Source organism: Klebsiella sp. H-Nf2 (genome assembly GCF_002806645.1).
GTDB lineage: Bacteria > Pseudomonadota > Gammaproteobacteria > Enterobacterales > Enterobacteriaceae > Klebsiella > Klebsiella variicola.
Genome location: NZ_PIBL01000004.1, coordinates 1 through 56,869 on the forward strand (window position 1 = coordinate 1; position 56,869 = coordinate 56,869).

The 56,869-nt window shown below is 52.6% G+C and carries 59 protein-coding genes, 1 tRNA gene and 2 pseudogenes; 29 read left to right on the plus strand and 33 right to left on the minus strand.

Annotated features, from left to right (window positions below):
- Positions 1-127: 127 nt before the first annotated feature.
- The 14 genes and pseudogenes from CWM58_RS29265 to CWM58_RS12275 form a co-directional block, all read right to left on the minus strand.
- Positions 128-283: pseudogene (locus CWM58_RS29265) on the minus strand (site-specific DNA-methyltransferase); the annotation flags it as partial.
- Between the two features lie 149 nt (positions 284-432).
- The gene (locus CWM58_RS12215) at positions 433-624 is read right to left on the minus strand and encodes a TrmB family transcriptional regulator (RefSeq protein ID WP_100681014.1); all 192 of its coding nucleotides are present in this window, start codon (positions 622-624) and stop codon (positions 433-435) included.
- Positions 625-1,318: 694 nt separating this feature from the next.
- The gene (locus tag CWM58_RS12220; protein ID WP_100681015.1) at positions 1,319-2,368 is read right to left on the minus strand and encodes an SMEK domain-containing protein; all 1,050 of its coding nucleotides are present in this window, start codon (positions 2,366-2,368) and stop codon (positions 1,319-1,321) included.
- Positions 2,369-2,462: 94 nt separating this feature from the next.
- On the minus strand, positions 2,463-2,846 hold the full coding sequence (locus tag CWM58_RS12225; protein ID WP_100681016.1) for an antiterminator Q family protein: 384 nt from the start codon (positions 2,844-2,846) through the stop codon (positions 2,463-2,465).
- Positions 2,847-2,863: 17 nt separating this feature from the next.
- Positions 2,864-3,922, minus strand: coding sequence for a DUF968 domain-containing protein (locus tag CWM58_RS12230; RefSeq protein ID WP_165785779.1), 1,059 nt, complete (start codon positions 3,920-3,922; stop codon positions 2,864-2,866).
- A gap of 9 nt (positions 3,923-3,931) precedes the next feature.
- A complete protein-coding gene (locus CWM58_RS12235; RefSeq protein ID WP_100681018.1) occupies positions 3,932-4,753 on the minus strand; it encodes a KilA-N domain-containing protein in 822 nt (273 codons plus the stop codon).
- A gap of 89 nt (positions 4,754-4,842) precedes the next feature.
- A complete protein-coding gene (locus CWM58_RS12240) occupies positions 4,843-5,241 on the minus strand; it encodes a RusA family crossover junction endodeoxyribonuclease (RefSeq protein ID WP_042934062.1) in 399 nt (132 codons plus the stop codon).
- The gene (locus tag CWM58_RS12245) at positions 5,238-5,711 is read right to left on the minus strand and encodes an SOS-response repressor and protease LexA (protein WP_226453188.1); all 474 of its coding nucleotides are present in this window, start codon (positions 5,709-5,711) and stop codon (positions 5,238-5,240) included. Before CWM58_RS12245 ends, CWM58_RS12240 begins: the two co-directional genes overlap by 4 nt.
- Entirely contained in the window at positions 5,711-7,561 is a 1,851-nt protein-coding gene (locus tag CWM58_RS12250; protein ID WP_100681020.1) for a DNA cytosine methyltransferase, read from the minus strand. Before CWM58_RS12250 ends, CWM58_RS12245 begins: the two co-directional genes overlap by 1 nt.
- A complete protein-coding gene (locus tag CWM58_RS12255) occupies positions 7,554-8,936 on the minus strand; it encodes a phage N-6-adenine-methyltransferase (protein ID WP_100681021.1) in 1,383 nt (460 codons plus the stop codon). The genes CWM58_RS12250 and CWM58_RS12255 overlap by 8 nt, the downstream gene beginning before the upstream one ends.
- The gene (locus CWM58_RS12260) at positions 8,924-9,382 is read right to left on the minus strand and encodes a PerC family transcriptional regulator (protein ID WP_008806045.1); all 459 of its coding nucleotides are present in this window, start codon (positions 9,380-9,382) and stop codon (positions 8,924-8,926) included. The genes CWM58_RS12255 and CWM58_RS12260 overlap by 13 nt, the downstream gene beginning before the upstream one ends.
- Positions 9,379-10,290 (minus strand): conserved phage C-terminal domain-containing protein, encoded by a 912-nt coding sequence (locus CWM58_RS12265; protein WP_038808207.1) that lies wholly within the window; start codon positions 10,288-10,290, stop codon positions 9,379-9,381. The genes CWM58_RS12260 and CWM58_RS12265 overlap by 4 nt, the downstream gene beginning before the upstream one ends.
- Entirely contained in the window at positions 10,280-10,459 is a 180-nt protein-coding gene (locus CWM58_RS12270) for a DUF4222 domain-containing protein (protein WP_023322342.1), read from the minus strand. Before CWM58_RS12270 ends, CWM58_RS12265 begins: the two co-directional genes overlap by 11 nt.
- 172 nt (positions 10,460-10,631) lie before the next feature.
- Entirely contained in the window at positions 10,632-11,180 is a 549-nt protein-coding gene (locus tag CWM58_RS12275; protein ID WP_038808209.1) for a YmfL family putative regulatory protein, read from the minus strand.
- A gap of 79 nt (positions 11,181-11,259) precedes the next feature.
- Here CWM58_RS12275 and CWM58_RS29530 point away from each other — a divergent pair, with 79 nt between their 5' ends.
- On the plus strand, positions 11,260-11,730 hold the full coding sequence (locus tag CWM58_RS29530) for a hypothetical protein (RefSeq protein WP_094285075.1): 471 nt from the start codon (positions 11,260-11,262) through the stop codon (positions 11,728-11,730).
- 242 nt (positions 11,731-11,972) lie between these two features.
- On the opposite strand, the gene CWM58_RS12285 is transcribed toward CWM58_RS29530, so the two are convergent.
- Positions 11,973-12,215, minus strand: a complete 243-nt coding sequence (locus CWM58_RS12285; protein ID WP_023322340.1) for a transcriptional regulator — start codon at positions 12,213-12,215, stop codon at positions 11,973-11,975.
- A gap of 138 nt (positions 12,216-12,353) precedes the next feature.
- Between CWM58_RS12285 and CWM58_RS12290 the strand changes: the two genes are divergently transcribed.
- Positions 12,354-13,040 (plus strand): XRE family transcriptional regulator, encoded by a 687-nt coding sequence (locus CWM58_RS12290; RefSeq protein ID WP_032738835.1) that lies wholly within the window; start codon positions 12,354-12,356, stop codon positions 13,038-13,040.
- Here the strand turns inward: CWM58_RS12290 and CWM58_RS12295 are convergent.
- Entirely contained in the window at positions 13,032-13,913 is an 882-nt protein-coding gene (locus CWM58_RS12295; RefSeq protein WP_094285074.1) for a BRCT domain-containing protein, read from the minus strand. The genes CWM58_RS12290 and CWM58_RS12295 overlap by 9 nt on opposite strands.
- Positions 13,914-14,575: 662 nt before the next feature.
- Between CWM58_RS12295 and CWM58_RS28560 the strand changes: the two genes are divergently transcribed.
- The 15 genes and pseudogenes from CWM58_RS28560 (at position 14,576) to CWM58_RS12370 (ending at position 21,933) form a co-directional block, all read left to right on the plus strand.
- Positions 14,576-14,709, plus strand: a tRNA-His gene (locus CWM58_RS28560).
- A 236-nt stretch (positions 14,710-14,945) separates the two neighbouring features.
- Positions 14,946-15,317, plus strand: coding sequence for a hypothetical protein (locus CWM58_RS12300; protein ID WP_020804341.1), 372 nt, complete (start codon positions 14,946-14,948; stop codon positions 15,315-15,317).
- Between the two features lie 52 nt (positions 15,318-15,369).
- A complete protein-coding gene (locus tag CWM58_RS12305; RefSeq protein WP_100681022.1) occupies positions 15,370-16,200 on the plus strand; it encodes a YfdQ family protein in 831 nt (276 codons plus the stop codon).
- Positions 16,201-16,335: 135 nt separating this feature from the next.
- The gene (locus CWM58_RS12310; protein WP_042934058.1) at positions 16,336-16,863 is read left to right on the plus strand and encodes a hypothetical protein; all 528 of its coding nucleotides are present in this window, start codon (positions 16,336-16,338) and stop codon (positions 16,861-16,863) included.
- Complete coding sequence (locus tag CWM58_RS12315) at positions 16,863-17,063, plus strand: hypothetical protein (RefSeq protein ID WP_049009155.1); 201 nt, start codon at positions 16,863-16,865, stop codon at positions 17,061-17,063. The genes CWM58_RS12310 and CWM58_RS12315 overlap by 1 nt, the downstream gene beginning before the upstream one ends.
- Positions 17,056-17,841 carry a ParB/RepB/Spo0J family partition protein gene (locus tag CWM58_RS12320; RefSeq protein WP_100681023.1) on the plus strand — a complete coding sequence of 262 codons (786 nt, stop codon included), beginning with the start codon at positions 17,056-17,058 and terminating at the stop codon, positions 17,839-17,841. Before CWM58_RS12315 ends, CWM58_RS12320 begins: the two co-directional genes overlap by 8 nt.
- Entirely contained in the window at positions 17,838-17,972 is a 135-nt protein-coding gene (locus tag CWM58_RS29400; RefSeq protein WP_014838114.1) for a hypothetical protein, read from the plus strand. The genes CWM58_RS12320 and CWM58_RS29400 overlap by 4 nt, the downstream gene beginning before the upstream one ends.
- Complete coding sequence (locus tag CWM58_RS12325; protein WP_100681024.1) at positions 17,969-18,313, plus strand: hypothetical protein; 345 nt, start codon at positions 17,969-17,971, stop codon at positions 18,311-18,313. Before CWM58_RS29400 ends, CWM58_RS12325 begins: the two co-directional genes overlap by 4 nt.
- Positions 18,314-18,578: 265 nt before the next feature.
- Positions 18,579-18,740: pseudogene (locus tag CWM58_RS12330) on the plus strand (ead/Ea22-like family protein); the annotation flags it as partial.
- 224 nt (positions 18,741-18,964) lie between these two features.
- Complete coding sequence (locus CWM58_RS12340; protein ID WP_100681025.1) at positions 18,965-19,186, plus strand: hypothetical protein; 222 nt, start codon at positions 18,965-18,967, stop codon at positions 19,184-19,186.
- 3 nt (positions 19,187-19,189) lie between these two features.
- Complete coding sequence (locus tag CWM58_RS12345; RefSeq protein ID WP_100681026.1) at positions 19,190-19,609, plus strand: hypothetical protein; 420 nt, start codon at positions 19,190-19,192, stop codon at positions 19,607-19,609.
- Positions 19,606-20,028, plus strand: a complete 423-nt coding sequence (locus tag CWM58_RS29270; RefSeq protein ID WP_226938669.1) for a hypothetical protein — start codon at positions 19,606-19,608, stop codon at positions 20,026-20,028. Before CWM58_RS12345 ends, CWM58_RS29270 begins: the two co-directional genes overlap by 4 nt.
- On the plus strand, positions 20,021-20,239 hold the full coding sequence (locus tag CWM58_RS12355; RefSeq protein ID WP_100631101.1) for a hypothetical protein: 219 nt from the start codon (positions 20,021-20,023) through the stop codon (positions 20,237-20,239). Before CWM58_RS29270 ends, CWM58_RS12355 begins: the two co-directional genes overlap by 8 nt.
- A gap of 303 nt (positions 20,240-20,542) precedes the next feature.
- Positions 20,543-20,752, plus strand: a complete 210-nt coding sequence (locus CWM58_RS12365; protein ID WP_032422972.1) for a hypothetical protein — start codon at positions 20,543-20,545, stop codon at positions 20,750-20,752.
- A 2-nt stretch (positions 20,753-20,754) separates the two neighbouring features.
- Positions 20,755-21,933 (plus strand): phage integrase Arm DNA-binding domain-containing protein, encoded by a 1,179-nt coding sequence (locus tag CWM58_RS12370; RefSeq protein ID WP_100631099.1) that lies wholly within the window; start codon positions 20,755-20,757, stop codon positions 21,931-21,933.
- 217 nt (positions 21,934-22,150) lie between these two features.
- Here the strand turns inward: CWM58_RS12370 and CWM58_RS29275 are convergent, their stop codons facing one another.
- From CWM58_RS29275 to CWM58_RS12415, 8 genes are all read right to left on the minus strand, one after another.
- The gene (locus tag CWM58_RS29275; protein WP_226938670.1) at positions 22,151-22,555 is read right to left on the minus strand and encodes a hypothetical protein; all 405 of its coding nucleotides are present in this window, start codon (positions 22,553-22,555) and stop codon (positions 22,151-22,153) included.
- 3 nt (positions 22,556-22,558) lie between these two features.
- Complete coding sequence (locus CWM58_RS12380) at positions 22,559-22,975, minus strand: hypothetical protein (protein WP_100631098.1); 417 nt, start codon at positions 22,973-22,975, stop codon at positions 22,559-22,561.
- Positions 22,976-24,141: 1,166 nt separating this feature from the next.
- Positions 24,142-24,930: a pyrroline-5-carboxylate reductase family protein gene (locus tag CWM58_RS12385; RefSeq protein ID WP_100681027.1), complete on the minus strand. Its 789-nt coding sequence runs from the start codon at positions 24,928-24,930 to the stop codon at positions 24,142-24,144.
- Between the two features lie 184 nt (positions 24,931-25,114).
- Positions 25,115-25,654: an L-2-amino-thiazoline-4-carboxylic acid hydrolase gene (locus tag CWM58_RS12395; protein WP_008803992.1), complete on the minus strand. Its 540-nt coding sequence runs from the start codon at positions 25,652-25,654 to the stop codon at positions 25,115-25,117.
- A gap of 4 nt (positions 25,655-25,658) precedes the next feature.
- Positions 25,659-26,501, minus strand: a complete 843-nt coding sequence (locus CWM58_RS12400) for a transporter substrate-binding domain-containing protein (RefSeq protein WP_100681029.1) — start codon at positions 26,499-26,501, stop codon at positions 25,659-25,661.
- Positions 26,491-27,243: an amino acid ABC transporter permease gene (locus CWM58_RS12405; RefSeq protein WP_012541007.1), complete on the minus strand. Its 753-nt coding sequence runs from the start codon at positions 27,241-27,243 to the stop codon at positions 26,491-26,493. Before CWM58_RS12405 ends, CWM58_RS12400 begins: the two co-directional genes overlap by 11 nt.
- Positions 27,244-27,252: 9 nt before the next feature.
- The gene (locus CWM58_RS12410; protein WP_061156331.1) at positions 27,253-27,951 is read right to left on the minus strand and encodes an ABC transporter permease subunit; all 699 of its coding nucleotides are present in this window, start codon (positions 27,949-27,951) and stop codon (positions 27,253-27,255) included.
- A gap of 8 nt (positions 27,952-27,959) precedes the next feature.
- The gene (locus CWM58_RS12415; RefSeq protein ID WP_008803988.1) at positions 27,960-28,700 is read right to left on the minus strand and encodes an amino acid ABC transporter ATP-binding protein; all 741 of its coding nucleotides are present in this window, start codon (positions 28,698-28,700) and stop codon (positions 27,960-27,962) included.
- A gap of 332 nt (positions 28,701-29,032) precedes the next feature.
- On the opposite strand from CWM58_RS12415, the gene CWM58_RS12420 reads away from it, so the two are divergent.
- From CWM58_RS12420 to eco, 5 genes are all read left to right on the plus strand, one after another.
- Positions 29,033-29,242 carry a YdgH/BhsA/McbA-like domain containing protein gene (locus CWM58_RS12420; protein WP_100681030.1) on the plus strand — a complete coding sequence of 70 codons (210 nt, stop codon included), beginning with the start codon at positions 29,033-29,035 and terminating at the stop codon, positions 29,240-29,242.
- Between the two features lie 71 nt (positions 29,243-29,313).
- Entirely contained in the window at positions 29,314-29,502 is a 189-nt protein-coding gene (locus CWM58_RS12425; RefSeq protein ID WP_061153831.1) for a hypothetical protein, read from the plus strand.
- Between the two features lie 19 nt (positions 29,503-29,521).
- A complete protein-coding gene (locus CWM58_RS28155; protein ID WP_133122423.1) occupies positions 29,522-29,815 on the plus strand; it encodes a hypothetical protein in 294 nt (97 codons plus the stop codon).
- Positions 29,816-29,837: 22 nt separating this feature from the next.
- On the plus strand, positions 29,838-30,947 hold the full coding sequence (locus CWM58_RS12430; RefSeq protein WP_008803986.1) for an AI-2E family transporter: 1,110 nt from the start codon (positions 29,838-29,840) through the stop codon (positions 30,945-30,947).
- Between the two features lie 154 nt (positions 30,948-31,101).
- Positions 31,102-31,593 (plus strand): serine protease inhibitor ecotin, encoded by a 492-nt coding sequence (gene eco / locus CWM58_RS12435; protein ID WP_032733375.1) that lies wholly within the window; start codon positions 31,102-31,104, stop codon positions 31,591-31,593.
- A gap of 64 nt (positions 31,594-31,657) precedes the next feature.
- Here eco and mqo read toward each other — a convergent pair whose 3' ends face one another.
- Positions 31,658-33,292 (minus strand): malate dehydrogenase (quinone), encoded by a 1,635-nt coding sequence (gene mqo, locus CWM58_RS12440; protein ID WP_032733376.1) that lies wholly within the window; start codon positions 33,290-33,292, stop codon positions 31,658-31,660.
- 359 nt (positions 33,293-33,651) lie between these two features.
- Here mqo and CWM58_RS12445 point away from each other — a divergent pair, with 359 nt between their 5' ends.
- Positions 33,652-34,812 carry a SulP family inorganic anion transporter gene (locus CWM58_RS12445; RefSeq protein ID WP_100681123.1) on the plus strand — a complete coding sequence of 387 codons (1,161 nt, stop codon included), beginning with the start codon at positions 33,652-33,654 and terminating at the stop codon, positions 34,810-34,812.
- Here the strand turns inward: CWM58_RS12445 and mgtE are convergent.
- The 6 genes from mgtE to CWM58_RS12475 all read right to left on the minus strand — a co-directional run bounded on the left by mgtE (position 34,775) and on the right by CWM58_RS12475 (position 42,123).
- On the minus strand, positions 34,775-36,211 hold the full coding sequence (gene mgtE, locus CWM58_RS12450) for a magnesium transporter (RefSeq protein WP_100681031.1): 1,437 nt from the start codon (positions 36,209-36,211) through the stop codon (positions 34,775-34,777). The two genes, CWM58_RS12445 and mgtE, sit on opposite strands and share 38 nt — an antisense overlap.
- 155 nt (positions 36,212-36,366) lie before the next feature.
- Positions 36,367-38,010, minus strand: coding sequence for a multidrug ABC transporter permease/ATP-binding protein (locus CWM58_RS12455; RefSeq protein ID WP_100681032.1), 1,644 nt, complete (start codon positions 38,008-38,010; stop codon positions 36,367-36,369).
- Between the two features lie 74 nt (positions 38,011-38,084).
- Positions 38,085-38,738, minus strand: coding sequence for a DNA oxidative demethylase AlkB (gene alkB / locus CWM58_RS12460; protein ID WP_061153825.1), 654 nt, complete (start codon positions 38,736-38,738; stop codon positions 38,085-38,087).
- Complete coding sequence (gene ada, locus CWM58_RS12465; RefSeq protein WP_061153824.1) at positions 38,738-39,802, minus strand: bifunctional DNA-binding transcriptional regulator/O6-methylguanine-DNA methyltransferase Ada; 1,065 nt, start codon at positions 39,800-39,802, stop codon at positions 38,738-38,740. Before ada ends, alkB begins: the two co-directional genes overlap by 1 nt.
- Before the next feature lie 73 nt (positions 39,803-39,875).
- On the minus strand, positions 39,876-40,928 hold the full coding sequence (apbE, locus tag CWM58_RS12470) for an FAD:protein FMN transferase ApbE (RefSeq protein WP_100681033.1): 1,053 nt from the start codon (positions 40,926-40,928) through the stop codon (positions 39,876-39,878).
- Positions 40,929-41,031: 103 nt separating this feature from the next.
- Positions 41,032-42,123: a porin OmpC gene (locus CWM58_RS12475; RefSeq protein ID WP_061153822.1), complete on the minus strand. Its 1,092-nt coding sequence runs from the start codon at positions 42,121-42,123 to the stop codon at positions 41,032-41,034.
- Between the two features lie 771 nt (positions 42,124-42,894).
- On the opposite strand from CWM58_RS12475, the gene rcsD reads away from it, so the two are divergent.
- Both rcsD and rcsB read left to right on the plus strand, forming a co-directional pair.
- Positions 42,895-45,552 (plus strand): phosphotransferase RcsD, encoded by a 2,658-nt coding sequence (gene rcsD / locus CWM58_RS12480; protein WP_100681034.1) that lies wholly within the window; start codon positions 42,895-42,897, stop codon positions 45,550-45,552.
- Positions 45,553-45,567: 15 nt separating this feature from the next.
- Positions 45,568-46,218: a response regulator transcription factor RcsB gene (gene rcsB / locus CWM58_RS12485; protein WP_004201684.1), complete on the plus strand. Its 651-nt coding sequence runs from the start codon at positions 45,568-45,570 to the stop codon at positions 46,216-46,218.
- A 45-nt stretch (positions 46,219-46,263) separates the two neighbouring features.
- On the opposite strand, the gene rcsC is transcribed toward rcsB, so the two are convergent.
- Both rcsC and gyrA read right to left on the minus strand, forming a co-directional pair.
- The gene (gene rcsC / locus CWM58_RS12490; RefSeq protein WP_100681035.1) at positions 46,264-49,104 is read right to left on the minus strand and encodes a two-component system sensor histidine kinase RcsC; all 2,841 of its coding nucleotides are present in this window, start codon (positions 49,102-49,104) and stop codon (positions 46,264-46,266) included.
- 131 nt (positions 49,105-49,235) lie between these two features.
- Positions 49,236-51,869, minus strand: a complete 2,634-nt coding sequence (gene gyrA / locus CWM58_RS12495; protein WP_012967527.1) for a DNA topoisomerase (ATP-hydrolyzing) subunit A — start codon at positions 51,867-51,869, stop codon at positions 49,236-49,238.
- Positions 51,870-52,015: 146 nt separating this feature from the next.
- Here gyrA and ubiG point away from each other — a divergent pair, with 146 nt between their 5' ends.
- The 4 genes from ubiG to yfaE all read left to right on the plus strand — a co-directional run bounded on the left by ubiG (position 52,016) and on the right by yfaE (position 56,856).
- Entirely contained in the window at positions 52,016-52,744 is a 729-nt protein-coding gene (ubiG, locus tag CWM58_RS12500; protein WP_100681036.1) for a bifunctional 2-polyprenyl-6-hydroxyphenol methylase/3-demethylubiquinol 3-O-methyltransferase UbiG, read from the plus strand.
- A gap of 345 nt (positions 52,745-53,089) precedes the next feature.
- A complete protein-coding gene (nrdA, locus tag CWM58_RS12510; RefSeq protein ID WP_061153818.1) occupies positions 53,090-55,375 on the plus strand; it encodes a class 1a ribonucleoside-diphosphate reductase subunit alpha in 2,286 nt (761 codons plus the stop codon).
- A gap of 96 nt (positions 55,376-55,471) precedes the next feature.
- A complete protein-coding gene (nrdB, locus tag CWM58_RS12515) occupies positions 55,472-56,602 on the plus strand; it encodes a class Ia ribonucleoside-diphosphate reductase subunit beta (protein ID WP_061153817.1) in 1,131 nt (376 codons plus the stop codon).
- The gene (gene yfaE, locus CWM58_RS12520; RefSeq protein WP_002913017.1) at positions 56,602-56,856 is read left to right on the plus strand and encodes a class I ribonucleotide reductase maintenance protein YfaE; all 255 of its coding nucleotides are present in this window, start codon (positions 56,602-56,604) and stop codon (positions 56,854-56,856) included. The genes nrdB and yfaE overlap by 1 nt, the downstream gene beginning before the upstream one ends.
- Positions 56,857-56,869 lie beyond the last annotated feature (13 nt).

The following is a 56,869-nucleotide window of genomic DNA, read 5'->3' on the forward strand; positions in this document are numbered from 1 at the left end:
GCTTCGGCTTCGCGGAGAATACTGATGATCTGTTCGTCGGAAAAACGCTTCTTCATGGGGATGTCCTCATGTGGCTTATGAAGACATTACTAACATCGGGGTGTACTAATCAACGGGGAGCAGGTCACCCCCTCCATTGGTTATCCCAGCCGTTTGGCTTCACCTTAAAGTAAGGCGGATCGGTAACAATCAGATCAATAGAGTTATCGGGTAGCGTTGGGAGGTATTGCAGGCAATCAGCATTGATTAATTCAATACTGGATATTTTTACAGTATTTTTCATAGATCAGTAAGCGTAACTCTGATAGACTCACTTTGCTTTTGCGCTAAAGCAGTGGGCCGTGGTTAGCTTGTGACCTGAAAGCATGAGCTGATGGCTGGTCGGGGGCTACAACACCCACCAGCCGCCCATTTTCACAGCAAAAGCCCCCATTACTGGAGGCGCTTATAACATCCGAATTGATAATCAGATAACCCCGCCATTACCAGCTGCGTAAGTATGAGCTGGCAGCGTTCGCGGCTCAGGTGAGTATTCTGAGCAATATCCCCAGCCGTAGCCGGTTTGTCACTTAACTCATCAAAAACAGCCTTGGCTTTTTCCGTCATATCTTGCTGATTTAGCATGTCTTTTACCTTAAAAAAGTGGCGTGACATACAGATAACTCTGGTTAGTAACCACAGCAAGAAACAATCGCGATAACCATAAAAAAACCCGCCAGAGCGAGTTTTTTTATGTTTAAGCTGTGTGTCGAAGTGACCACTCTTAACACATTACACATAAAAATGCGGACCGCGTTAGTTTTTTTTACATTGGACGGACCTCTTATAGACGATCATATACTTTAAACGTAGGAGAACCTATTGGTACACAACGAGTCATTTCAGATAACTTGAATGCGCGGTAGTATTTATCAACACTATCATTTAATAAAAAACGCGAAGAATCGACTATACTTATTAATTACACATCTGAATATTTTTCTTGCACAGACAAAATAAGCACAAGTTATCGAAACAGAAGACTCTTTTATTAAAGTTATTGTCAGTAACTATTGAACACCAGCCACCGTCAGTTACCCTACATAATGAAAAGTATTTTTTCATTACGTCAACAGTAGTAATAGTAGGCCACTCCGTCCAGAGTAACCTACAATATTTTTATATCCATAAACAACAGTAACAAATCAGATCTAAATCAACGCATTAAATTGATGAGCGTATTAATATATATTGACACTAATACTTTCCCTATCATTAATTATGAAAAAGAATACGGAGCGCAAAGCCACATTCCGCACCATACTAAACTTAGAATTATTTAATCAATTAGTGAGAAATCACAACCAACAATAATATCTTCCAAGTCATTTATTTTACCTGTATCTCTAACAAACTTCGCTATTGCCGAAAAATAGTCAAAATATTCGTATATTCCTTTCGTAAAAAATACAGAAAAAGTTGGGCCATCAAATTTACTGTTATCTTCATCATAATAGGCCAAGTTTATGAACGACAAAGCGTCAACGGTCTCTTTTACTAACGCCTTCTGATCATAGGTCTTTCCATTCATAATCATAGCCTTGGGAATAATGCACGCATCAATATATTTATTATTGTCAGATTCAATTGTATATTTAATAACTAAATAAATAAACCATCTCTGCTCTTCATTGAGTAGTGAAAGTTCATCTTTCAAAAGAATCAAATCGCTCCTGATATCTTGCTCGGACACGTTAAAATTAGTATCATTAAGATCAATTCCATTTTCTCTTATAAAATTATCGATACTTACACCTGGGTTAATGCTTTCTGCCCGCATTGGCTTCAATATACTAGAATTCGCATTCGGGAAATATACACCAAATTCCTTTTCACACATTAAATATAATTGCTCAAACTCCTCCCCACCCTTATTGCATATAGAATTTGCAACATCTGATAAATTTAACACATGGATGACAATACCTTTCCTCGAATGATCCTCAAGTGGATCATTCGATATAACCATCATCCATACTTCATTGTAAGTCTCATGTAAATTCCATTTAAAAAACTTATCTATTGTTTTTGAAAATTTTGCTTTTGAACCATCTGAGGTAACTTGTATTGCTACTCCACTAGACTGATCACCTAAATCGATAGCAGGATGATTATATTTAATAACATTGAGATTTGTTAATGATAGGTTGTAAACATGGCTTAGCAAGTCTGTCAAGACCAGTTCCATAGTTTTATTAATGTCAAACAAACCTTGCTTGCTATTAAATGTGATAACAGTACTAAGAAGAGAAAAAGCAAATGTAATATTATTATTTTTTTTCTGCCGAGTTAACACAATAGCCTCCTCATTTAAGTCATTAAATTTCATTCTTGTGTTACCCTCCTACCGGAACGACAGGAAGGTAAGCAAGATTGTCTTTAAAAAAACAACATCTGTCAAAAACTGAATGAGGATAACAATTTTATCGTGTTATCGTTACTATTGCATCCATTGTTAAATGTACATCCAACATACTGAGACATCCCTCAATAAAACCTTCAGACATCTGTATCTCAATCCGGATAAGCTTTTCATCTTTCTTTAGTGCCTTAGCTATCTTCCGCTTCGAGATACCGTACAGGTAATGAGCCACGAGCAAACTGTGTTCATATGGCTTCTTTTCGCGAAGTCTTGCCAAGCAGCCTTCTATGATTAATGCATCATCATCGGTGCAGCACAAACGTGTTTTGCCGCCCTGCGGAAGAAGCCCCTTAAAACCTGCTGCAATGTGGGAATAATCAATACCGGAGCTGTCAGCTGCCGCCCAACCGCCCCATAAATCTAAAACCTTTTGCATGTCACGCATTCATATTCTCCATACACTTAAGATTTTACAATGACACCGATACCCATTACCCGATCCAGAAAACGGGCCAACAGCTCTAACTGCGTTCCGTATTTCTGTTCGAATGCTGAGACGTCGGCATGTAATTCATCGTGATGCACTCTGCACAGTGGTATCACGAAGAGATCATGGGCCTTGGTGCCAGTTCCCCCCAGACCATTCCCTATTATATGGTGTGGATCGTCAGCTGGTTGCCTACAGCAGGCACATTCCTGTGTTTTTACCCACTGGGTGTATTGAGGGCAAATCCAGCGCCGGCGCTTCGGTCGCAACATAAATGCTTCAGGGCAGTCCGGATCCACGCCCAACCGGAGAATAGGTCTCCCAGCATCCTGATCACCCGTCTCCAGATCCCCTGTTATGGCATGGCTTTCCCTCTTATCCAGACGTCTTTTAAGTATGTCGGCCGCGGGTATTGCTGGGATGATGTCGCTGTCCCTGTATACCGAACGGTGCGGCTCTGGAGCTATCCGCAAGGCCTTTTCAGCCATAGCCTCCGTTATCGCATCAGAAATCCCAGACTGAACAGCCCACCAGCACAACTCTGCCAGGGATAATGTCCTTTCCCGGGTGCATCCAAGCGAAAGCAGGACCATATCGATGACCCAGTCGATAACATTACGGCTTGCTATTTCCTTGATCGCCGGATCCGGCTCATCTCGAAGCTTATTGTCGCAATGCCAGCATAATAAAACGGAGCCTGGATCTTGCCTTAAGATGACTGTTTCGATGTGGTGATATCCCTCATCATGATTCTGGCATTGTCTGACAGCCAGGCTAAGCCATCGCTCCAGCCCCTCAATACCTCCCGCAGCTGTGATGACACGTGGATCGGTAAAGAAAGGAACAAGGCTGCGATCTACGGATAACGGCTGGCGAGCGTCTGGCACTTTCCCCGTAGGAAAACCGGCCATGTACTCGGGCTGTGGAGTTATTAGAACGCGCCCCTGAGCAAAGAGGCTCATCAGCTCCTTTCCCGGTTTAAAGAGTACTACGCCGAGGCGGGGCACAATCTCTGGTGTTAGTAATCCGCGCAAGATCATCCCCTACTGCGTGACAATGCCGAGCAGTCTCAGAAGCTCGGGAAATTTTAATTCAAAAAAATGTGGCTGAGTCTCCCGGGGATTCGCAGGGCTGGTGATATTTTTCCCGTAAAGGCAGCCTTTGGCTGTTACAGACCAGAATTTTTTTACTCCGTTTAATCCGCTCCGGCTTTGCCGTTCCTTCTGATCCACGATCCCGGCACGAGCCATTAAGTGATATGCCTGGTTTGCAGTTAGCCGTATCCCATGGGTTTTAAGCAGAGCACTAAGCGAGAGTGTGGGCCGACTGGATCCATCCATGGCGCCGGCTGGAGCATCAATCGCATAAGCAGGCATTAAATCTGGAAGCCCGGCCGCCTGTTGCAATTTCTGGTAAGCACCAAGTTTGGAAGAATTGGAGAGGTTTAATGTCCGGGATGCTGACTCCAGCAAAATGACCCCAGCCTGAATACGATCGGAGGTCAGCGTTGTCATAGCATTTTGCACCGCATCAAACGTTCTGATGACTTTCAGATTGAAGGCGGCGCTAATCCACATTGCATAGGCGTACACCAATTCCTTGCAGGCGTATGTCCCAGGGTTGATCCCTCCTCTCACAACATCAATAGGGGCAAACGCCATATCTGGCGTTAGCTCAGTAATCAACTGAGCTGCCATCTCGGACCGTAGCCAGCGGTTAGGATTATGACGTTCTTCTCCACCAGCCGCGCGCTGAAAGTCATTTAAACAAAATCGACCTGCCGCATCCCGGCGAACGAAAATACCTTCAATCGCCAAATGAGAGTGGTTTTTGGGCGCACCATAGCCCATAACGTGGTTAGCCATACTTATCTCCATACACTTTAACGTGACGATTGGGCCTGCACGCCCGGTTCGTTTACACACCTTGAGATTAATGCCTGATTGCATAGTCTTCAACCTACCACTGAACAAACATCCAGCACTTTATTGAATGCCGTTATGGTGATCTCAACTCTCCCTCCCTTTGCATTCTCACCCCACTCGATCGTCATTCTCTTAACCTGGCTGTCATCCTCCCAGATACCGGCGTATGTAAGTGCGTCGAAAAGCGCCTTATTGTAGTTGTCCAGATCGCGGCGGCGGTAATCAGGCGGATACAGGACAATGACTACCTCCGCTGGCGAAGCGGAGGGTTTTGGGACTGCTTTCAGCTGTTCGATAATCGCTGCTCTTACAGCATGTTTGAATTTGCGGCCAGCTTCGCTGACCAGCAATTTACCTTTTGCAGTCCCCTTATTTGGGGACCGCCAGTAGGAGTTCACGCTGGGCGGGAAAGGAAGAATAAATTTCATTCATCCTCCAAAATCAACTTGAGCTCAAAGGGAACCTCCCCTCCGCAATAGCAAAGCTGTCCCAGGTCAGACATAAGGCGCCACAGGGTCATTGACGAGTAGCCATTTTCGTCTGTCGCCAACGGTACAAACTCGCCGAATATCCCCGGATAACGTATACGGTTCTCTTCGTTTTGTTTTTCCAAATGACTGAGGGAAACTTCATTAAGTTTCACTTTCACGATGCTGTTGAGGTTAACGACCAGCTCCTTTCGGGAAACCGAAGGAGTGATGCTGATACCGCGGGATACCCCGCGGGTGATTGTGATGGCCCCTTTTCTCTCCAGTGCCTTCAGGTGGGTTGCTGCCGCATTGGGGGACCGGCACCCCAGCATGCCGGTCAGTTCGTAGGTAGTAGGCGGGAAACCATGCTTACGCTGGTAGTCGATCAGGAGGTTCAGAACCTCCTGCTGCCTGAGAGTTAACTTCATCACGCGGCTCGCTCCTGTTTGTTAATGCACATTTCCGGCAGATTGGCCCTAACCAGCGCCTCAGCAAAAGGCGGAGGAACCGCATTACCACAACGCGCAACCTGCTTATCCTTCGCATACTTCACACCGCGGTAATCCTGGTCGATGATGTACCACTCCGGGAATCCCTGCGCTCTGTAGAGCTCATGCGGCTGCAGCATGCGCATGCCGATGTCGACAATGCGGTAAACAATGCCCTTAATCGTCACCAGTTCGCTGACGCCAAAAGAATTTAGGAACTCTTTAACTTGGTCCGCACGCCGCTCGTCGTAATCATTAGCCGCCAGCAGCGCGCTAACCTCTCCCACATGCTGACCTCCAGCGGTGATTGTCGGCATCGGTTCATCAGTGCGCTGACCATCACGGCAGGTACCACGCAATTTTACCAGGTGCGATGTCACAAGAGCGTGATGATCGACGGTAGTCACTGAGTGAGCTGGCTTATCAAGCGCAACGCCCGGACCGGTGTAGTTCCCGCCATAGTGTTTCGCCAGGAACGCAGTTGTTACGGCAAACTTATTGCCCCCAGCTGTAACAGTACCCAACGGTTTACCAAGATTGAGAACCCGCGGCGATTGCCCTACCCGCTCGCCATACCCCATCTGAATAAGCGTAGCGGTGACAAACTGAGACTTACCCCCACCACCAGCGGTAATAGTGGCGCTAGGCTCATCTGCCCGGTGGCCAATGCTGGCGCCGAACTGGCGGGCGATAACCGGGGCAACCACACATGCTCGGGAGTGTTTTAGGATGGTATGAACTGGTTTGTTGAGTGGACGCGGTTTAGCTTGATACTGGCTACCACCATTTCCAGCCATAAACGGTGCCAGAGTAGGTACCGCCAATGCGTAACCATGAGTTTTGGTGATTGTCTGTATTGGTGAATACAACCCCTGCCCACGGAAACAATCATATTTACCGCGTGTCGTAGTGTGGTTGCATTTAACTATGAATGGGTTATCGCTATCGACCACAAATCTCTGGATACCCCGTGCTATACGCTTCAACGTGTTAACTGCAAGCGGCTTTTTGCGGTCAAATATCGATGGTGCAGGAATGGACCAGTCGATGCATTCAGCAGCTGTCCGCCATGGCGCCAGTTTTCCGACCTGCACTGCCGGTGATTTCGGATCACCGTGAGTAGCTTCTGGCCAGACTATCGGTTTCCCGTCCCTTCGCATCACCATGAAAAAGCGCTTACGAATAGTTGGTGCACCATAGTCGCAGGCGCGTAGCTCGCGATAATCGACGTCATAGCCCAGCCCGGTAATCAAGCGCCTCGCCTGTTCGCTATCCGGCGATAACTCCAAAAATTCGCAGCATTCCAACAACGCAGGGTGATCTGCAGGAACTCCAGATGTCAGCATACCTACGAACGCCTGGAACGTTTCTCCAACGCGGTCCGGATCCGGACGCATTTCCGCCGCCAGTAGTGGACCCCACGTTTTAAACTCTTCGACGTTCTCAAGCATCATTACCCGCGGGCCAACATCCAGCGCCCAGCGAATAACGATCCACGCCAGCCCACGAATCGCTTTTTCAACTGGTTTAGCTCCTTTTGCTTTGGAAAAGTGGCGACAGTCTGGGGAGAACCAGGTCAGGCCAACAGGTTTGCCGCTGGTTGCTGCGACAGGAGAAACATCGAACACACTTTCGCAGTAGTGCAAGGTATCCGGATGATTGGTACGGTGCATGGCAACAGCATTTTCGTCATGGTTAATGGCTATATCGACACTACGCCCAATAGCCATCTCAATCCCGGTAGAGGCGCCGCCGCCTCCGGCAAAGTTATCAACGATAATTTCACGCATGGCTAACCCCCTGCATGCTGCTGACCAGCCCGCTGGCAATAGTTATGATTTCGGTACTGGGCGTACGCTCAAGCCACAGCTGATTAATGTGTGCCTTCAGCTTATTTTGCTGAGACTCGTTAAGATGATTCACGCCTTCGACTCGCTCAAACACCAGGCCTACTTCCAGTGGCCATATCCGGTTTTCGGGTAAGGCCTCTTTGGCAACGGAGAGAGCTTCACGGACATGAGTGCGGATCAGCCTGCTGTTGAACCAGCTCGCTTGATCCAGTCTACCGACAATATCGATGAACTCAGTTACCGGGCATGTGTCGACAAACTCTGCATACACCGAGTTCATGCGTTCTATGGTTTCTTCACGTGCAATTGTGGATCCGAGACCAACACCGTTAAGCCAGCCCACCAGCGCTTGTTTCGCAGTTTGTTTGATGATCAGGGATTGAGCTGTGGCGATCACTTCTGAGTTAACCGGCGTAAACTCCGGTTTATCCACTGAATCAGCCGCCCAGGTATGACCGAATTTCGACTCGGCGAAGGTGTACTCGGCTTTATCGCCAAAAGCAGCAACCACGCATGCCCAGGATCGTATGCCGCTTTTCGCAAGGATTTCGTTCTGAAGGAGCGGTATTTCAGTTTCGGCTTGCTCTGTCTGGGGCAGTTCCATTACTGGACCTGTTGCCTGTTTACCCACGGCGTACTGGGCCAGGGCCATACTCGCGCGCCCCTTCGCTTCAAGAGCCACACGATCGATATAGCTAAAGCGCTCACCTCGCCAGGACTTATCAAATACAACAATCGCCCCGGCAAAGAAGGCGCTGGTCGGCTTCTGCTTATCGTCCGCCGGCTTAAACCAGGTAGGCAGATCGAAACCGATGCGACCGCGAATAAAACAGACATGATCCGCATCTTCTGGCCACCATGTCTCACTCGTCGCTGACTTCACCAGAAAGACATAACGACCACCCTTTTCACGCTGAGCGGATGCATAACTCATGATGTGGGTCATGCCTGTGATCGCCTGCTTTTCGTGATACTGAGAACGGCTATACGGCGGATTTCCAAATGCCGCGCCGCCGAGTTCTATCAGTCGCCCCGCCCAGTCCTGCGTCAGGGCATTGTCTTCTGCTGAGTACCACGCAGGGCATTTTGCGTTGCTTTCGTCTGCAAAGAGGTCCAGCACCAGCGGGCCATACATAGCGTTAACCCCCCAGAACAACAGATCGGGCGTTCTCCACTGGTCGCCCACCTCCTTGAGATAGTGGGCAGGTGCAGCACGTAATGCATCCAGAGCATCACAGTACTGGCTTCTGGTGATTGGGAGTTCGGCCTCATCCACCAGCATTTCCCCTTCGCTGGTCGTGTTCAGTCGATGCACAGATCACCTCCGCAGTAATTCCCGGCTAACAGACACTCAGTGTGTGATTTCCCCATGCGTGCTTTCCGGAGGCAGGCATTTTTCTGACGAATGTAATATTCAAGAGTTTTTTGGCTGCAGCTTGAGGTACTGAGCTGGTGCCACACAGTAGCGGCCCGGCGATACAAGCTGCGCTCTTCGAGTTTTTTAGCGGCTTTTTCCTGTTCCAGGTTGCCTCTGGACTTAAAGTCGTCCTGTAGGTCATCGCAGCAGGATGCATCATTGATGACTCGATAAATAAAACCGCATGAGGTTGCTTTGGTTTCCAGGCGCCCTTCTGTGTACAGGCGATACACAGCACTTTTCACAGAAACAGGTTTGCAGTCAGGAAAGGCAGCAATGATATCGCGCATTTTCTGATCTGGGTTTTTAGCAATGAATTCAAAGGCCATTTGAGTAATGTTCATCCACGAAACCCCTTCGGTATGGTCGTTTGCACTGCACCAATTTGGTTGATATCCCGCGGCTTACTTCTGTCCCAGCATTCCCGTGGCGGTCGCCCTTTGGCATCCCAGCGGATAGCGCTCTGCAGATAGCCCTCGAATTTTTTAGGCCCAAAAAGTGTCTCGGGGCGCATGTACTGGTATTGCTCGTCGTTGCCATGCCAGTGCTCATGCTTAACGTCGATAACGAGTTTCAGATCTGGAACGGTATGCCCCTCACGTAGACGTGCCCGAATGTTTTCGAGGGAAGTTTTTGACTTCTGAAACCGGGAGCCACTGACCTGATTCAGATGCGTCAGAACTTCGATCGCATGGTTAGTGATCACCACTTCAGGATCCGGCTTATCGTCGGGTTCCGCAGGAGCCCGACAAGAAGGTTTTTTAGATGACGGATCTAATGACGGATCTAATGACGGATCGCCTTCAACCATTGAGGGGTCCCCCCGCAATATTTGAGGGGATGCAGACCCATTATTTGAGGCATCAGAATTTGACCCCTCAAATTTTGAACCCTCAATTTCTGAGGCATCAAATTTTGATTGTTCACGCGAGGTTGCGTAGAAGAGTTTTGCTTCAGCTGCTGCACGTTCAAGCATATCGACGTTGAGTTTGTAGACGTTCGAATTGTTCTTTCCGCCTACGCGACGCTCCTGCTTCTTCAGCCACCCTTTCGCCTGAAGTTTTTTAATGGCGCTTCGAACAGTGTTCTCGCTCTTTGCCCCGATCTGTCGCTGAATAGTTGTCACTGCAGGCCACGATATTCCTTCATCGTTGCTGAAGTCAGCCAGGCGAGCCATGACCGCTATTTCAGATATGATCAGGCCTTTGAAAGCACAGGCTTCCCATACCAGACCGTGTAATTTACTGCTCATGGCTGCCCTCTACTTCCCTGAATTTTCGTTGAAACTGATCGAGTGGGCTAAAACACTCGTGCGGATAGCCTTCCCTGAGGTAAATGACACGATTGGTCTCACGTTCCCACCGTATGACTCTGACGGGCTTGCCATAGTGGTCTCTGAACTTTCGGTTAACTTCGCGCACAACGCTTTTACCCTCCGGTTAAAGACCCCCACAATTGCCGTTGCCCGGCTGTGGTTACATGAAACCCATTTTCCGCATACCATGCGTTCATACCGAAACAGCGCATCGCCGGTCACCGGACGCATACGTAGTTGCGGTAACCTGAGATTTACGATTAAATTGCTCATGCGGATTATTTCTCCATACACGTTGATTTATCTGCCACGACGCCCGGAGCTGCACACTCGCGGGCGTCACTCTTTTCTGGCTGACAAAAGACACGGAAAAGTAACGTTAAATGCTCCTGCCATTTCGCCATGACCTGGTAACTGTTCTCCTCAATCTGCTCGCGTTCGGCCTGGTCAATAACACCGTCCGCAGTGGCTTTACGTAGATACTGCGAGTGTTTTCCTATCCACTCGATCGACTCCATCAGGCGCTGGTTAATATCGGCGTTGTCAACTTCCTCGATATCGGCCAGTGGCACGAATACCCCGTTCGAATGACGTGCTATCGCATTGGCAATGTGGTTTGATCCACCAGCTCGCTGCAGAACCATTGCCCAGCCGAGAGGGAAAATCTGATCACCATCGGCACGTAAACGGTTAAACAATGCATTTTCAGTAACGCCCAGCCATTCCGCTGCTTCCACGTAACCACCGTCCAAATCAGTGATCGTTTTTTTTATAGCGGCCACCAGCCATGCCGGCTGCTTATCCACTTTCCATTCAGGTTCATTCATTGGTAATACCTCTGTTGGTGCCGAATGCTCCTTCGGATATTCTGGGTTTTCCACACCTAAGGACCGAAGGAGGTTCTTTATGGCAATTGATTACGCTAAGATCTTCATCTCTCATGTTCGTAATGTTTCCAAAGCCAATAAGTGGTTAACAGAAGGTGAAGCAGTCCCTACCTATCGGTCCTGGATCCGTGCTGAGCAGTTGCTGCGCCTTGACGTTGTTCTGATTAAGCACAGAGAGCGCTATTCCGCTCCTTGGGAGCCTCTTTTCGGACAGAATGGAATTACTCATCTTCTTGCGACCCGTTACGGCTGGTCACCTGAGCAAGTGAGGATGCTTTCTTTCGCTGATGTTCTTCTTTCGCTTCAGCAAGATCTGGCAGAAGTGGATATCCCACCGGAAGTACTGGCCCTTCCTGAATACGTTCGCCAGTCTGACGAATTCGAAATTCTCTCCCGAGGTCAATATCGAACTGAATTGCCACCTTGTCAGGAGCATGAATGGGATCATACGATTGCAGAGAGAGACCAAGGCCAGCGTAAGCCACAATAAGTGCTTCAGCAGCTTCCAGCTCGGTGACTGTACTACGATGTTCTTCCAGTTTTTCCTGCTGGTATACGCGGTACAAAATGGCATTGGCTTTTCCAATGAGCCAGTTGGCTAGATCACGCCCTTCCAGCCCGCCGGCCCAAACGTGCGGGCTATCTTTGAACACCTTCAGCGTTACTTCGTCATTGCTATGATTTTTGTCTGTTACATTGCCCACGGCTTACCCCTTATCTCTGTGGTTTTACTTAACCGGCTGAATCTGTAAATTTTTGGAATACATCAGGACGCAGTCTTTCTTTTGGGATACCAGTAACGCTCTCAATGTGCTGAGATTGCTTAATGGGCGGTCTTTTTTCTCTGTTGAGCCAGTTCCATACCTGTTGTTGTTTAACTTCCTTCCCGGAGCTTGCTGTAAGCTTCCGGGCCAACTCAGACTGGCCACCAGCAGTTTCAATTGCCTCTGAGAGGGCTAACTGCTCAGGCGTCATAGTTTGTCTCCTGTGGTTTGAGGTAAAAGTTGTTGTGAGTGTTGATTATACAACCTTAACAACTTTTATCACAACTTATAGGTGTTGGAAAGCTAAAACATAAAGTTGTAATCTCACCTACAATAGGGGGATAAAGTTGTGAATACACTTGCTGAAAGACTAAAAATAGCCAGAGAGAAGAAGGGAATGAGCCAAGCTCAGTTAGCTGACCTAATCGGCCTTTCACAACAATCTGTGGCTAAAATTGAAAATGGCGATACGCTTCAACCAAGAAAGATCAAAGAGATAGCGAAGGCTCTAGATGTATCTCAAAAATGGCTACAACTCGGAATTGAGGAAAATGGTTCTATTTCTGATTTTATAGTTGAGGAGCTTGAAGAAGCCAAACTTGATCCAGAAGTGTTTGCCAATATCCCAATACTCGACATTGAGCTTTCTGCTGGCAATGGATGTGAGGCCGAAATTGTGGAATCAATTGTCGATTCTTTCCCTCTTCGTCGTTTCGATCTTAGAAAGGCTGGTGTAAGTCCTGCTAACGCAAGAATAGTAAAAATATGGGGCAACAGCCTTTTACCGGTGTTGAATAATGGTGATCATGTAGCAATTGACATATCACAGTCGAAACCGATCAGAGATGGCGATTTATACGCTGTTAGAGATGGGGTTTTACTTCGGGTTAAAGTACTAATTAGCCAACCCGATGGAGGCTTAATACTGAGAAGTTTTAACAAAGAAGAGTACCCGGATGAAGTACTCAACTTTGATGAAAGAAGAGCCAGAATCCACGTTATTGGCCGCGTATTCTGGTCTTCTCGATCATGGTAGTGCATCGAAAAGCATTTCTTCTGAAATGATCTTCAACTTAGCTCCCTCATTATCTCTATACGAAACTGCTTTTTCAATTTTCCTTCCGTGACTGGAGAATTTCCAGTCTCGTGAGGAAAGTGTACCAATTACAAGAAAATCAATTTTCTTTGTGATACCGCTGGCAATTAGGCCATTATTTCTTTTAATTAAGTCTTCAACATGGGCTCTCTTGCCTGCCAAAAAGATGCCCGTTAAGCAAAAAATCTTATTTTCAACAGATACTTCAGCTGCATTGTCTAATGGTAATTTAGTGGCAAGACCATCTACGACGCCGCTTGTAAGGTCGCAACCGGTAAAATCCACCAGAGCCTTGTGTAGATTTTCACTTTCTTCGGCTGTGATTATCCCATCACTCAGGATCTCTTTTACTAAAGCGTATAATTCCTTTCCCGGGTAATTACTTTTTAACGCCCCGTTCTGCGTTAACCACCAGTCAAGGTATCTCACCTCTTCTTCACTTAATGTTCGATCTGAGATTAAGCCTTTGCAAAGACCATTCAATAGATGCAGATCTGACTCATTGGAGAATAAATCCACATCGGGTATATCAAGTATTTGTTTTTGTATATCATTAAGATGTTTCTTTAACTCACTGCGCTCATCATCAGAAACAACCCCATCGGCCAGTATTTTAGATACCCTTGTGCTTAGACTTTTGATCATACCATTTCTAATGGTCTGGTTGGCTTCAAGTAGCCAAGTATCGAGATATAGCACTTCTTCATCCCGTACGTATCCATCTGCAAGAATCCCATCTATGATGCTGATTAGATTGGCAAAAATCTTATTTCTATTGTGTGTGTAGTTAAATACATAGAGCTTATCTTCCATACAGCCTCCTTTTTTTGAACATCTTTGCATTCGGTCGTATCACAATCAAACCACATAAAGTTGTTGACACGGTCCATATCCACAACTAAATTACACCTTAAAGTTGTTGATTTGATATACAGCATTACAACTTGCTAAAAGAAAGTAGGTGTCTTCGGGAGGGGGTGCGGAGCTGGATTGACCACCAGCTACAGAAACTCACCAGACATACAGTAGCCGTTTAACCCATGGCGTCGGGGATCCAGTAAACCTGGATTAATACTGTAAGGGTTGTGCCGGTTGGTCGCCGGCGCCCCGCCCGAAGACACCTGAGTTAACACAACATGAAAGCGCATTCCATCTTCCATCGGTCGTGGGGATCGGTTTGTAACTGAAGGAGTGCGCTTCCAGTTGTGAACGGCAATTTTCGCAACCGCTGTATGGCACATGCAGCGTTAGCCGCCAGAGAGTTACCTTTATCCATGCGCTCTCAGGAATTCCGGAAGAATGTGCAAGCTAAGTGTTTCAGGCACGACGTGCGCCCCACCAGCGCGGCGAAAAGGTGTGACGCCCGGGAAGAGCCCGGGACACAACAGGAAAGAGCACTGAAGATGCCAGGAAACGCCCTACCGCCAGGCATACAGACGGATTATCCCGTAAGGGGTGGCGGCAGTGCTCTTACCGTTGTGGATGTAGCTCAATTGGTTAGAGCGCCTCCAGATGGAGGAGTTGAGCGCTGCGCAAGGATCATAACCTAGCGTATCTCATGCGGCTGGCCAGACGTTATCCGGGTTCGAGTCCTGGCGCCACAACCCCATCACGTAGCCAGCGTGGTAACCCGTAGTACCTGTAACGAAAGCTGTGTGAAGTTTTGGCGGTGCCAGTTTCCCTTTGTTTCTGGTACCGCCCTTTTTACACAAGACACAAGAGCATCACCGGGCGACGGGCTCATAACCCAATCCACCCGGGCGGCTGTCAACCGCAGATGCTCTTCTGTGTTGTGTATGGAGAAACCGTCGGCGGTGGCAGCCGCCCTAACAAAGAGGTAGTGCTATGAGCAATGATCGCATGACCAATGTTCCAGATTTCCTGGGCGAATTGGATGCTGGCGTGTTCATCAACAAGATCGCCGGGGCGCTCAATACCGCCGCACTGGGCGTTTTGAACAATGGCAGCAAAGGCAAAGTAGTACTGACTTTCGACATCGATCGCATGGGCAATTCGATCGAAGAAAAGCGAGTCATGATCAAACACAAGCTGCAGTACATCACCCCTACCCCTCGCGGGAAAGTTTCTGAAGAAGACACGACAGAAACGCCGATGTTTGTTAACCGCGGCGGCAAGCTGACCATCCTGCAGGAAGACCAGGGCAACCTGTTTACTCTGGGTGGGGATCCGGATGCAAAGCTGCGGACGGCGCCATAGGCCGTGACTGATGCGTTTTTAGTTTAACTACATTTTTCTTTAAGGAAATTTTATGTCTCAACAATTAGATGGCAGCGCAATTAAGCAAGTTCAGGACCTGGTGCTTTCCGGTTACTACATGGAAGATATCCAGCGACTGGCATGCCCAACAGCTGTCCTCCCAGCTGGCACGGGTATCGAAAGCCTCGAACGCTTCTCCTCGGAGCGCTTTCGTTTCCGTGGTGCGATGGAAACCACAAGCATCGACGACTTTGTGCGTTATTCCTCAGGCTACGCCAAAGAAGACGAAAAAGCCCGTTGCTTTATTGATGCCGATAACATGCTGGCGCGTTCTATCTTCAACATCGGTACGCTGGATAATCCCGGGCACGCTGATAACGTCGCCTCGATCAAGCTGAAGAAAACAGCCCCATTCCGCGCACTGCTGTCGATCAACGGGGATCACCTTAACCAGAAGCAAATCGCCGAATGGCTGGAAGACTGGAGTGATTACCTGATTGCATTCGATGCCGAGGGTAACACGATGAAAATCGCCCAGGCCGCGCAGGCAGTTCGCCGCGTCACCATCCAGCAAACTAATGCCTCCGATCATGAAGATGGTGATTTCAGTGGCAAAAAGTCGCTGATGCAGAGTATCGAAGCCAGCAGTAAAGACGTGATGCCGGTGGCGTTCGAGTTCAAATGTGTGCCGTATGAAGGACTCGGAGAACGTGCATTCAGCCTGCGCAACAGCCTGCTGAAAAGTAATGATCCGGTATTCGTCCTGCGTATCGTCCAGTTGGAAGCCCAGGAAGAAGCGATCGCCAATGAGTTCCGCGACCTGTTGATCGGTAAGTTCGACGGTAAGCCGGTCGAGGCCTTCATCGGTACATTCAAAGCCTAAGCCTGATTGCTCAGCCTTAAATCTCCGCTGCTGCGGGGATTTATTGAAGCGTAATCCTTTTATTTATCGCCTTATGGCGAGGGATTTCTACACCCAAATAACAGCGCTGTGCAGGCGTAACGTATGGAGAAAATAATGAGCTTTATTCAAACCCTTTCAGGCAAACACTTTAATTATCTCGATATCCAGCAAGACGCGATCGAGATAGAGGATATTGCAACCGCCCTCTCGCATATCTGCCGATTTGCCGGCCACCTGCCAGAGTTCTACAGCGTTGGACAGCACAGCGTTTTATCCAGCCTGCTCGTACCGCAGGAGTTCGCACTTGAGGCACTTCTCCACGATGCTGCCGAGGCTTACCTGCAGGATATCCCGGCTCCGCTTAAACACCTCTTACCTGACTATCGCGCAATAGAGACTCGGGTTGATGCAGCAATACGTCAGAAATTCGGCCTGCCGGCTGAGCAGCACCCGACCGTTAAATATGCCGACCTGGTGATGTTGGCCAGCGAACGTCGTGACTTTGAGATCGACGACGGCACTGTCTGGCCCATGCTCGAAGGCATTATTCCGACGGATCAATTCGTCATTAATCCGGTTCGCCCAGGCCAGGCCTACGGGATGTTCATGAACCGCTTCCACCAGCTGATGGAGCGGCGCTAATGGCACATATGAAAGTTAAAGAACTGGTCGCTGCAGCTTACGCTGCGGCACCCGATCTACCACCGGAAAAAGCAGAGTTAATGCGCAATATCGCTTCACGGCTGGATGTAACGTTCATCGCCCTTACCGAAGCAATGGACCAAAACACAGCGCAGGCTGCAGTGTTGGCAGGCCTGAATGGGGTGAAAAACTATGGCTAAAGACTCAAAGCTTGTATACGGCGCCAGTGGCAAAACGAATGTATTAACGTTTGAACCTGAAAAACTGCACCTGGTTACCGACAAAACGCACCCGCTTTACGATGAACGTATCCACCTGCCTATCAGCGAGGCAATGGTGCTGAACATCATGGACCAGGGCGTTCTTGAGCCGATTATCGTCTGGAAAGACCCGGAGACAGGGCTGTCTTGTGTAGTTGATGGTCGCCAGCGTGTGCGCCATACACTGGAAGCTAACAAGCGGCTGTCGAAAGCAGGAAAAGAACCGTTACTGGTTCCCGGGGTCCCTAAACGTGGCTCTGCCATTCGCATGGCGCAGGCGATGGTAAGTGCTAACGAAATCCGCCAGGCAGATACGCCGCTAGGCCGAGCAAAGAAAATGGCTGATGCGCTGGAGCGCGGGCACGATGAGGATGATTTAGCGCTGATGTTTGGCGTGAGTGTCCAGACCGTACGCGCAACTCTGTCACTGCTGGATGCCACCCAAGCTGTTCGCGATGCAGTGGAGTCCGGAACGATCACCGTTACCCAGGCACGTCAGTTGGCATCGCTTAAACCCGAAGAGCAACGGGAGAAGGTCAGGCAGATCGAGACAGCGACCGCCGGCACCACGGGCCATGAAAAAGCCCGGCGACAGCGCCAGGTTCTTGGTGAAGCAAAGCCGCGTATCAAATCACGCAAGGAAATTACAAAAGCACTCGAAGATGCCAGCGGCGAATATGCCGAGGCTCTGCGCTGGGTGCTTGGGGAGGCGCAATGAACTTTGAACCTGAAAATTATAGCCGGCGCGCCCTGCTCTGGTTCGCAGCTGTGATCGATATTGCCGGTTGGGTCGCTGTTTTCGTCGTGACCTGGGGTATCTGCATGGTTATTGAATGGGTGACAGCATGAGTAAATCACTGAACGCACGTTGCATCCGCCGCTGGGAAGTTGAGTTTAAACCTCTCTGCGAATCAAAGGTGAATCCATATTGGCGTAAACGTGATCTACGTGGATTTATCCGCGAGGCAGCGCTCACCACAGCTTACAGCATGGTCGAGAACATGGCTGAACGCAACGCCAAAGTTGACTTTGACTGCTCCCTACAGGGCTGGACTCCTGAGTTCTCAGAATGGTACCGGAAGCGTCGCGAAGTGTATCTCAAAGAAGCCCGCGACCATCTTAATGAAGAAGCTACCAACGACGAGATCGACGAAGAAATAGAGAACGAGCTGGAGGCCTGGAATGACTGATATCACCGAGCTGACTAGCGTACAAAAAAACGCAAACATTCACCGTTTATCCAGGCTCATTGCCTATGCATCTAACGATGAATTGCACCAATTGGCTGTTGAAGTTGAGCAATACACTGATCAACTCATTGAGGCGCTGGAGAAGGCGCAGCAGGTAGACGAAGAACTTTGCAAGCTCCTTCCTCCCGGCGCTGAGTACATGGACCCTCCAGACGGCGGTGATGTCACGCCGCTTGAAGGAGTGCGTCGAATGGTGGTTGATTACCGCCAGCGCATCGCCGAGCTGGAGTCCCGCACCGTGAAGCTGCCAGACTTACGGCAGATTGTGTCTGGAGACAGATACGTATGGTCTGATGGAGTTTTTAACTATAGCCAAGACGTTAAGGCTGAGCTGACCGCGAAGGGCATCAAGTGGGAGGCTGAGTAGATGGCTGTTGCAAGAATGCTTTGCGTTAGCTCGACCAAACCTGACTGGTTTACTCCAGGTGCCATATACGACTCAGAACCACGCGGTGCCGATATTTGCATTTGTGGTGACAACCTCGTTTCAGACCTCAACAAAGAGGACTGGTACGAAATGAGCCAGCGCGCTGATGGGCTGTGGTTCTTAATCGGTTTTCAGCAGGCAATTCTATTTCGGGGAGCCAACCAATGACCAAATATGAATTACTCGACTTAAAAATAATGAGCAAAATTGATGCACACCCAACGCCATTTTCCAGTCTGTACGTCAGGGATGTAGCAGAAGAATGCAGACGTATCGCAAACGATGAAAATAAACCTGAACCTTTCCGCATTCTCGATCGCCGGCTTCAGGCGCTACGTAAAGCGGGAAAAATCCGCAGTACATCCAAAGGCTGGGTGAGGGATTAACCAATGACCAGTAAATTAACCAGAGAACGCCTCCTGGAAATCGCCGAAGATGGATTCCTGAAGCATGGCGAAAGCAAAGAGTTGGCCCGTATGGCGCTGGCCGAAAAGGCCAGCGAGCCGGTGATATTGTACCGGGAGCGCAATCCCTATAACGGCTTAACCACAGGCTGGCAAGAGCTTACCGAAAACAAGTTCTCATTCCTCAAAGAGAATGCCGGTGAAAATGCAGAGTTCCTCACGCTCTATCGCCACGCGCAGCCAGCGCCGGTAGCGCCGGTAATGCCGGATTTCAAAAAACTGGCTCGCGAACTGGTTGATAATCTCGTCGATTGCGGCGGACTGGATGAAGGGGTGAAAGAGAAGTATCTGGAGTGGGCGGAGAAAGCCTGCCGCGCCGCCATGCTCAGCGGAGGTAAGCCATGAAAGACAAGCTGCTGCTACTCAGAAATCAGCTGAAGATGGGGCATAGAATATCATTCGCTGAAGCAATGCTCCTGCAGAGAGCTATCGACATTCTTGTGAATAAGGCTGGCAACTTTCCGGCGCAATCCAATTGCTGCCCGGAGCAAAGCGGCAACTCTCCGGCAATTCCGGATGGTTACGTGTTGGTGCCAATGAGGTTAACTGCTGAAAACGGCGCGAAGGGGGCGCTATCAGGTGAGTTTTCAGAAACCAAGTTCGTAAACTGCCCGGAATGCTTTGGTGATGATGAATGTGAAACCTGTGACGGCAGCGGGAGAATTGAAATCACGGTACCTGTCACCTGGACGACTATCAAAGAAATCTGGGCTAAAGGCGTTGAGCATTTCTCAGCCACACCAAGGGAGGTGAAAGGTGAATAAGGCTGAACTGCTTGAGAAGATATCAGCGCTCGCTACTGAATGCCACACGCTGGCCTGTGAGCTTGATATTGGTGATGAGCGAACCGAAATATTCGAAATCTACAGCGTGCTACACAACCTCGGTCGCCGCGGGTACGCCTGCCAGGTAGGGCGGCGAATGAATCCATTGCTCGCATCCTGCGATGACGACGATGATGACGATGATGACTGATGCCAAGTAAATTAAAGCGCCGGCGATGGAGGCGTATGAGGGATGATTTAGCTTGGTATAAGGAGGAAGCAAAGGACCTTCATTGCCGCCTTTTGGAATTAGCCGATGAAGTTGCAAACCTTCGCAAACAGATTCTCCCAGGATCTAAGCTGATTATTGCCAAAATGAAGATTTACGAAACAGATAAGGATAATCGAGACCACCAGCTATGCAGAAGATGTAATGACGGACTTCGAGGTGGGTGTTCGTCATGTTCTTTTAACGTTCGATAACCGGGTGCAGCCGGTTTATGGAGAAATAGCCATGGCAAAACTAATGAAAGCGAGTCAATGGGGAAAACGCGAATTTACCAAAGACTCTATTCCAGATAACAGAACCATTAAACGTTGGGTAGAAAATGGCCTTCTCACTGGAAAAATTGTAGACGGCACTGTGTTCGTCTACGAGTCTGAAAAGTGGGGAGTAGACTCAATGGTAAATCATACGGTTCTTCAGCTAATAAATGAAGGTTGACCATGGCCGCCAGACCGAGAAAAAGAGAATATCGTCATCTTCCAGAATACTTGTTATTTGATAAGGAGCGTGGCGTTTATAAATTCACACTAATAACGGGGAAGAAGAAAAATCTTGGTAAAGACCGGGCTATGGCGATCGCTATAGCTCGCGAATATAACCTAAGAATGAGGCCATTAAATGCACCATCTGTTGAATTGTTAATCCGAGAATCAGGCGGTGTTACTGGCGAGGCTAAACCATTTGCTGAGCACGTAGATCATATCATGCAGCGAGCAATAGAGAATGAGCGACCGTCGCCAAGTACCCTTGACGACTGGAACAACGACGCTCTTAGGGTAAAAGAGTTTTTTAATATCATACCTGCTTGCGATATTGAGCTGGAGCATGTGAACGCGTACATAAATCGTTTCCACTCAGATTCATCAGCGAACGTACAAAACCGAAAGGTTAGTTTCCTTAAAAAATTGTTCTCGTATGCGGTCGATGAATCATTGATGTTTGATAACCCTGCTTCACGCAAAAAAATGCGAAGAACCGAAGAGAAGAAACGCCAACGTCTTTCACTCGATAACTTTAAAGCCATTCGGCGGGCCGCCGAACCCTGGTTACGCACAGCGATGGATTTAGCATTGCAGACGACGCACGCGCGCCTTGAAGTGTCACGAATCCGATATTCAATCAGTGAACCTAAAGACGGAATCTGCGGCTGCGTATGGTTAGCTCAACCCGAAAATGGCATCTATGGGACGCTCTACATACACAGGCAAAAAGTGCAAAAGAAAGAGGCATCACACGTAGCAATCCCGATCGGTGAAGAATTAAAGCGGATTATTGATGATAGCCGCGATAGTGTGGCCAGTCCGTTTATAGTTCATAGAATTCCAGAACGGCAGGTGAAACGCAGTAAAGAGGTTTCCCACCCTACCCAAGTTGCGCCGGATTACTTAAGCCGATCATTCTCTGCTGTACGTGACAAGTTAGGTCTATGCAACAAAATGCCTATGGACGAGAGACCAACCTTTCACGAAATTCGAGCTCTAGCTGCGCATCTTTTCGATCTGCAAGGCATCGATCCGCAAGGACGAATGGCACACAGTGATGCAAAGTCGACCAAGATTTACACACAAAACCATATCGATTGGGTTGTCGTACCTCATGGGGAAATTAAAGCAGGATAAAATTGCATTAGCCCAGACTTAACTGAGCATTATTAGGGAAAAGTACCAAACTGAATCTAATAGGCGACTCTATGTCAGAGCGGCTATTGCTGGAACCACATACGTAATTCAACTGTTAGTATAGTAAAAAATCCACTAAAGCTGCATCTTAACAGTTACAACTTTAGTGGAAAATAATTATTTATTTTGATGCGAGTAGGTTTTTCACCTGAATGCTCTATGATTTAGTCTCCGTTGACGAATCTTTTTTGAAGCTATCATCCTCTTTCTTACCAAACATATACCCAAGGGATAACGTAATAATTGGAGTAAAAACAGCCCAAGAGTCTTTAACAATGCTCAAAGCCGATTGACCACCATTACTAAATACATCAATAACTAATAATGCTGCTACAATACAGGAATAAATAGTCAGAGAGTACGTTATCACATGCCAAACCACACTGTTTTTGGCATCATCACCTTTCCCTATTTTATCGGGGATACTTTCATCACTCTTATTTCTGACTCTAACTGGAATATCACCATCTTGATAATCACCTTTTGTTGATTTTTTACTACTAGGCGAAGCATTTGTGGTCGTAAACAAGTAATCCGACTGTTCGTACTGTTCATCAGACATAACTCAATCTCCATCCGAGTCCGAAGCTTCTTCTTTGGCAGTTATGTTCACAGTCAAGAGAATAGCATCATTATTTTCAGATAGTGATTGTGTAGCAAAAAACAAATAATAGATGAAGGTTTTTTCTTCACCTTCAGATGTTTTTATACCTTGCTTAAAAAATCTAGTTTTAACGCCATCATTGACTCCCGAATCAACATGGAAAAAATTGTACATATTGATGTTTAGTCCATTTTTAATGGAGGTTTTTACATGAGGTGTAATCTCACCTTTTTCATCCTCTTTTTTATCGGTATCAAATTTAAGCCTTAATTTAAAATCTCCATAAAACTCAACTTCAGGGTTAGCTGCAAGAACAACCAGTGTTTGAGAAAATACAACATCCATTCCTGATAGTTTAGTTTTAACTTGTTTTTTCATCTACATGCCTTTTTTTGGTATTTAAGTCAATAGACTCTGATGAATTATTTTTATTCATTAAAGATGGGCTTCTCGAGCAAATATAGTAAGTGATAAATATGACTACTATCACCATAAAACCAGACTTGCATATAATTCTGTATAAAAACTTACCTATATCCTTGAATACTGATGAGTCTATTAAAGAAGGTACTCGCCAAAGAAAGCGACCAAAGGAAAGGAGGGCTAGTATTAGAATGATTATCCCAACCGCAGTGTAAATAACATATTCAATGTTCATAAATACCTTATACTAAGCTACGAGTGCCTTTAATTAGGATATTATAGAAATATTAAATCTAGATCCATCATTTCATTTTTTGCATACCTCCACCCACATTTATTATCATATTTAAAGAAGAAAGTCGAGATTAATTTATATTTCATGCAGTATCTCTATGAATCGTAGATCTGTGGATAGGTGCTTCAAAAGTCGACTGAACATTCAAAATCATTATAGGGAGCTCTTAGCTCAGCCAGTCTTCCCGCTTTTGAGCATAAGTTCACGTGTCGAAACAGATTGTCAGGTTTGATTGTGTTCTATCTTGGGAAACTAACCAGTCTGAAGTGAGATAATACATCTGTATATAATGGGGAGAAACTACCCCCTAACTCATTGATGTGTATAGCGCATATTTTGCAAAAAAAGCACTGTTTGTTTATACATACGAATACCCCGCACCACCAGTAATAGCGGGCCTTTCAGCGTTTTGAAAGCGGTGTCATGGGGTGTCGGGGGTCGGAGGTTCAAATCCTCTCGTGCCGACCAAATCATTCACCGGTAAGTTTCGTTAACGACCGGTAACCCTACAGAAACCCGCACTCTCTCTGAGTTTGCGGGTTTTTTGTTGCCTGTTTTCCGTCGAATTTAAACGGAATCTTCAGGCATATTCCCCTAACATGTCGAATGGCCTACGCGTAAGCTTATGCGGAGGGCAAGATCAGGCCAGGCACACAAGCCCCTTAACCAATAGCGAAATTAAAGCGATCTGCTCCCCGTGGATTAATACACGACGATATTAGCGATCCGGCTGGGCTACCGCTCTCATGCAGCCTTAAGCCGCACCTCTAAAGCACCACCGGAAAAGCGCCGGGGTGCTGCACGGCCTGTCGCGGGAAGAAGGGTTTTAGCGCTGCCCCAGTTCACGGGTACGCCTGACCGCCGCCAGTACGCTGCGCTGAAGGCCTGCGGCAAAATCACTGTTGTTCAGCTCATACAGAGCGTGGATCCCGACTCCCGCCGGTGAATTATTGATATCCAGAAGCTGACGCGGATGCTTCTGGCTTTGGCGCAGCATCTCGACCGCGCCGAGCAGGTTCTCCAGCACCACCTCCGTCGCCTGAGGCCGCGACAGCCCCGCCAGTACGCCGGCATCAGTAAGCGACTCAATAAAGTAGTAAATATAGTTCGGCCCCGCGACGCCAAAACCGGTAAAAACATCGATCAACCGCTCTGGCAAATACAGCACTTTGCCAAAACCGCGCAGAAACGGCTCAATCTCAGCCGCGCTGGCGTGGGCGTTTAAGCTCACGCCGCTATAGCCAAATCCGGTATCGGTCAGAGTATTGGGGATCGTCCTGGCAATCGGCGTTGCCTCACCAAACAGGGAGGCCAGCGTTTCCAGGGTCACTCCCGTGATCAGAGAAACCACCGTCGTTGAGCCGTTTAGCTGGGCGCGCACGCGGCTCGCCACCGACGCCAGATCGTCCTGCGGACGGATCCCCAGCACCAGTAAAGAGGCCTCGCTTAAGCCACCGTCGCCCGACAACCGATAGCGGGAGTGCAGAGCCTCGATTCGCGCGCTGTCGATATCCTCCAGCGAGATCGCGTCCGCCCGCAGCGTACCGTTGCTTAATGACGCGCGAATAATCGCCTCCGTCATCTGTCCGGCACCAATAAAATGGACCTTTGCCATAGTTTTACTCCTTATTCAAAACGCTATTCGTCGTGACCAACACCGAAGCGCCGGCTTTGTCGCGCGGGGGCGGCAACGCGAATCCCCGTTCCGTCAGTTGGCCGCCAACCGTGGGCTTTTGCCTGCACAGCGCCTGTATCGCCGCTTCTGGCTGATTAATAAACTGGGTTATGTGGCCCCCCACTTAAGGTTGCCATTCCGCCTCATGCGACTCTGACTGGTAAAAACGCAGCCGACAGGCGGCATCACCGCGAGCCAGCGCGGTCTGCACCTCTAAACGCAGCCCCGGAAACGCGTCGGTTAACGCATGATCCCCTTCCATGCAGATATCGCATAGTGTCTCAATTTCGCTGGCGCCCCGCCCCTGCTGCCGCCAGCAGTTAACGTAAGGACAGTAGTGAAACAGGACGATAAATTCAGCCCGGCTGGCGCTAACGGGCTCCATCTCATAAACCTGAGATTCCAGACCGCGGGTAAACAGCCCGGCAAACTCCTGCAAATCCTGGCGATCGCGCATTTGCGCACGCAGCTTATGCCCGATATCGCGGCCATAGTGGCGTATGGCTTCACGCGCAAAATCATCCGCGATATGACGTTGTCGGCTTTCGTCCAACAGGTAACCGATGGTAGCCGCGCGTTTTTCAGTAATGGCGCGCAGCGCCAGGGTCACCTCATCGTTTAAGGTGGCGGCGTTATGCGCCGGTTCCGAGCTTATTTGCGTCATGCGTTTATTCCCAGTCGGTATTCACTTTGACGTCGCTGGCGCCCGGCAGGGCATACACATCTTCGGCGTACCATTTCCGTGAGAGCTCAGCGAGCGTGCCGTCTTTTTTCAGGGCAACCAACTGCGCATCAATCGCTTTGATCAACTGCGGGTCGGTATTTTTTTTATACAAATAGACGTTAGGAAACAGGCCGACGGAATCCGAAGCTTTCAGATTGAGATTTAGCGCCTTATTTAACGCCAGCAGTGCGCCAATGGGATAAATCGCCGCATCGTATTCCCCGGAAGCGACCGCTTTAAAGATATCGGCGGCGGACTGCTCGCCGTTGGGCTGCAGGTTAATTTGTTGGCCTGGATGTTTTTTGTTGTAGTTTTCAATCACCGTATAACGGGCGTCGGAGGTGTGAATCGGCACCAGTTTTTTCTTACCGCTGGCGAGATCGCCAAGGTTATGAATATCGTTCTCATCGTTACGTACAATCAAACGTAAATCGCTGATCCCGGTCGGCTCGCCGGAGTGGTCATATTTTTCCGCCCGCTCTTTGGTGAGATAAAAGTGATCCGCCGCAAGGGTATACGCGCCGGTCGACAGGCCGACGATCATCGCGTCGCGCGAGACCGCATTAAAATGAAACGTATAGTCGGTTAACCGCTGGTCCAGCACCTTTAACAGATCGCCATCGTAGCCGGTAATATTGTTGTTATCGTCAACAAAGCTAAAGGGAAAACCGTTAGCGTTAACGACAACCTCAATCGTCTTCGCGTTCGGACTTTTTTCAACCGCCTGCGCGGCGTTAATTCCCATTGCCAACGCCAGCGCACTCACCAGTAAAATTTTATTTTTCAAAATACCTTCCCCAAAATGATAACCGTGGAACACTCTTTTTTACGTTTCCTTGCCAGCGGGCGCGCAGAAACCGTTCTACACTGCGCAATGCTCTGGCAATTGCCAGGCACAGCACGATATAAATCACCAGCACGACGCAATAGGCTTCGACAAAATGAAACCCGCGCGCGGCGGCGATATTGGCTTTCGCCATCAGATCAATAACGGTGATGGTGTAAACCAGCGAGGTGTCTTTAATCAGATCGATCAGCACGCTGGTGAAGTTCGGCAGTGCGGATACTGCCGCCTGAGGAAAAATAATGCGTCGGAACTGCGTGAACCCGCTTAGCCCAATTGACCATGCGGCCTCGCGCTGCCCCTTATCAACCGCGTTCCAGCCTGCGCGAAAGGTTTCGGCGAAATACGCGCTGAAAATCAGCGATAGCGCGGTGACCGCCGCCACCAGTGGCGAGAGTTTATAGTGGTACATATTGTCCTGCGGGCCGCCAAACAGCCCGGCGGCTATCCACGGCCAGACGTAAAAAAAGAAATACAGCATCACCAGTACCGGGACCGAACGGCTAAAGGAGAGAAATACCTTCGCCCCCCATTGAACGCCGGGAACCTGACGAATAATCACCCACGCCAGCGCCGCGCCCAGCAGAGTGGAAAAGAGTAAGGACAATAACGTTATCACCAGGGTGACCGGCAGCGCGCTTAAAATAAACGTAAAATTGTCCCGAATGAACGCCAGGCTAAACATGTTAATCTATCACTCCAACAGGAACTGATACTTCTTTTCAATACGAGTGGTAAAATAGAGAATAATACTATTCAGCACCCAGTAAACGATAATAACACTAATAAATGCCGCGACCTGTTTAGACCCATAGCTATTTTGTGAAATCTTTTGTGCACGGCCAAAAATATCTACAATACCAATAATATTGACCAGTGAGGTCATCTTCACGAGGTTAATTAAAAGATTACCAAAAACGGGAATGGCAATAATGAGCCCCTGGGGAAAAATAATCCGCAGCATTCCCTTATGCCAGGGAATATTCAAGCTGATAATGGCCTCTTTCTGGCCGATATCCACCGCACGCCACGCTGAACGCATCATTTCCGCAAAATAGGGACTGATGCTGACCGAAATAGACAACACCGCAAAGGTGGTATCGCTAATCCATAGCGGCGGCAGCGCCAGCGCAGTCAAAATTAATTTTCCGCCGAAGAAAAACAGCAGGATCAGCAGCGCCAGGGGGGCGCCACGCAGAATGTCGGTATACCCGTTTGCTACCGCGCTGAGCGGCTTAAAGCGACTAAACTGCAGCAGCACAATCAGCAGCGCGATCGTCAAACCAAGCAGCAGCGAGGCCAGCGTTATCCCGAGGGTCACGGGTAAATTTTCCAGCAGTTTCGGCAATATTCCGGCGATATCCTGCCAGTTAAAGAGCGGGTTATTGTTCATCAGTAGCCTCAGGCATGATAGTGCAGTTGCGCCAGAAACGCCCGGGTTCGCCCCTGCTGTGCTGCGCCAAATATCTGTTCCGCCGGGCCCTGCTCAACGATTTCGCCGTTTTCCATAAATACCACCCGGGAAGCGACTTGGCGGGCGAACGCCATTTCATGGGTCACGATAATCATCGTCTGACCCGCAGCGGCAATCGTCTGAATAAGCTCCAGCACTTCACCAACTTTTTCCGGATCCAGCGCGGAAGTCGGCTCATCCAGCAGCAGAACGGCGGGGTTAATTGCCAGCGCCCGCGCAATCCCGATACGCTGCTTTTGGCCGCCGGAGAGACTGTGCGGATAGCTGTCTTTTTTATGCAATAACCCCACCTGCTTTAAGAGTTGTTCAGCAATATCCTGCGCCTCCTGACGCGGGCGCTTTTGAGCGTAAATCAGTCCTTCGGTAATATTCTGCAGTGCGGTCAGATTATGAAAGAGATTCCACGATTGAAAAACCATGGCGGTTTTTGCCCGTAGCTTTTCAATCTCCTTTTTGCCCGCTTTTGCGCAATCCAGCGCCACATCATCTATTCTTATTTGCCCGCTATCGGCAGGCTCCAGGAAATTAAGCGTACGTAATAGCGTGGTTTTCCCTGAGCCACTGGGGCCAATAATGCAAATAATCTCGCCGGAATGAATACTGAGCGAGACCTCTTTTAGCACTCTTTCACCGGAGAAGCTTTTACTGATCTTATTAATAGTTATCATAATGAAATATTCGTGGATAATTTTTATTTGCCGCACGCCGGCGCTTATTGCTGTCTAAAAACTATATTGCCGCGGTTCAGATGATAGCAAACAAGAAAATCATCTATCGAAAGTTAAAAAATAACTTTTTATATATTTGTTATGACAATGAGGCTGAATTGTAATCAGACTTTCTTAGCAAAACAGGATGTCGGTACCGCACAAACTTATTCAACTTTACTGAACAATGAGAGCAAATTGTTTCGATTTTAATCATCCGACCGTCAGCCTATCATTTATCACATCGGGGCAACAACGCTCCAACACTGACAAAACACTTAAGGAATACGACCATGAAATCCATCAAAACTTTCGTTGCAGTTGCCACACTCTCTATGATCTCTTTCGGTACTTTTGCGCAGAGCATCAGCGCCAGCGCTTCCACACTGGATCGCGCAGAAGCCAAAATTGCCGCTCAGGCCGCGGAACAAGGCGCGTCTTACAAAATCACCAGCGCTCAATTCAATAACCGCGTACATATGACCGCTGAGTTGACGAAATAAAATCGCCAACATTGCCGGGCCGCCGGAAGTCACAGGCGACAGCGACAACACGATGCAATAAGGAACAGAACATGAAAAATATCGGCGTAGTCACCGCACTGCTGTTGGCCGCAACACTTTCGTCCGGCGTGATGGCCGCAGAGAATAGCTTTGCACGTCCGGAGGCAGGTTCAAATATCGATACATCGATGCATCAAAATCATATTGATGTCAGCCATGCCTTTGATAAAGAGAGCCTGACGGCAGGCAATCTTCAGTAAGTCACAGCACAAGGCGCGCGTGGAAATATCCGCTGCGCGCTTTTTTTTCTGCCCGTTTCCCCACGGATTATCCGCCATAACCTCCGCTTTTGCCGTATCGATATACTGCGCTTCTACATCTCGTCGCTTCCTGAATGAACGTTTTGCAGATGATACTGCTTTCATCATGCGTACCGGACAGGCATTAAAAGCAGCCGTAGTCAGTTTTACTGAACAGCTTCAGCAGGGTTTTATCAACTTTTCCGCCTCAGATATAGAGTACGACTATCCTGATGGTAAATTACGTCGTAGCATCTATTATTCGACTGTATGACTCATAAGCAGGAGCGGATGACATGAGAGTTAATGGACTTACCAAAGGATTTTTCATCCTTATCGTCTTTATTGTAACCCTGGCCTTTTTTGATGTTCTCTCACCCTATTATTCCGCCATCCTCTGGGCCGCGATCCTTGCGGTGATTTTTAATCCGGTCAAAAACAAGATTCGCACTCGCCTCGGCGAGCGCAATGGCCTCGCGGCGCTGCTGACCATCGTCATTATCTGCCTTATCGTTTTTACGCCGCTGGCGATCATCCTCTCGTCGCTGGCCTACGAGCTGAACGTGGTGTATAGCAAACTTCAGCATAACGACACTCAGTTCCCGACGGTGGTCGCCAGTCTGTTTGCCCACCTCCCCGGCTGGGCGAGAAGTTTCCTTGCCGAGCACAACCTCGATAGCGCGCAGCAGATCCAGCAGCAGCTCTCCGATGTTGCGCTGAAAAGCGGCCAGTATCTGGCCGGCAGCGCATTTCTGATTGGTAAAGGCACCTTTGGCTTTACCGTCAGCTTCGGCATTATGCTGTACCTGCTGTTCTTCCTGCTGAAGGATGGGCCTTACCTGGTGCTGTTGACCCTCGAATCCCTGCCGTTATCGAGCTACGTGAAGCAGCACCTGTTCGCTAAATTCGCCGCGGTCGCCCGCGCCACGGTAAAAGGCACTGTGGCTGTTGCGCTGGCGCAGGGGGCGTTGGGCGGCTTTGCCTTCTGGGTTGCCGGTCTGGACGGCAGTATTCTGTGGGGAGCGTTGATGGCGTTCCTGTCGCTTATCCCGGCGGTAGGCTCGGCCATTATCTGGGTGCCGGCGGCGATTTACCTCTTCGCCACCGGGCAGCTGTGGCAGGGTGCCTTTATCGTCGGCTTCTTTGTGATTGTGATTGGCCTGGTGGATAACATTCTGCGTCCGCTGCTGGTGGGCAAGGATACCAAAATGCCGGACTATCTGATCCTTATCGCCACTCTGGGCGGCATGGAGATCTACGGCATCAACGGATTCGTTATCGGGCCGCTGATTGCCGCCTTGTTTATCGCTTGCTGGAACCTGCTGTCGGGACGAGAGCATGCCGGCAACACTGATGAATTAGATGAAGAATTCATTGAGGAAGCGAAAAATAGCCGCAACGAATAGCTTCATCGGCCGGCGTCGGGCGCAAGGTGCGTTGATGGAATCATGCCAGTACATAACACCATTCATTTTGAAAAAATTAGTAAATAAAACTTAACATTCAGCAAAGCAATGATAGGCTGTATCAGTCAGGAACGAAAATAAAGGATGATCAACCGTGAAAAAAATCACTACGCTAGCCGTTTCTCTGCTGACCGCCGCCTGCATGTCCGCTGGCGCCCTGGCCGCAGACCAGCCGCTGGAAAAAGTCGCGCCGTTCCCGAAAGCGGAAAAAGGCATGAAGCGTCAGGTTATTCAGCTGCCGCAGCAGCAGGATGAGTCAGCGCTGAAGGTTGAGCTGATAATCGGCCAGACGCTGGAAGTTGACTGCAACCACCATCGTTTAGGCGGGAAGCTGGAAAGCAAAACCCTGGAAGGCTGGGGCTATGACTACTATGTCTTTGATAAGCTGAGCGGCCCGGTCTCTACCATGATGGCCTGCCCGGATGGCAAGAAAGAGAAGAAATTTGTCACTGCCGGTCTCGGCGATGATGCCATGCTGCGCTACAACAGCAAGCTGCCGATTGTCGTGTACGCGCCGACCAATGTCGATGTGAAATATCGCATCTGGCGCGCCGACGAAACCATCGGTAACGCCGTCGTCCGCTAAGTCGCCCCATCAAACCGACAAAAAAACGGCAGCCCGCAGGCTGCCGTTTTTGTCAGAGCGTTTGTCAGAGCGCGATATCCGCCATCGGCTTACCACCGCTCAGCGGCTTCAGCTCCGCCTGCGGGGCTTCATCCGCCGCCGCGGCCGGCTCATATTTCAGCTCCAGCACTTCACTGGTCCACGCCAGCGCTTTCTCAATCTCAGCCGGGTTGCCATCAAGGCGAATACCGTAGGTCGGGATGATAGCTTTCAGCCTGGCCTGCCATTCCGGCGAATTGACTTTATCTTTAAACACTTTTTCCATCAGCTGCAGCATGATAGGCGCCGCCGTGGAGGCTCCAGGCGACGCGCCGAGCAGTGCCGCGACGGTGCCTTCGTCATCGCTGACCACTTCGGTGCCGAGGCGCAGTACCCCGCCCTTCTTCGCATCGCGCTTGATAATCTGCACGCGCTGACCGGCCTGCCACAACCGCCAGTCCTCTTTCCGCGCTTCCGGATAGTATTCGCACAGCGCAGCCAGGCGATCTTTATCTTTCTGCATCACCTGGCTAATCAGATATTTCACCAGATCGAAGTTGTCCAGACCGACGTTGAGCATCGGCAGAATATTCGAGGTATTCGTCGAGGCCAGCAGATCCCACAGCGAACCGTTTTTCAGGAAGCGGGTCGAGAAGGTGGCGAACGGCCCGAACAGCACCACGCGTTTACCGTCGATAATACGGGTATCGATGTGCGGCACCGACATCGGTGGCGCGCCCACTTCGGCCTGGCCGTAAACCTTCGCCAGATGGTGGTTCACCACCTCCGGATTTTCGCAGACCAGGAACTGGCCGCCGACCGGGAAGCCCGCATACTCTTTGGCCTGTGGAATGCCGGTTTCCTGCAGCAGCGTCAGCGCCGCGCCGCCGGCGCCGATAAAGATGAATTTAGCTTTAATGACCCGCTTCTGACGACGGTTGTCGGCATCCGCGAGAGTGACCGTCCAGCTCTTGTCGGCGTTGCGCTTGAAGCGACGTACCACGGTACCCAGCTGCAGGGAGAAATTATCATGCTTTTGCAGGCCGGCGATCAGCTGGCGGGTGATTTCGCCATAGTTGACGTCAGTTCCCACTTCAGTACGGGTGGCGGCCACCTTTTGCTGCGGATCGCGGCCTTCCATCACCAGCGGTGCCCAGGCTTTGATCTGCTGATGGTCTTCAGAATAGCGAATACCGCGGAACAGTTCGCTCTGCTGCAGCGCCGCATAGCGCGCGCGCAGGAAGTTGACGTTATCTTCGCCCCACACAAAGCTCATGTGCGGCACGCTGTTAATGAAAGATTTTGGTTTGTTCAGGACGCCGCGCGTCACCTGATGCGCCCAGAACTGACGCGAGATATGGAAGGCTTCGTTGATGTCGACCGCTTTGTCGATATTAATGCCGTTGGCGGTCTGCGGCGTGTAGTTCAGCTCCATCAGCGCCGCGTGGCCGGTACCCGCATTGTTCCACCCATTTGAGCTCTCTTCTGCCACGCTGGACATTTGCTCAACCATGGTAATAGACCAGTCTGGCTCAAGCTCCTGCAGCCAGGTTCCCAGTGTGGCGCTCATAATGCCGCCGCCAATCAACAATACATCCGTCTCTTGCTCATGGCGGGTGTTGGTCCGAGTGCTGTTGGGACCAACCGCCTGTGAGCGTGGTACGGCCATCTTTTTATTCATCGGATTTGAGCCTTACTTTACTCGCTGTTTTTATTTAGCGCAGGTGATACGATTCTCACCGCTCACGTTACCACCTAAGCTAAAAAATTTAAATATTGTTTAAATTTTAAGTTCTGTTTTGAGATCCGTTATAAAAATGTTTAATAAATGTATACACAAAATCACTTTTCATACTGGTAGCGTTGCGGATTCCGCGCTATCATCCTCGGTTTTGTGACAGACCGCACGGAAGCCGGGCCTGACACCGCTCCTCCTTTTTTTATAACCTGCGAACTTTTTTTATGCCGCCTGTTCCTGACTCCTCCGCTTCCGGCACTTTGCGTCCGATCCTCCGCTCCCCGTCGCTGCTGACGCGCGAAGTGCTGGCCGGCGTGCTTACCGCCCTGGCGTTGATTCCTGAAGTCATTTCGTTTTCGGTCATTGCCGGCGTTGACCCTCAGGTCAGCCTGGTTGCCTCGGTGGTGCTTTGTCTGGCGATGTCGGTGCTCGGCGGGCGCCCGGCAATGGTGACGGCTGCCGCCGGGTCGGTGGCGTTGGTCATTGGCCCGATGGTGCATCAGTACGGCGTGGGCTACATTCTGCCGGCTGTCATTCTGGCGGGTATGATTCAAATTTTGTTTGGTCTGTGCGGCATGGCGCGCCTGATGCGTTTTATTCCCCCGGCGGTGATGACCGGGTTCGTCAATGCCCTCGGGATACTGATTTTCTTTGCTCAGGTACCGCATTTCTGGAGTCGCCAACCACTGATCGTTGGCCTGTTCGTCCTGACGCTGCTTATCGTCCTGTGGGCGCCGCGCTTCATTAAGGTTGTCCCGGCGCCACTGATCGCCATTGTTGTGCTCACTCTCTATACCGTCACCACCGGCCAGCAGTTGCCCACCGTCGGCGATGAAGGCTCGATGAGCGGCGGCCTGCCGGGATTCACTGCCCTGACCGTCCCCCTGAACCTGGCGACACTGCAGATTATCTGGCCCTGCGCCCTCAGCATCGCCTTTGTCGGCCTGATGGAGTCCCTGTTGACGGCTAAGCTGGTGGATGATCTCACCCATACGCCGTCGAATAAATCGCGGGAGAGCGCCGGGCTGGGTATCGCCAATATCCTTGCCGGTTGTTATGGCGGTATCGCCGGCTGCGCGATGATCGGCCAGACCATCGTTAACGTGGAGATGGGCAAAGCCCGCAGCCGCCTCTCAACGGTGATCGCCGGTCTGGTGCTGCTCCTGCTGGTAACGGCGCTCAGCCAGGTGATGGCGCAGATCCCGATGGCGGTGCTGGCTGGGGTGATGGTGATTGTGGCGGTGAAAACCTTTAGCTGGCACAGCATTCGCCCGAGCGAACTGGCGCGTAATCCGTGGCCGGAAACGCTGGTGATGCTGGTGACCGTCGCCGCGACGGTGGGAACCAGCAATCTGGCGATCGGCGTGCTGGCGGGGATCATCGCCATGGCGCTCATCCCCCGCCGCCTGCGCACGAAGGCGCAGGCTACATCAGAAACAGCGTCGCCAGACCAAGGAAAATAAAGAAGCCGCCGGTGTCGGTGATAGCGGTGATCATCACGCTGGAGCCGACCGCCGGGTCGCGCCCCAGCTTCACCATAACCATCGGGATTATCACGCCCATCATCGCCGCCATCAGCAGGTTGAGCATCATGGCCAGCGTCATCACCCCACCGAGCTGCGGATCGTCATACAGCCACCAGGTAATAGCCCCCATAATCCCGCCCCATACCAGGCCGTTAATCAGGGCGACCCCCATTTCACGCAGGATCAGGAAGGTAAAGCTGCCGGGCTGGATCTGCTGCAGCGCCATCGCCCGGACGATCATGGTGATCGTCTGATTACCGGTATTGCCGCCGATCCCGGCGACGATCGGCATCAGCGAGGCCAGCGCCACCAGCTGTGAAATGGTGTGTTCGAAGCCATCGATGACCCTGGAAGCGATAAACGCCGTACACAGGTTGACCGCCAGCCACGCCCAGCGCGTTTTGACCGCTTTACTGACCGGGGCGAAGACATCCTCTTCATCGCTCAGACCGCCCATCCGGCGCAGATCGTTATCGGTTTCTTCATAAACCACATCGACGATCTCATCGATGGTCAGACGCCCGATCAGCTTGCCGTCGGCATCAATGACGGCGGCGCTGAGTAAGTCATCACGTTCGAAGGTGCGCGCCACCTTCTCGGCCTCTTCGTGCGGCTGAAAGGTGACCGGATCGCCCTCCATCACCTCCCCCACCCGCTTCTGCGCATCGTTGAGCAGAATGGTCTGTAGCTCCAGCTCACCGAGCAGCAGCTTATTGCGGGTGGTGACGAACAGCTTATCGGTATTCTCCGGCATTTTACCCAGACGCCGCAGATAGCGCTGCACCGCCGCCAGCGTGGCCTCCGGACGAACCGTAATGACCTCAAACTCCATGATCGCCCCGACGCTGTTGTCAGCGTAGCGCATAATCTGGCGAATACGGGCGCGCTTCTCGGCCGGCAGGGTCGCCAGCAGCCGTCCGGTCAGGTTGCGCGGCAGATGCTGCAGCAGGTAAACCTGTTCATCGATATCCAGCGGCTGCATCGCCTGCAGCAGCTCGGAGTCGCTCATCTTGTCGATGAGGTCGCCCCAGACGTTTTCTGAGGCTTCCAGCAGCACTTCGCCACGTTTATCGTCAGGCACCAGGCACCACAGCGCGGTGCGAGCGTCATAGGGGAGCGCTTCCAGCGCATCGGCGAGATCCGGCGGCGGCAGATGCGAGACCAGGATCTCGACTTCCGCCAGGTCATCGGCCAGCGTGCCTTCATCGTAACGTTCGGCCAGCGTCAGTTTGCCCAGCAGCGCGGAGGTCACCGCTTTATCGGTGCTCAAGAGCCAAATCAGACGGGCGCGCTCTTCGTCACGCAAGCGGGCGCTTTTTTTATGCAAAACGGACATCGATCGGGCAATCCTTTTGAGAATAGTGAGCCGGCCTGTGGGCCGGAAGCCTTAAGCATAGCGCGGGGAGGGGGAAATAATAACTGTCAGCAATGTAGTCGCTGAAAATTTCAGCGGCGCGGCGCCCGGGTTTTCCCTCGGGCTCGCGGCGAGCATCAGGCCGTACGGGCCACCGCATCGCGGGAAGCCTGCGCCCGCTCCTCCCCGGTGAGTTCGGACAGCTTGCCGGCACGCATTTCCAGCAGACGATCGGCGTGCTGGAAGTAGTGATCGTCATGGCTGATGGCGAACACAGTTTTCCCCATCTGCTGCATCAGCGGCAGCAACACCTGGTAGAACTCGCGGCGGAAATGCGGGTCCTGATCCGCCGCCCATTCATCCAGCAGAATGATGTCCCGGGACTCGGCCAGCGCCAGCAGGAGCGCCACGCGCTTCTTCTGCCCTTTCGACAGCCGGAGGTCGGCGATTTTCCCGTTCTCCAGCTGCAGCTTGTGGGTCATTTGCAGGCGCTCCAGCCACGTTGCCACCAGCGTCGGATCGGCCTCCTCGCCCTGCGGCCCGAGCAGACGGTCAAACAACCAGACGTCGGTAAACACCGCAGAGAACAGTTTGCGATACTCCTCCGGTTTATCCGCCGCCAGCGGCTGGCCGTCCACGAGGATCTGACCGGAAACCGGCTGATACAGGCCGGTCAGGAGCATCGCCAGGGTTGACTTGCCACTGCCGTTGCCGCCGATCAGAAACACCAGCTCGCCGCGTTTCAGCGTCAGGTTAAGCGGCCCTACCGCAAAGCGATGGTCCGGATAATGGAAAGTGACATCGCGCAATTCCAGCGTTTGCCAGTCAGGATGCGCCTGTGGCCGGGGAAATTCGGCTTGATATGGGGCGAGAGAGAACTGGCGCAGCTTGTTAAACGCCACCTGGGCGCTGAGCAAGGTGGGCAGCGCGCCGACGGCAGAGAGCAGCGGCGTGCGCAGAAACAGCAGCGTCAGGGAATAGGTCGCTGCCACGGCGGTATCGGCCCAGCCGAGGCTGTTGGCCATCCAGAACACCAGCCCGATGGCGCCAAGCATCATAATATTCGACCAGTTAACCGCGCTGAGATGGAAGGTATCGGCGCGAACGATATGGTGCCGATACTCCCGGGCGTCCGGGAGGTAGAGCTGATTAAACACATACTCCGCGCGTTCGCGATTGAGGGTCAGCTCTTTGCGCCCCTCCAGCACCGTCTGGTAGTCGTGATACAGCTTATCTTCCGTTTCGCGCAGGCTGGCCATATGTTTGTACACCCGCGACACCAGCACAAAACCGCCCCAGATGGTGAGCGCCATCCACAGCGCCGTCACCAGCATCATTTTGCCTGACAGCCAGGCCAGATAGGCGGCAGAGCCGAAGGTCAGAATGATCCCCTGCACCAGCTCCGGCAGGCGCACAAAGGCGATGGTGATGTTACGGATATCGCTGGTCAGCCCGGCAAGCAGCGACGCGCTGCCGATCTTCTCCACCTGTTCAATCTGAGTATCGAGGATGCGTTTAACAAATTCGCCCCGCAGGCGATAAACAAAATGGTGGCCGAGGGTGGTCAGCGCCAGCTGGGAGCCCAGCGTCACCGCCATCAGCAGCCCCAGCAGGCCAAGAAACTCCGGCAGGACCCGCAGCGAGGTATCGACAGCGGTAATCAGGCGCAGGTTAATGAAGGCGATTAAGCCGATACCCAGCGCGGCGCTGAGCAGACTGAGGGCAATCACGCCGAGAAACGGCCAGCGATACTGACGCCAGACGAGAGAGAGAAGTTCCATAACAGGCTATCCGGAAAAGCAAAACAGCCAGCAGTTTAAACGGCTCGCCGATGACATCAAGAATAATTCTTATTTTAATACTGGCGACTGCCCGCCTGCCGAAAAGTGAGGTTGTAACGACAGTCGCCCGTTTCGGGGTGATGACCGGCTTTCAGCGGCTGAATACCATGATAAAACAGACGCGACTCGCCGCCCCAGACCACCACATCGCCATGCTCCAGCAGCAGCCGCTGCAGCGGGTCGCTGCGTTGCAACCCGCCAAACTGAAAGATGGCCGGCAGACCCAGCGAGACCGAGACGATCGGCGCCAGCAGATCCTGTTCATCTTTATCCTGATGCAACGACAGTTTTGCGCCCGGCTGATAGCGGTTAATCAGACAGGCGTCGGGGGAAAAGCCCGGATAGCCGCCGGCGGCGGCTGCCGCCAGCGCCAGTTCGCGGAATACGGCAGGCATCGGCGGCCAGGTTTGATCGGTTAACGGGTCGACCGGGGCGTACAGGTAGCCGTGGCGATCGGTGGTCCAGCCCAGCGCACCGCAGTTGGTCATGGCGACCGACATGGTATATCCGCCCGGCGTGACCATCTGGCGAAATGGCGACTGGCGGGCGACATCGGCAATCGCCTGCAGCAGCCCCGGGGCGCGCTCGCGGGCGAAGCGTCGGAGCACCACCGCACCGGGTGCCAGCGGCTCCTGCCACGGTGGCGTATCGCTAAACAGATCGAGCATTATTCCTCCTCGTGTTGGGCCTCGCGCGCCAGCAGCTGGGCTTTCCGCGCCGTTCCCCAGCGATAACCGGACAGCGCGCCGCCCTCCCGCACCACCCGATGGCAGGGAACGATCACCGCCAGCGAATTCGCCGCGCAGGCACCAGCCACCGCTCTTGCTGCTCGTGGCAGACCAATATGCTCTGCCACCTGGCGGTAGCTGCGGGTCTCGCCCGCCGGGATCTGCCGCAGCGCCTGCCAGACCTGCAGCTGAAACGCAGTGCCTTGCAGATCCAGCGGCAGCGACACCGGCCGCCGGCTGTCGTCGAGGTGAGCGAAAATCTCCGCCATCTGACGACGGAACTCAGGGTCTCCCTGACGCAGCTCGGCGTTGGGAAAGCGCTGGCGCAGGTCGTCGAGCAATGCCGTATCGTTATCGCCCGGCAGAACCGCGCAGACGCCGCGCTCACTTTGCGCCACCAGACAGCGACCCAGCGCGCAGTCGCCCGTCGTCCAGGTCACCACGGTGGCAGCGCCGCCACGGCGAAACTGGCTCGCCGTCATGCCTAATGCCGCATCGGCCTGACGATAATAGCTGCTGCTGTCGGGAAAACCGGCCGCCAGCGCGGCGCGGGTCACCGTGTTCCCCTGCTCCAGCGCTTCCCGCAGGCGTCGGGCACGCCACGCCTGTTGCCACGCTTTGGGGGTCATACCGGTGACGGATTTAAACAAACGGTGGAAATGAAACGGGCTGACCGCCAGCTCACGAGCCAGCGCCTCAAGGGTCAGGGGCGCGTCCTGCTCCAGCAACCGGCAAGCTTGCGCCACTTTGTCGACCCTTTGCTGCTGCGGATCGTCTTTATCCGGCTGGCAGCGTTTGCAGGGGCGGAACCCCGCCGCCACGGCGGAGGCGACGTCGGCAAAAAAGCGCACATTTTCCCGCCGCGCACGACGCGAGCGGCAGGAAGGGCGGCAGCAGATGCCGGTGGTCAGTACCGCGAAGACAAACTGACCATCGGCCCGGGTATCACGTTCGCAGACCGCCTGCCAGCGGCGGTCATCGGTATCGGCAACTATCGGTTTCATGACGAGGCTCCTGCTGTAAGTGTATCCTCAGTCTGCGGCGACGCCCGCAGCAAAAAACCCGCAATCTTGCTTTTTAATTTTTCTCGCCGACGAGGAAGGTGCGGAACTGTGGCGACATCCAGGTTTTAAACCCCTCGCCCTCTTTGACGATCATATAGACTGCCAGCCCTTGCTCGCGCACCACCTGCTGCGCTTTTTCCGGCCCGAGCACCATCAGTCCGGTATCCCAGCCATCCGCCTCCAGCGCCGTTGGCGCAATGACGGTGACGGAGACCAGCTTATGGCTTATCGGCTGCCCGGTCTGCGGATCAATGACGTGCGAGATACGTTTGCCGTCAAGTTCATAGTAATTACGATAGCTGCCGGAGGTGCTGATGCCGTGGCCATTGATGTCGACAATCGCCTGGACGGCGTTTTCCCGGTCGGTCGGTTTCTGGATCGCCACCCGCCAGGGCTTGCCTTCGCCGTTCATCCCTCGGCTCACCAGCGCCCCGCCTACCGACACCAGATAGCGGGAGATCCCCTCCTGCTCCATCAATCGCGCGAGGTGATCGGCAGCATAGCCCTCCCCCACCGTGGAGAGATCGACAAACAGGTCGGGGATATCTTTTTGCAGGAACTGCCTGCCGCTCTGATTGATAACCTGCAGATGCTGCAGGCCGGTGCGCGCCTTCGCCGCGGCAATCGCCTGCGCATCCGGAGTGGTGACCGGCTGTTTATCCGGGCCAAAGCCCCACAGATTGACCAGCGGCCCCACGGTAATATCCATCGCGCCGTGCGTTTTGGCGCCAATCCGCAGCGACAGCGTCACGATGTCCGCCATCGCTTCGCTCACTGGCCAGGGCCGGGTATCCGCCGCGTGGTTGAAACGCATCAGCGCCGAGTCGTTTTTCCAGGTCGACAGCAGGCGATCGTCGGCGTCCAGCTGGGCCTGAACTTTATCGCGCAACGCCTGAGCCTTTGCCTCATCCACGCCAATGACGCTGACCCGCCAGAAGGTGCCCATCGTTTTGCCATCCAGCACGGTGGCCGTCGAGGTGGGGGTCGCAGGGGTGGTGGCTGAATCGCAGCCAGAGAGCAATACGCAGACGCCCAGCAATGCGGCGCGAAAGAAAGTCATGTCCATTAATCGAGGCTCCTCTTACCAGGGCGACAAGAGTATACCAGCGAGGTTAAACCAGACATAAAAAAAGGCGCCAGAGGCGCCTTTTTGTTGTGCAGCTTGCGACTTAGAACTGGTAAACCAGGCCCAGTGCAACCACGTCGTCGGTAGAAACACCGGCGTTGCGGGTGAAGCTGTTGTCGTCCAGCAGGTTGATTTTGTAGTCAACATAGGTGGACATGTTTTTGTTGAAGTAGTAGGTCGCGCCAACATCAACATATTTCAGGAGGTCCTGGTCGCCGTAGCCTTCCAGATCCTTACCTTTAGACTGCAGGTAAGCAACGGACGGACGCAGACCGAAGTCGAACTGGTACTGAGCAACCACTTCGAAGTTCTGTGCTTTGTTAGCAAAGCCCAGGGAGCCGGCGCGGGTCGCGTTGTAGGTCTGGGTGTACTGAGTCGCCAGGTAAACGTTGTTCGCGTCGTATTTCAGACCACCGGTGTAGGTTTCAGCGTTGTCGCCGTTACCCAGAACCAGGTTGTTCTGATCGTCGGTACGTTTAGAGTGAGAGAACGCGAAACCAGCGCTGATGCCATCAAAGATGTCATAAGTTACAGAAGTACCGTAGCCGTCGCCGTTCTGTTTCTGCGCGCCACGACCGTTGTTGGTCGCGCCTTCGCCGCTGACGCTGCCGTTTTTACCCTGGTACTGCAGAGCAAAGTTCAGGCCGTCAACCAGACCGAAGAAGTCAGAGTTACGGTAGGTTGCTACGCCGTTAGCACGGGACTGCAGGAAGTTGTCAGAACCGTAGGTGTCGCCGCCGAATTCCGGCAGAACGTCGGTCCAGGACGTTACGTCGTATACCACGCCGTAGTTACGACCGTAGTCGAAAGAGCCCGCGTCGCCAAATTTCAGACCGGCGAATGCCAGACGAGTCCATGCCTGATCGCTGGAGCTTTCAGTGTTGTTCGCCTGAACGTTGTATTCCCACTGGCCGTAACCGGTCAGCTGGTCGTTGATCTGAGTTTCGCCTTTAACGCCTACACGCATGTAGGTCTGGTCGCCGTCTACGCTCTTGTCGTCAGAGAAGTAGTGCAGGCCATCGATTTTACCGTACAGGTCTAATTTGTTGCCATCTTTGTTATAAATTTCAGCCGCATTTGCTGCGCCTGCTACCAGCAGAGCCGGTACCAGGAGGGACAGTACTTTAACTTTCATGTTATTAACCCTCTGTTTGTTATATGCCTTTTATTATGCCACTGCTTACTGATTACCCTTCTAATCAGTCGGCTATTTCATTGTGCTGCAAAATGCAGAATAATCCAACAAGAATATGATACTAAAACTTCTAAGATGTTTCAAAATGCCCACAAGATGTTTCAATTTGTAAATTTGGCGGAACTTTTTGCACCGCAAAATGGTCTGGGAAATACGCACTAATAATCAAAAAAAATATTTAACCATTTAGAATCAATCACATACATAGAAATAACCCTATAGCACTGAATGGTAAAACAAAACTATCATTGGTGACTAAAATAACAGTCGCTATCATCATTAACTTTATTTATTACCGTCATTCAGTTCTGAATGTCTGTTTACCCCTATTTCAACCGGATGCCTCGCATCCGGTTTTTTTTACCCTTCTTTACACAACTTTAATTTATCTGTGCTACAGCCAAAGATTCCCTAACGACTATTAATCAATCAATTAGCTTGTTAGTTGCTCTTATTCAGCCAATGTCTTGTTATTTCGTGCGATTCTTATCCCCACATTTTGTCAATATCGCTACTGGTCGGCGTTGATGGCGCGGTTTCATTTGCGCTTCGATTCTAAGATAATTCCTGGAGGGTATCGCGCCGCTGGCACCATTCTGTAGTATGGATTTACGCCATTAGCCTTTATACTGCCTGCAGCATCTGCTTTGTTGCCAGTTACTCTGGCGCTACATCCTGTTTACAAACAATGATGAGTCGTTCAGCCACAAGATGACCCCGAAAAAATTCTCCCTGATCCCCGGCAACATCAGCCGCTTCTTCATTTTGATGGTTATTGTCCTGCTGGCGACGATGGGGGTGATGATTCAAAGTGCCGTCAATGCCTGGCTGAAAGAGAAGAGCTATCAGGTGGTTGATGTCTCCCACGCCTTGCACCAGCGCATTGACACCTGGCGCTATGCTACCTGGCAGATTTACGACAATATCGCCGCGACCTCGGCTAACGCTGCGAGCGGTGGCTTGCAGGAGACGCGTTTAAAACAGGACGTCTACTACCTTGAGAAGCCCCGGCGTAAAACCGAAGCGCTGATTTTTGGCTCCCACGACAGCTCGACCCTCGAGATGACGCAGAAAATGTCCGATTATCTCGATATTTTGTGGGGCGCGGAGACCATCCCATGGTCGATGTACTATCTCAATGGTCTGGACAATAGCCTGATTCTGGTCTCAACCCTGCCGTTGAAGGACCTCTCCTCAAGCTTTAAAGAGTCAACGATCAGTAGCGTGGTGGAATCCCGGCGCGCGGAGATGCTGCTGCAGGCCAATACCCTTGATGAGCGCGAGACCTTCTCGCCGCTGCGCCATCTCGCCTGGCAGAACGCGCACTACTTTACGTTACGCACCACCTTCAACCAGCCCGGACACCTGGCCACCGTGGTCGCTTTCGACCTGCCGATTAACGATCTGATCCCGCCGGGCATGGCGTTGGACAGCTTCCGTATTGAGCCAGACCCGTCGCAAAACCTTGCCACCAATCCTGACAAAGAGACCACCGACCATATCGGGATCACTTTTAACGGCATGCAGATCGAAATCGCCACTGATATCAGCACGACCGGTATGCAGTTACTCTGGACGGTACCGCTGAGCAGCATGCTGCTGGCCGCCCTACAGAATATTCTTCTGCCGCTGCTGCTCAACATCGGCCTGCTGGCGCTGGCGCTGTTTGGTTTTACCACCTTTCGTCATTTTAAAGGACGCAGCAGTCCGTCTGGCGCCGGGCTCCCTTCCGCCGCCAACAGCGAACTGCGTCTGCTGCGCGCTATTAATGAAGAGATTGTTTCTTTGCTGCCGCTGGGGCTGCTGGTTCACGATCAGGAAGCCAACCGAACCCTTATCAGCAACCCTATTGCCGACCACCTGCTCCCGCATCTGAATCTGCAGAACATCACCAATATGGCGGACCAGCATCAGGGGGTGATTCAGGCCACCGTCAACAACGAGCAGTATGAAATCCGCCAGTATCGCAGCCAGGTCGCGCCGCGCACGCAGATCCTGATTATCCGTGACCAGGACCGTGAAGTGCTGGTCAATAAAAAGCTCAAACAGGCCCAACGCTTGTATGAGAAAAACCAGCAGGGTCGGGCGGCTTTTATGCAACACATTGGCAGCGCCCTGAAGCAGCCCGCCCTGACTCTGGCGGCAGAGGCGGCGGCGCTCGACAGCGCAGAGAACCGGACGCTGGCGCAGCATGCCGATGAGCTGGTCAAACTGATTGATGACATTCAGCTTGCTAATCTGCTGGAAAGCGACACCTGGAAAACCAGCCAGGCGCTGTTCTCCGTTCAGGCGCTGATTGACGACGTCGTGCCGGAGGTGCTGCCAGCCATGAAGCGCAAGGGTTTACAGTTGCTTATCAATAACGCGCTCCCTGCCGGTGAGCAGCGCTACGGCGACCGTGAAGCCTTGCGACGCACGCTGGTGCTGTTAATCCAGTATTCAGTCACCACCACGCCTATCGGCAAGATCACCCTCGACGTTTGCCAGGACGAGTCGGCCAGCGATCGTCTGACCTTCCGCATTCTGGATACCGGCAACGGCGTCTCGGCGAACGAGATCGATAATTTGCACTTCCCGTATCTCAACGCGACCCAGAGCGATCTATACGGCAAGGCGAACGCCCTCACCTTCTGGCTGTGCGACCGCATGACGCGCAAACTGGGTGGGCAGTTGACCATCAAAGCGCGGGAGTCGCTGGGGACTCGCTATACCCTGCATCTGAAAATGCCGGCCAGCGAAGAGGCGCCAGAGGCGGGCGAACATCTGCTGGATGACGTTATCGTCCTGCTGGATGTGACCTCCAGTGAAGTGCGGCGGATTGTCACCCGCCAGCTGGAGAGCTGGGGCGCGTCCTGCATCACGCCGGACGATCGGGCGACAAGTCAAGCGTTCGATCTGTATTTAACGGATAATCCGTCTAATCTTACTGCTTCGGGCTTGCTTTTAAGCGATGATGAGGTCGGGATACGCAAGATCGGCCCGGGACAACTGCGGGTCAACTTTAATATTAGCACGGCGATGCAGGAGGCTATCCTGCAGCTTATTGAACAGCAGCTGGCGGAGGAGGCGGTTCAGCCCGCCACCTCAGGAAACGAGAGTAACGCCGAACTCCATGCCAGCGGCTATTACGCACTGTTTGCCGATACGGTACCGGATGATGTTCAGAGATTGTATACTGAAATCGAAGCGGGCGATTTTGCTGCTCTGGCGCAAACCGCCCATCGCCTCAAAGGGGCATTTGCTATGCTTAATCTGATACCCGGCAAGCAGTTATGTGAAACGCTTGAGCATCTGATTCGCGAAAAGGATGCGCAAGGCATAGAAAAATATATCAGCGACATTGACGCTTACGTCAAGAGCTTGCTGTAGAAGGTAGCCTTATACATGAACACTATGAACGTAATTATTGCCGATGACCATCCGATCGTACTGTTCGGTATTCGTAAGTCACTTGAGCAAATTGAGTGGGTGAACGTCGTTGGCGAGTTTGAAGACTCCACGGCCCTTATCAACAATCTTCCGAAGCTGGACGCCCATGTGCTGATCACCGATCTGTCCATGCCTGGTGATAAATACGGCGACGGGATCACGCTGATTAAATACATCAAGCGCCACTTCCCGGATCTGTCGATCATTGTTCTGACCATGAACAACAACCCGGCGATCCTCAGCGCGGTGCTGGATCTGGATATCGAAGGGATCGTCCTCAAGCAAGGGGCGCCGACCGACCTGCCAAAAGCGCTGGCCGCGCTGCAGAAAGGGAAGAAATTCACGCCGGAAAGCGTCTCTCGTCTGCTGGAAAAAATCAGCGCCAGCGGCTATGGCGATAAACGCCTGTCGCCGAAAGAGAGCGAAGTGCTGCGTCTGTTCGCTGAAGGCTTCCTGGTGACCGAGATCGCCAAAAAGCTCAACCGCAGCATCAAAACCATCAGTAGCCAGAAGAAGTCGGCGATGATGAAGCTGGGCGTGGAAAACGACATTGCGCTGCTGAACTACCTCTCCTCCGTCTCGCTGAGCTCTACGGATAAAGAGTAATCCCTTTGCTTTCTCCGTCTCGCCCCGGCGAGACGGAGTTCCTCGTTATTCCCGCCCTTTACGCACCCGCGCCGCATACACCGTCAGCGTTTGCTTCAGCACGTCGAGGGTGACCGGCTTGGACAGGCAGCTGTCCATCCCCGATTCCAGACAGCGCTGCTTCTCTTCCGCCAGAGCATTGGCGGTGACGCCGATCACCGGCAGCGTCAGGCCAAGCTGACGAATGCGCTGCGTCAGACGATAACCATCCATATTAGGCATGTTGACGTCGCTGAGCACGATATCGATATGCTGTTTGCTAAGTACGTTGAGCGCGTCGACCCCGTCGTTAGCGGTCACGCACTGGTAGCCGAGCGATCCCAGCTGATCCGCCAGCAGACGGCGGTTAATCGGGTGATCGTCGACCACGAGGATCATCATGTCGTCGTTATTACCGATCTGCGCGTCCGGCGCCATCAGCGCCCGGCTATTCTCCGCGCTGTCGAGGGCGACGTGGAAAATACGCCCCAGCAGCGGCAGCAGTTCATGCGGCGTCGTCACGCTGTGCAGCCACTCACCGGCGGCTCGCTCCTGCGGGATGCCGATATGGCGGCGGCAGAAGATGACCATCGCACTTCCCCGCCAACCCGCCTGCGCTTCATCGTCAGTCAGCAAGACATCGTCGGCATCCGGCGTTTCTCCGGCATGGCGGCGTACCGACAGGCCGTGATAGCTGAGCAGCGACGTGACGAACATCGCCAGCGAGGTATTATGGATTGCCAGCCAGCAGGTCTTGCCAGCGAAACCGTCCGCCGTCACCTGCGGTGTATTCTGCACGCCATACAGCGGGATACGGATGGTAAAGCGGCTGCCCATCCCCGGCTCCGTTTCCACGGCGATATCGCCATCCATCATGCTGATCAGCTTTTCACAGATCGCCAGGCCAAGGCCGGTGCCCTGGAAGTTTCGCTGCACGCCGGTCCCCACCTGGAAGAAGGGGTCGAACAGGCGCAACACCTCTTTCGCCGGGATCCCCTCCCCGGTATCGCGGACGCTAATCTGCAGATAATCCCCCGCACACTGGACGTGCAGGATAATACAGCCGGTGTCGGTGAACTTGATTGCATTGCTCAGCAGGTTAGAGATCACCTGCTGCAGGCGCATCGGGTCGCCGGACATCTGCTCCGGGACATCCGGCTCGATAAAGCAGTACAGACCCAGCTGCTTGCGTACCACCAGCGGCAGATAGTTGGCAGAAATATGGTTCATCACTTCACGTGGGGAAAACTCCCGCGGCTCGATCTTCAACTGTTCAGACTCGATTTTCGAGAAATCGAGAATATCGCTGATGATTTTCAGCAGCAGGCTGGAAGAGTTGTTCATCGCCGTCACCAGGCGATCAACGCCCTTCGGCAGGGCCTTCGTCTGCAGTAGATCGAGGTTACCGATGATGCCGTATAGCGGGGTACGCAGCTCATGGCTGACGGTCGCGAGGAACATCGATTTCGACTGGCTGGCCTGTTCAGCCGCCTGGGCCATCTCCTGCAGCGACTCCTCCATTTTCACGCGGGCGGAAACGTCCACCAGCACGCAGATGGCGACGTTTTCATTGCGATAACGCGAATGGACAAAGCTAATCTGCAGGTTGGTATGGTTGCTGGTCAGCACATCGACAAAGTTGACCTGCTGGCCGCAGATAATCTGCGTCAGCCGCTGGCGATCCTCATGGGTCAGCATGTTCAGATAGTTGTGCGCCAGCTCGTTACTGAGAATATTGGTCCCGTCGACGGTGCGCAGAATACAGATCCCCACCGGGGCGGAGGCCACGATTTTGCGGTTGAACTGTTCATGCTCTTCCAGTCGCTGAGCATCATTTTCCGCCGGGATAAAAATGCGCCGCTCATACATTCGCGCCAGCGCAAACAGCATTGCCCCGGTCAGGATATTGAGAATGATGGCGTTGATGATGAGCATGCGGATCCGCTCCAGCACCTGGTCTACCGAAACGGAATAGACGATGCTTAAGGAGGACGGCGCCAGGCTTTTTTTCAGCACCAGCTCGCGAAAGCCGGCGCTGTAGCCAAACCACATCCGCTCCTGCATCCACTTCGCTTCGCTCTGGATTTTGCCTTCCGCACCGGCCAGCGAGATCAGCGGCTGGCCGTTATCGTCAAAAATCGTCACGCTCATCGGCAAACTGCCCGGCGTGAAGAAGCTTTCCATACGGATGGTCTGCTCCACGCCGAGCATCGCCTGCAGACGGTTGGCCATATAGACCGGGGTCAGGGCATAAAAGTAGCCCACGCCGGGACGCACGCCCTGGCTTATCCAGAACAGGTTGTTGCCGCGCTCGTTTTGCGGCGCGTTGCGATATTGCTCAATGCGCTGATGCAGGACTTTCAGCGCCTGATCGCGCTCAATCGGCACATCCCGCAGGCCAAAGTTGGCCATGCAGAGGTTATCGCTGCCAATGAGAAAGATGCGGTTAAGGTCGTAGGCAGCGGTAAAATTATCCCGCCAGTAGCGCATAAACCACGCCAGCGATTGCAGCGAATTACGCCAGGTGGTGCTCATCGCGCTGCAATCGGAATCAGGGTACAGGGGTTCAAAGTTGGGCACTGCTATATCGCTATTTTGCCCTTGCGCTACCGCATCCCCTGCCGACAGGCGGTTACCGGCGACGTACTTCAGCTCTTTAATCACATCCGCCGTACGCTGAATATAGCGCTGGGCCTGATCGGCATTGAGATTGAGCTCCTGATGGATCTCGGCTTCCCGCTCGTGCAGGGCATTGACGATATAGAACACAGAGACAAACGCAATCAGCAGCCACAGTAATACCGCCAGCGCTCTGAACAGATAACGTGAAACCTTCAGGGTTGTATGAAACGAGGCAAGATATTTCAATGTGGCGATGCTCGGCCGTCAGGGACTCAACAGAATGGGGTTAAAGTAGCGGTAAACCAGCTTTGCCGCAATGTTAATGCAAAAAGGGCCGGGAGAATACCCGGCCCTTTCAGAACATTTACCGCGGACGATTACTCTTCGTCTTCGGCGATGTCGTCATCGGTATCCGCTTCCGGGGCGATATCGTCATCGCCTTCCGCTACGCTACCGTCGATGGCATCCAGTTCTTCGTCGTCCACCGGCTCTGCCACGCGCTGCAGACCCACCACGTTTTCATCTTCCGCGGTGCGGATGAGGATCACGCCCTGGGTGTTACGGCCCACGATGCTCACCTCGGAAACGCGGGTACGAACCAGCGTCCCGGCGTCGGTGATCATCATGATCTGATCGCAGTCATCCACCTGCACGGCGCCCACCACGGAACCGTTACGCTCGGTGACTTTGATCGAGATAACGCCCTGAGTGGCACGCGATTTGGTCGGATACTCCGCCGCTGCGGTACGTTTACCGTAACCGTTTTGCGTTACCGTCAGGATGGCGCCTTCGCCGCGCGGAATAATCAGCGAGACAACGCTGTCATTTTCCGCCAGCTTGATGCCGCGTACGCCGGTGGCGGTACGGCCCATGGCGCGAACGGCGTCTTCTTTAAAGCGTACGACCTTACCGGCCGCGGAGAACAGCATCACTTCGTCCTGACCGGAGGTCAGATCGACGCCGATCAGCTCATCGCCTTCGTTCAGATTGACCGCGATGATACCGGCGGAACGCGGACGGCTGAACTCGGTCAGCGCGGTTTTCTTCACGGTACCGCTGGCGGTCGCCATAAAGACGTTGACGCCCTCTTCGTACTCGCGGACCGGCAGGATGGCGGTGATACGCTCATCGGCTTCCAGCGGCAGCAGGTTGACGATCGGACGACCGCGCGCGCCGCGACTGGCTTCCGGCAGCTGATAGACCTTCATCCAGTACAGACGACCACGGCTTGAGAAGCAGAGGATGGTGTCATGGGTGTTAGCCACCAGCAGGCGGTCAATGAAGTCTTCTTCTTTAATGCGTGCTGCTGACTTGCCTTTGCCGCCACGACGCTGTGCTTCGTAGTCGGTCAGCGGCTGATACTTCACATAGCCCTGATGCGACAGGGTGACCACCACGTCTTCCTGGTTGATCAGATCTTCGATGTTAATATCAGCGCTGTTGGCAGTGATTTCGGTACGACGTTCGTCGCCGAACTGGTCGCGGATCAGCTCCAGCTCTTCGCGAATCACTTCCATCAGACGGTCGGCGCTGCCGAGAATGTGCAGCAGTTCCGCGATCTGCTCCAGCAGCTCTTTATATTCGTCGAGCAGTTTTTCATGCTCAAGGCCGGTCAGTTTCTGCAGACGCAGATCCAGAATCGCCTGGGCCTGCTGCTCGGTCAGATAGTATTTACCGTCGCGCACGCCGAACTCTGGCTCCAGCCATTCCGGACGCGCAGCGTCATCACCGGCGCGCTCCAGCATCGCCGCAACGTTACCGAGATCCCACGCCTGGGCAACCAGCGCCACTTTCGCTTCTGCCGGGGTCGGCGCGCGACGGATCAGTTCGATAATCGGGTCGATGTTGGCCAGCGCAACGGCCAACGCTTCGAGGATATGCGCCCGGTCGCGTGCTTTGCGCAGTTCGAAAATCGTACGGCGGGTCACCACTTCGCGGCGGTGGCGTACAAACGCGGCGATGATGTCCTTCAGGTTCATGATCTTCGGCTGACCATGGTGCAGAGCAACCATGTTGATGCCGAAGGAGACCTGCAGCTGGGTCTGGGAATAGAGGTTGTTGAGCACCACTTCCCCTACCGCATCGCGCTTCACTTCAATCACGATGCGCATCCCGTCTTTATCAGACTCGTCACGCAGCGCGCTGATGCCTTCCACGCGTTTTTCTTTGACCAGCTCGGCGATTTTCTCAATCAGGCGCGCTTTGTTCACCTGATACGGAATTTCGTGCACGATGATGGTTTCGCGGCCGGATTTCGCGTCCACTTCCACTTCCGCGCGCGCGCGGATGTAGACTTTACCGCGACCGGTGCGGTAGGCCTCTTCAATGCCACGACGGCCATTAATAATGGCGGCGGTCGGGAAATCAGGGCCTGGAATATGCGCCATCAGCCCTTCAATGCTGATGTCTTCATCGTCAACATACGCCAGACAGCCGTTAATCACTTCCGTCAGGTTATGCGGCGGTATGTTGGTGGCCATCCCTACCGCGATCCCGGAGGCACCGTTCACCAGCAGGTTAGGAATTTTGGTCGGCATGACGTCCGGAATACGCTCCGTACCGTCATAGTTGTCGACGAAATCGACCGTCTCTTTTTCAAGATCGGCCATCAGCTCATGAGCGATTTTCGCCAGACGAATTTCGGTATAACGCATCGCCGCGGCGGAGTCGCCGTCGATGGAACCAAAGTTACCCTGGCCGTCCACCAGCATGTAGCGCAGCGAGAACGGCTGTGCCATACGGACGATGGTGTCATATACCGCGGAGTCGCCGTGCGGGTGGTATTTACCGATTACGTCACCAACGACACGGGCTGATTTTTTATAGGCTTTGTTCCAGTCATTGCCCAATACGTTCATGGCGTAAAGTACGCGACGGTGTACCGGCTTCAGGCCATCTCGGACATCCGGCAGCGCACGGCCAACAATGACCGACATCGCGTAATCCAGATAAGAGTTCTTAAGCTCTTCCTCAATGTTGACCGGTGTAATTTCTCTCGCAAGGTCGCTCATCTAACCGCTATCCCTCTACTGTTTCCCGGATTCAAAGGTCGCAAATTATAACACAGCCGCGCTAATAGAGGTAAAGCAATACGGTTTATTCATGGCGCGCTGCTGATATACTCACAGGTCTGAACAGAAAAGGAGTAAAAGCGCCCATGAATGCCGAAAAAACGTCGGTAGCCCCTAACGTCGATCATGCTGAAATCGCCAAATTCGAAGCCGTCGCCTCGCGCTGGTGGGATCTGGAGGGCGAGTTCAAACCGCTCCACCGCATCAACCCGCTGCGGCTGGGCTATATCGCCGAACGCTCCGGCGGCCTGTTCGGTAAAAAAGTCCTCGATGTCGGCTGCGGCGGCGGCATTCTCGCCGAGAGCATGGCGCGCGAAGGTGCGACGGTCACCGGACTGGACATGGGTGCCGAACCGCTGCAGGTCGCGAAACTGCACGCCCTGGAGAGCGGTATTCAGGTGGACTATGTTCAGGAAACGGTTGAGGAACATGCCGCGAAGCATCCGCAGCAGTATGACGTCGTGACCTGCATGGAGATGCTGGAGCACGTCCCCGATCCACAGTCGGTGGTGCACGCCTGCGCGCGGCTGGTGAAGCCCGGCGGCCAGGTCTTCTTCTCCACCATCAACCGCAATGGCAAGGCCTGGCTAATGGCGGTGGTGGGCGCGGAATACGTCATGAAGATGGTGCCCAAGGGCACTCATGATGTGAAGAAGTTTATCAAACCGGCCGAACTGCTGAGCTGGGTAGATCAGACTACTCTGAAAGAGCAGCATATCATCGGTCTGCATTACAATCCGCTGACCAACACCTTCAAGTTAGCGCCGGGGGTTGATGTTAACTATATGTTGCACACCACCGCCCAACAGGACTGAGGTCAGCACCTGCGCTTATGATGATTGCGCGGCATCAAGCCGCGTGATTATTTCTTCCGATGAAGAAATCAGCACTCGATCAAATTTTCATTTTTTTTTCTGTTTTATTGACTTCTTCTCCAGGCCTTATGCGACGTGGACTTGAGGATTATTACCCTTCCGCAACCTCAATTTAACGTCAAAATCAACCCTTGTACTCAAAAGATTCCTTACTAAAATAACTCACCATATAGCGTTCTTTTTATCGACAACCCCCTACATATAGTATTTATCCACAGAGTTAGTCACAACGGCCTTCTGTGGATAAACGGGGGATATTTTCTTTCACGGACAGGTAAAATCCACATGAATCAGAGTCTGCTGGTGACAAAGCGCGACGGGACCACCGAGCGCATCAATCTCGACAAAATCCATCGCGTACTGGATTGGGCGGCAGAAGGACTGAATAACGTTTCGATCTCCCAGGTAGAACTGCGCTCCCATATCCAGTTCTATGACGGCATCAAAACCGCGGACATCCACGAAACCATTATTAAAGCCGCCGCGGACCTGATCTCCCGCGACGCGCCGGATTACCAGTACCTCGCCGCGCGTCTGGCGATTTTCCATTTGCGTAAAAAAGCCTTCGGCCAGTTTGAGCCGCCGGCGCTCTACGATCACGTGGTGAAGATGGTCGAGAAGGGTAAATACGATCATCATCTGCTGGAAGACTACACGGAAGAAGAGTTCCAGCAGATGGACGGTTTCCTCGATCACTGGCGCGATATGAACTTCTCTTACGCGGCCGTTAAGCAGCTGGAAGGCAAGTACCTGGTACAAAACCGCGTTACCGGCGAAATTTACGAGAGCGCGCAGTTCCTCTACATTCTGGTCGCCGCTTGCCTGTTCTCTAACTACCCGCGCGAAACGCGTCTGGACTACATCAAGCGTTTCTACGACGCGGTGTCCACCTTTAAAATCTCGCTGCCGACGCCGATCATGTCCGGCGTGCGTACCCCGACCCGTCAGTTCAGCTCCTGCGTGCTGATCGAGTGCGGCGACAGCCTGGATTCCATCAACGCCACCTCCAGCGCGATTGTGAAATACGTTTCCCAGCGCGCCGGTATCGGTATCAACGCCGGCCGCATTCGCGCGCTGGGCAGCCCGATCCGCGGCGGCGAAGCCTTCCATACCGGCTGTATCCCGTTCTACAAACACTTCCAGACCGCGGTGAAATCCTGCTCGCAGGGCGGCGTTCGCGGCGGCGCGGCGACCCTCTTCTACCCAATGTGGCATCTGGAAGTGGAAAGCCTGCTGGTGCTGAAAAACAACCGCGGTACCGATGCCAACCGCGTTCGTCACATGGACTACGGGGTGCAGATCAACAAGCTGATGTATACCCGTCTGCTGAAGGGCGGCGACATTACCCTGTTCAGCCCTTCCGATGTCCCGGGCCTGTATGACGCCTTCTTCGCCGATCAGGACGAGTTCGAGCGCCTGTACACCCAGTACGAGCAGGACGACAGCATTCGCAAGCAACGTATTAAAGCCGTTGAGCTGTTCTCGCTGATGATGCAGGAGCGCGCCTCTACCGGTCGTATCTACATCCAGAACGTCGACCACTGTAACACCCACAGCCCGTTCGATCCGGTGGTCGCCCCGGTGCGTCAGTCTAACCTGTGCCTGGAAATTGCCCTACCGACCAAACCGCTGGAAGACGTCAACGATGAAAACGGCGAAATCGCGCTGTGCACCCTGTCGGCCTTCAACCTCGGCGCTATCGACAGCCTCGACGAGCTGGAAGAGCTGGCGGTACTGGCGGTGCGTGCCCTGGATGCGCTGCTCGACTATCAGGATTACCCGATCCCGGCCGCCAAACGCGGCGCGATGGGCCGCCGTACGCTGGGCATCGGCGTGATCAACTTCGCTTACTATCTGGCGAAGCATGGCAAACGCTACTCCGACGGCAGCGCCAACAACCTGACCCACAAAACGTTCGAAGCGATTCAGTACTACCTGCTGAAGGCCTCCAACGAACTGGCTATCGAGCAAGGCGCCTGCCCGTGGTTCAATGAAACCACCTACGCGCAGGGCATCCTGCCGATCGATACCTATAAGAAAGACCTGGATGCGATCGTCAGCGAATCCCTGCATTTCGACTGGGAGCAACTGCGCGAATCCATTAAAACCCACGGTCTGCGTAACTCCACGCTCTCCGCGCTGATGCCGTCCGAAACCTCTTCGCAGATCTCCAACGCCACCAATGGCATTGAGCCGCCGCGCGGCCACGTCAGTATCAAAGCGTCCAAGGACGGTATCCTGCGCCAGGTGGTGCCGGATTACGAAAACCTGCAGAACGCCTACGAGCTGCTGTGGGAAATGCCGAACAACGACGGTTATCTGCAGCTGGTCGGTATCATGCAGAAGTTTATCGACCAGTCTATCTCTGCCAACACCAACTACGATCCGACGCGCTTCCCTTCCGGAAAAGTGCCGATGCAGCAGTTGCTCAAAGACCTGCTCAACGCCTATAAATTCGGCGTCAAAACGCTGTACTATCACAACACCCGTGATGGCGCAGAAGATGCTCAGGATGACCTGGCACCGTCTATCCAGGACGATGGCTGCGAAAGCGGCGCTTGTAAGATCTAAGTTATTTTTGCCGGGTGGCGCTACGCTTACCCGGCCTACGATTTTGTAGGCCCGCGCAGTGCTACCGGGCAATACATTTCAACAGGACTCACTTCAATGGCATACACCACTTTTTCACAGACGAAAAACAATCAGCTACTTGAGCCGATGTTTTTTGGCCAGCCGGTTAACGTGGCCCGCTACGATCAGCAAAAATATGACATCTTTGAAAAGCTGATTGAAAAGCAGCTCTCTTTCTTCTGGCGTCCGGAAGAAGTCGATGTTTCCCGCGATCGCATCGACTACCAGGCGCTGCCGGAACATGAAAAACATATTTTCATCAGCAACCTGAAGTACCAGACGCTGCTTGACTCCATCCAGGGCCGCAGCCCGAACGTCGCGCTGCTGCCGCTGATCTCCATCCCGGAGCTGGAAACCTGGGTGGAAACCTGGGCCTTCTCCGAGACCATCCACTCGCGCTCCTACACCCATATCATCCGCAACATCGTCAACGATCCGGCGACCGTGTTCGACGATATCGTGACCAATGAGCAGATCCAGAAGCGTGCGGAAGGTATCTCTCACTATTACGATTCGCTGATCGAAATGACCAGCTACTGGCACCTGCTGGGCGAAGGCACCCACACCGTCAACGGTAAAACCGTGACCGTGAATCTGCGCGAGCTGAAAAAGAAACTGTATCTGTGCCTGATGAGCGTTAACGCCCTGGAAGCAATCCGCTTCTACGTCAGCTTCGCCTGCTCCTTCGCTTTCGCCGAGCGCAAGCTGATGGAAGGCAACGCCAAAATTATCCGCCTGATCGCTCGCGATGAAGCGCTGCACCTGACCGGCACCCAGCATATGCTGAACCTGCTGCGCTCCGGCAGCGACGATCCGGAGATGGCGGAAATCGCCGAAGAGTGCAAACAGGAGTGCTATGACCTGTTCGTGCTGGCGGCGCAGCAGGAGAAAGAGTGGGCGGACTATCTGTTCCGCGACGGCTCGATGATCGGCCTGAACAAAGATATTCTCTGCCAGTACGTCGAGTACATCACCAATATCCGCATGCAGGCGGTGGGCCTCGATCTGCCGTTCCAGACCCGCTCAAACCCGATCCCGTGGATCAATACCTGGCTGGTCTCCGATAACGTCCAGGTGGCACCGCAGGAAGTAGAGGTCAGCTCGTATCTCGTGGGCCAGATCGACGCTGAAGTCGACGCCGACGACCTGAGCAACTTCCAGCTGTAATGAAGCGGATTTTCCTGAAAATCTCTGACACTCGCCTTGAGTGTCAGGATGAACACCCTTCCCTGCTGGCGGCGCTGGAGTCGCATAATATCGACGTGGAGTATCAGTGCCGTGAAGGCTATTGCGGTTCCTGTCGCACCCGTCTGGTCTCCGGCCAGGTTGACTGGCTGACCGAGCCGCTGGCGTTTATCCAGCCGGGAGAGATTTTGCCCTGCTGCTGCCGGGCAAAGGGCGATATTGAGATCGAGATGTAAGTGTTGTCGATGT

Coding starts and splice junctions, on each gene's coding strand:
- CWM58_RS12380 (WP_100631098.1), bottom strand. CDS start 22,975: ATGAAAAAACAAGTTAAAACTAAACTATCAGGAATGGATGTTGTATTT.
- CWM58_RS12250 (WP_100681020.1), bottom strand. CDS start 7,561: ATGCGTGAAATTATCGTTGATAACTTTGCCGGAGGCGGCGGCGCCTCT.
- CWM58_RS12410 (WP_061156331.1), bottom strand. CDS start 27,951: ATGAACAATAACCCGCTCTTTAACTGGCAGGATATCGCCGGAATATTG.
- CWM58_RS12455 (WP_100681032.1), bottom strand. CDS start 38,010: ATGGAACTTCTCTCTCTCGTCTGGCGTCAGTATCGCTGGCCGTTTCTC.
- CWM58_RS12295 (WP_094285074.1), bottom strand. CDS start 13,913: ATGGAAGATAAGCTCTATGTATTTAACTACACACACAATAGAAATAAG.
- CWM58_RS12310 (WP_042934058.1), top strand. CDS start 16,336: ATGAGCTTTATTCAAACCCTTTCAGGCAAACACTTTAATTATCTCGAT.
- CWM58_RS12475 (WP_061153822.1), bottom strand. CDS start 42,123: ATGAAAGTTAAAGTACTGTCCCTCCTGGTACCGGCTCTGCTGGTAGCA.
- CWM58_RS12240 (WP_042934062.1), bottom strand. CDS start 5,241: ATGAAATTTATTCTTCCTTTCCCGCCCAGCGTGAACTCCTACTGGCGG.
- CWM58_RS12285 (WP_023322340.1), bottom strand. CDS start 12,215: ATGACGCCTGAGCAGTTAGCCCTCTCAGAGGCAATTGAAACTGCTGGT.
- CWM58_RS12260 (WP_008806045.1), bottom strand. CDS start 9,382: ATGAACATTACTCAAATGGCCTTTGAATTCATTGCTAAAAACCCAGAT.
- CWM58_RS12370 (WP_100631099.1), top strand. CDS start 20,755: ATGGCCGCCAGACCGAGAAAAAGAGAATATCGTCATCTTCCAGAATAC.
- CWM58_RS12225 (WP_100681016.1), bottom strand. CDS start 2,846: ATGCGTGACATGCAAAAGGTTTTAGATTTATGGGGCGGTTGGGCGGCA.
- CWM58_RS29270 (WP_226938669.1), top strand. CDS start 19,606: ATGAAAGACAAGCTGCTGCTACTCAGAAATCAGCTGAAGATGGGGCAT.
- CWM58_RS29400 (WP_014838114.1), top strand. CDS start 17,838: ATGAACTTTGAACCTGAAAATTATAGCCGGCGCGCCCTGCTCTGGTTC.
- CWM58_RS12265 (WP_038808207.1), bottom strand. CDS start 10,290: ATGAGCAGTAAATTACACGGTCTGGTATGGGAAGCCTGTGCTTTCAAA.
- CWM58_RS12220 (WP_100681015.1), bottom strand. CDS start 2,368: ATGAAATTTAATGACTTAAATGAGGAGGCTATTGTGTTAACTCGGCAG.
- CWM58_RS12275 (WP_038808209.1), bottom strand. CDS start 11,180: ATGAATGAACCTGAATGGAAAGTGGATAAGCAGCCGGCATGGCTGGTG.
- mqo (WP_032733376.1), bottom strand. CDS start 33,292: ATGAATAAAAAGATGGCCGTACCACGCTCACAGGCGGTTGGTCCCAAC.
- nrdA (WP_061153818.1), top strand. CDS start 53,090: ATGAATCAGAGTCTGCTGGTGACAAAGCGCGACGGGACCACCGAGCGC.
- CWM58_RS12425 (WP_061153831.1), top strand. CDS start 29,314: ATGAAAAATATCGGCGTAGTCACCGCACTGCTGTTGGCCGCAACACTT.
- mgtE (WP_100681031.1), bottom strand. CDS start 36,211: ATGTCCGTTTTGCATAAAAAAAGCGCCCGCTTGCGTGACGAAGAGCGC.
- CWM58_RS12215 (WP_100681014.1), bottom strand. CDS start 624: ATGCTAAATCAGCAAGATATGACGGAAAAAGCCAAGGCTGTTTTTGAT.
- CWM58_RS12245 (WP_226453188.1), bottom strand. CDS start 5,711: ATGAAGTTAACTCTCAGGCAGCAGGAGGTTCTGAACCTCCTGATCGAC.
- CWM58_RS12395 (WP_008803992.1), bottom strand. CDS start 25,654: ATGACGCAAATAAGCTCGGAACCGGCGCATAACGCCGCCACCTTAAAC.
- yfaE (WP_002913017.1), top strand. CDS start 56,602: ATGAAGCGGATTTTCCTGAAAATCTCTGACACTCGCCTTGAGTGTCAG.
- CWM58_RS12235 (WP_100681018.1), bottom strand. CDS start 4,753: ATGGCTAACCACGTTATGGGCTATGGTGCGCCCAAAAACCACTCTCAT.
- CWM58_RS12300 (WP_020804341.1), top strand. CDS start 14,946: ATGAGCAATGATCGCATGACCAATGTTCCAGATTTCCTGGGCGAATTG.
- CWM58_RS29530 (WP_094285075.1), top strand. CDS start 11,260: ATGGCAATTGATTACGCTAAGATCTTCATCTCTCATGTTCGTAATGTT.
- CWM58_RS12315 (WP_049009155.1), top strand. CDS start 16,863: ATGGCACATATGAAAGTTAAAGAACTGGTCGCTGCAGCTTACGCTGCG.
- CWM58_RS12415 (WP_008803988.1), bottom strand. CDS start 28,700: ATGATAACTATTAATAAGATCAGTAAAAGCTTCTCCGGTGAAAGAGTG.
- CWM58_RS12430 (WP_008803986.1), top strand. CDS start 29,838: ATGAGAGTTAATGGACTTACCAAAGGATTTTTCATCCTTATCGTCTTT.
- alkB (WP_061153825.1), bottom strand. CDS start 38,738: ATGCTCGATCTGTTTAGCGATACGCCACCGTGGCAGGAGCCGCTGGCA.
- ada (WP_061153824.1), bottom strand. CDS start 39,802: ATGAAACCGATAGTTGCCGATACCGATGACCGCCGCTGGCAGGCGGTC.
- CWM58_RS12320 (WP_100681023.1), top strand. CDS start 17,056: ATGGCTAAAGACTCAAAGCTTGTATACGGCGCCAGTGGCAAAACGAAT.
- apbE (WP_100681033.1), bottom strand. CDS start 40,928: ATGGACATGACTTTCTTTCGCGCCGCATTGCTGGGCGTCTGCGTATTG.
- ubiG (WP_100681036.1), top strand. CDS start 52,016: ATGAATGCCGAAAAAACGTCGGTAGCCCCTAACGTCGATCATGCTGAA.
- CWM58_RS12340 (WP_100681025.1), top strand. CDS start 18,965: ATGACCAAATATGAATTACTCGACTTAAAAATAATGAGCAAAATTGAT.
- CWM58_RS12345 (WP_100681026.1), top strand. CDS start 19,190: ATGACCAGTAAATTAACCAGAGAACGCCTCCTGGAAATCGCCGAAGAT.
- CWM58_RS12365 (WP_032422972.1), top strand. CDS start 20,543: ATGGCAAAACTAATGAAAGCGAGTCAATGGGGAAAACGCGAATTTACC.
- rcsB (WP_004201684.1), top strand. CDS start 45,568: ATGAACACTATGAACGTAATTATTGCCGATGACCATCCGATCGTACTG.
- CWM58_RS12305 (WP_100681022.1), top strand. CDS start 15,370: ATGTCTCAACAATTAGATGGCAGCGCAATTAAGCAAGTTCAGGACCTG.
- CWM58_RS12385 (WP_100681027.1), bottom strand. CDS start 24,930: ATGGCAAAGGTCCATTTTATTGGTGCCGGACAGATGACGGAGGCGATT.
- CWM58_RS29275 (WP_226938670.1), bottom strand. CDS start 22,555: ATGTCTGATGAACAGTACGAACAGTCGGATTACTTGTTTACGACCACA.
- CWM58_RS12405 (WP_012541007.1), bottom strand. CDS start 27,243: ATGTTTAGCCTGGCGTTCATTCGGGACAATTTTACGTTTATTTTAAGC.
- rcsD (WP_100681034.1), top strand. CDS start 42,895: ATGACCCCGAAAAAATTCTCCCTGATCCCCGGCAACATCAGCCGCTTC.
- gyrA (WP_012967527.1), bottom strand. CDS start 51,869: ATGAGCGACCTTGCGAGAGAAATTACACCGGTCAACATTGAGGAAGAG.
- CWM58_RS12420 (WP_100681030.1), top strand. CDS start 29,033: ATGAAATCCATCAAAACTTTCGTTGCAGTTGCCACACTCTCTATGATC.
- CWM58_RS12325 (WP_100681024.1), top strand. CDS start 17,969: ATGAGTAAATCACTGAACGCACGTTGCATCCGCCGCTGGGAAGTTGAG.
- nrdB (WP_061153817.1), top strand. CDS start 55,472: ATGGCATACACCACTTTTTCACAGACGAAAAACAATCAGCTACTTGAG.